52 protein-coding genes and 2 tRNA genes (2 of these 54 running past the window's edge) are annotated in these 57671 nt (G+C 40.1%); 19 read left to right on the top strand and 35 right to left on the bottom strand.

What is annotated here, in order from left to right; all coding sequences use genetic code 11:
* The 7 genes in view from IPN35_00550 to IPN35_00580 are tightly spaced (at most 38 nt apart) and all read left to right on the top strand, a layout consistent with a single transcriptional unit that may run on beyond the window.
* On the top strand, positions 1-1377 hold the 3' portion of the coding sequence (locus tag IPN35_00550) for a site-specific DNA-methyltransferase (GenBank protein ID QQS59367.1). 495 nt of this gene lie to the left of the window's left edge; only the last 1377 of its 1872 coding nucleotides appear in the window; its start codon lies beyond the left edge, outside the window; the stop codon is at positions 1375-1377.
* 2 nt (positions 1378-1379) lie between these two features.
* Positions 1380-3968, top strand: coding sequence for a DEAD/DEAH box helicase family protein (locus tag IPN35_00555; GenBank protein QQS59368.1), 2589 nt, complete (start codon positions 1380-1382; stop codon positions 3966-3968).
* Between the two features lie 4 nt (positions 3969-3972).
* Positions 3973-4470, top strand: coding sequence for an ImmA/IrrE family metallo-endopeptidase (locus IPN35_00560; GenBank protein ID QQS59369.1), 498 nt, complete (start codon positions 3973-3975; stop codon positions 4468-4470).
* A complete protein-coding gene (locus IPN35_00565) occupies positions 4463-4873 on the top strand; it encodes a hypothetical protein (protein ID QQS59370.1) in 411 nt (136 codons plus the stop codon). Before IPN35_00560 ends, IPN35_00565 begins: the two co-directional genes overlap by 8 nt.
* A 26-nt stretch (positions 4874-4899) precedes the next feature.
* Positions 4900-6012: a hypothetical protein gene (locus tag IPN35_00570; GenBank protein ID QQS59371.1), complete on the top strand. Its 1113-nt coding sequence runs from the start codon at positions 4900-4902 to the stop codon at positions 6010-6012.
* Between the two features lie 38 nt (positions 6013-6050).
* Positions 6051-6212, top strand: coding sequence for a hypothetical protein (locus tag IPN35_00575; GenBank protein QQS59372.1), 162 nt, complete (start codon positions 6051-6053; stop codon positions 6210-6212).
* 32 nt (positions 6213-6244) lie between these two features.
* Complete coding sequence (locus IPN35_00580) at positions 6245-7915, top strand: recombinase family protein (protein QQS59373.1); 1671 nt, start codon at positions 6245-6247, stop codon at positions 7913-7915.
* On the opposite strand, the gene IPN35_00585 is transcribed toward IPN35_00580, so the two are convergent.
* A tRNA-Met gene (locus IPN35_00585) sits at positions 7894-7970 on the bottom strand. The two genes, IPN35_00580 and IPN35_00585, sit on opposite strands and share 22 nt — an antisense overlap.
* Before the next feature lie 50 nt (positions 7971-8020).
* On the opposite strand from IPN35_00585, the gene IPN35_00590 reads away from it, so the two are divergent.
* Positions 8021-8518 (top strand): fumarate hydratase C-terminal domain-containing protein, encoded by a 498-nt coding sequence (locus IPN35_00590; GenBank protein ID QQS59374.1) that lies wholly within the window; start codon positions 8021-8023, stop codon positions 8516-8518.
* Here the strand turns inward: IPN35_00590 and IPN35_00595 are convergent.
* Genes IPN35_00595 through IPN35_00615 form a run of 5 tightly spaced genes read right to left on the bottom strand, consistent with a single transcriptional unit; the run spans position 8469 to position 14313 of the window.
* Complete coding sequence (locus IPN35_00595) at positions 8469-9074, bottom strand: aminoacyl-tRNA hydrolase (protein ID QQS59375.1); 606 nt, start codon at positions 9072-9074, stop codon at positions 8469-8471. The genes IPN35_00590 and IPN35_00595 overlap by 50 nt on opposite strands.
* Positions 9075-9122: 48 nt before the next feature.
* Positions 9123-10385 carry an ABC transporter permease gene (locus IPN35_00600; GenBank protein ID QQS59376.1) on the bottom strand — a complete coding sequence of 421 codons (1263 nt, stop codon included), beginning with the start codon at positions 10383-10385 and terminating at the stop codon, positions 9123-9125.
* Positions 10385-11620: an ABC transporter permease gene (locus IPN35_00605; protein ID QQS59377.1), complete on the bottom strand. Its 1236-nt coding sequence runs from the start codon at positions 11618-11620 to the stop codon at positions 10385-10387. Before IPN35_00605 ends, IPN35_00600 begins: the two co-directional genes overlap by 1 nt.
* Positions 11617-12339: an ABC transporter ATP-binding protein gene (locus IPN35_00610; GenBank protein QQS59378.1), complete on the bottom strand. Its 723-nt coding sequence runs from the start codon at positions 12337-12339 to the stop codon at positions 11617-11619. The genes IPN35_00605 and IPN35_00610 overlap by 4 nt, the downstream gene beginning before the upstream one ends.
* A gap of 18 nt (positions 12340-12357) precedes the next feature.
* Entirely contained in the window at positions 12358-14313 is a 1956-nt protein-coding gene (locus tag IPN35_00615; protein ID QQS59379.1) for an efflux RND transporter periplasmic adaptor subunit, read from the bottom strand.
* 233 nt (positions 14314-14546) lie between these two features.
* Between IPN35_00615 and IPN35_00620 the strand changes: the two genes are divergently transcribed.
* From IPN35_00620 to IPN35_00640, 5 genes are read left to right on the top strand one after another with little or no spacing between them, the layout of a single operon-like run.
* A complete protein-coding gene (locus tag IPN35_00620; protein QQS59380.1) occupies positions 14547-17765 on the top strand; it encodes a S8 family serine peptidase in 3219 nt (1072 codons plus the stop codon).
* A gap of 14 nt (positions 17766-17779) precedes the next feature.
* Complete coding sequence (locus IPN35_00625; protein ID QQS59381.1) at positions 17780-18430, top strand: glycosyltransferase; 651 nt, start codon at positions 17780-17782, stop codon at positions 18428-18430.
* Complete coding sequence (locus IPN35_00630; GenBank protein ID QQS59382.1) at positions 18390-18899, top strand: glycosyltransferase; 510 nt, start codon at positions 18390-18392, stop codon at positions 18897-18899. Before IPN35_00625 ends, IPN35_00630 begins: the two co-directional genes overlap by 41 nt.
* Positions 18877-19989 carry a glycosyltransferase family 4 protein gene (locus IPN35_00635; GenBank protein QQS59383.1) on the top strand — a complete coding sequence of 371 codons (1113 nt, stop codon included), beginning with the start codon at positions 18877-18879 and terminating at the stop codon, positions 19987-19989. Before IPN35_00630 ends, IPN35_00635 begins: the two co-directional genes overlap by 23 nt.
* Positions 19986-21251 carry an oligosaccharide flippase family protein gene (locus IPN35_00640; GenBank protein QQS59384.1) on the top strand — a complete coding sequence of 422 codons (1266 nt, stop codon included), beginning with the start codon at positions 19986-19988 and terminating at the stop codon, positions 21249-21251. Before IPN35_00635 ends, IPN35_00640 begins: the two co-directional genes overlap by 4 nt.
* Here IPN35_00640 and IPN35_00645 read toward each other — a convergent pair.
* Complete coding sequence (locus IPN35_00645; GenBank protein ID QQS59385.1) at positions 21229-23049, bottom strand: hypothetical protein; 1821 nt, start codon at positions 23047-23049, stop codon at positions 21229-21231. The two genes, IPN35_00640 and IPN35_00645, sit on opposite strands and share 23 nt — an antisense overlap.
* Positions 23039-24700, bottom strand: coding sequence for a hypothetical protein (locus IPN35_00650; protein ID QQS59386.1), 1662 nt, complete (start codon positions 24698-24700; stop codon positions 23039-23041). Before IPN35_00650 ends, IPN35_00645 begins: the two co-directional genes overlap by 11 nt.
* 87 nt (positions 24701-24787) lie before the next feature.
* Here IPN35_00650 and IPN35_00655 point away from each other — a divergent pair, with 87 nt between their 5' ends.
* Entirely contained in the window at positions 24788-24982 is a 195-nt protein-coding gene (locus IPN35_00655; protein QQS59387.1) for a hypothetical protein, read from the top strand.
* On the opposite strand, the gene rplK is transcribed toward IPN35_00655, so the two are convergent.
* From rplK to IPN35_00690, 7 genes are all read right to left on the bottom strand, one after another.
* Positions 24966-25394 (bottom strand): 50S ribosomal protein L11, encoded by a 429-nt coding sequence (rplK, locus tag IPN35_00660; GenBank protein QQS59915.1) that lies wholly within the window; start codon positions 25392-25394, stop codon positions 24966-24968. The two genes, IPN35_00655 and rplK, sit on opposite strands and share 17 nt — an antisense overlap.
* Complete coding sequence (locus IPN35_00665) at positions 25391-26029, bottom strand: hypothetical protein (protein ID QQS59388.1); 639 nt, start codon at positions 26027-26029, stop codon at positions 25391-25393. Before IPN35_00665 ends, rplK begins: the two co-directional genes overlap by 4 nt.
* A gap of 10 nt (positions 26030-26039) precedes the next feature.
* Positions 26040-26627: a transcription termination/antitermination factor NusG gene (gene nusG / locus IPN35_00670; GenBank protein ID QQS59389.1), complete on the bottom strand. Its 588-nt coding sequence runs from the start codon at positions 26625-26627 to the stop codon at positions 26040-26042.
* A gap of 5 nt (positions 26628-26632) precedes the next feature.
* Positions 26633-26809, bottom strand: a complete 177-nt coding sequence (gene secE / locus IPN35_00675) for a preprotein translocase subunit SecE (protein ID QQS59390.1) — start codon at positions 26807-26809, stop codon at positions 26633-26635.
* Between the two features lie 74 nt (positions 26810-26883).
* On the bottom strand, positions 26884-27879 hold the full coding sequence (locus IPN35_00680) for an aspartate-semialdehyde dehydrogenase (GenBank protein ID QQS59391.1): 996 nt from the start codon (positions 27877-27879) through the stop codon (positions 26884-26886).
* A 910-nt stretch (positions 27880-28789) separates the two neighbouring features.
* Positions 28790-31462 carry a preprotein translocase subunit SecA gene (gene secA / locus IPN35_00685; protein ID QQS59392.1) on the bottom strand — a complete coding sequence of 891 codons (2673 nt, stop codon included), beginning with the start codon at positions 31460-31462 and terminating at the stop codon, positions 28790-28792.
* A 127-nt stretch (positions 31463-31589) separates the two neighbouring features.
* On the bottom strand, positions 31590-34139 hold the full coding sequence (locus tag IPN35_00690) for a S8 family serine peptidase (protein ID QQS59393.1): 2550 nt from the start codon (positions 34137-34139) through the stop codon (positions 31590-31592).
* Between the two features lie 121 nt (positions 34140-34260).
* Between IPN35_00690 and pheS the strand changes: the two genes are divergently transcribed.
* The gene (gene pheS, locus IPN35_00695; protein QQS59394.1) at positions 34261-35280 is read left to right on the top strand and encodes a phenylalanine--tRNA ligase subunit alpha; all 1020 of its coding nucleotides are present in this window, start codon (positions 34261-34263) and stop codon (positions 35278-35280) included.
* Here the strand turns inward: pheS and IPN35_00700 are convergent.
* The 17 genes from IPN35_00700 to IPN35_00780 all read right to left on the bottom strand — a co-directional run bounded on the left by IPN35_00700 (position 35277) and on the right by IPN35_00780 (position 51997).
* The gene (locus IPN35_00700) at positions 35277-37124 is read right to left on the bottom strand and encodes an ATP citrate synthase (GenBank protein QQS59395.1); all 1848 of its coding nucleotides are present in this window, start codon (positions 37122-37124) and stop codon (positions 35277-35279) included. The two genes, pheS and IPN35_00700, sit on opposite strands and share 4 nt — an antisense overlap.
* 20 nt (positions 37125-37144) lie before the next feature.
* A complete protein-coding gene (locus IPN35_00705; protein QQS59396.1) occupies positions 37145-37522 on the bottom strand; it encodes a hypothetical protein in 378 nt (125 codons plus the stop codon).
* A 39-nt stretch (positions 37523-37561) separates the two neighbouring features.
* Positions 37562-37801, bottom strand: coding sequence for a hypothetical protein (locus IPN35_00710; protein ID QQS59397.1), 240 nt, complete (start codon positions 37799-37801; stop codon positions 37562-37564).
* An 18-nt stretch (positions 37802-37819) separates the two neighbouring features.
* Positions 37820-39076, bottom strand: a complete 1257-nt coding sequence (locus tag IPN35_00715) for an ATPase (GenBank protein ID QQS59398.1) — start codon at positions 39074-39076, stop codon at positions 37820-37822.
* 305 nt (positions 39077-39381) lie between these two features.
* Positions 39382-39458, bottom strand: a tRNA-Val gene (locus IPN35_00720).
* Positions 39459-39549: 91 nt separating this feature from the next.
* A complete protein-coding gene (locus IPN35_00725) occupies positions 39550-41427 on the bottom strand; it encodes a VWA domain-containing protein (protein QQS59399.1) in 1878 nt (625 codons plus the stop codon).
* Positions 41428-42297: a VWA domain-containing protein gene (locus tag IPN35_00730; protein ID QQS59400.1), complete on the bottom strand. Its 870-nt coding sequence runs from the start codon at positions 42295-42297 to the stop codon at positions 41428-41430.
* Between the two features lie 144 nt (positions 42298-42441).
* Positions 42442-42999: a hypothetical protein gene (locus IPN35_00735; protein ID QQS59401.1), complete on the bottom strand. Its 558-nt coding sequence runs from the start codon at positions 42997-42999 to the stop codon at positions 42442-42444.
* 8 nt (positions 43000-43007) lie between these two features.
* Positions 43008-43877, bottom strand: coding sequence for a DUF58 domain-containing protein (locus IPN35_00740; protein QQS59402.1), 870 nt, complete (start codon positions 43875-43877; stop codon positions 43008-43010).
* Between the two features lie 118 nt (positions 43878-43995).
* On the bottom strand, positions 43996-44844 hold the full coding sequence (gene pflA / locus IPN35_00745) for a pyruvate formate lyase-activating protein (protein QQS59403.1): 849 nt from the start codon (positions 44842-44844) through the stop codon (positions 43996-43998).
* On the bottom strand, positions 44831-47080 hold the full coding sequence (gene pflB / locus IPN35_00750) for a formate C-acetyltransferase (protein ID QQS59404.1): 2250 nt from the start codon (positions 47078-47080) through the stop codon (positions 44831-44833). The genes pflA and pflB overlap by 14 nt, the downstream gene beginning before the upstream one ends.
* Before the next feature lie 68 nt (positions 47081-47148).
* Positions 47149-48087, bottom strand: a complete 939-nt coding sequence (locus IPN35_00755) for a M15 family metallopeptidase (protein QQS59405.1) — start codon at positions 48085-48087, stop codon at positions 47149-47151.
* Positions 48088-48090: 3 nt separating this feature from the next.
* A complete protein-coding gene (locus tag IPN35_00760) occupies positions 48091-49473 on the bottom strand; it encodes a transglycosylase SLT domain-containing protein (GenBank protein ID QQS59406.1) in 1383 nt (460 codons plus the stop codon).
* Positions 49470-50204, bottom strand: a complete 735-nt coding sequence (locus tag IPN35_00765; GenBank protein QQS59407.1) for a hypothetical protein — start codon at positions 50202-50204, stop codon at positions 49470-49472. The genes IPN35_00760 and IPN35_00765 overlap by 4 nt, the downstream gene beginning before the upstream one ends.
* A gap of 4 nt (positions 50205-50208) precedes the next feature.
* Complete coding sequence (locus tag IPN35_00770; GenBank protein QQS59408.1) at positions 50209-51486, bottom strand: hypothetical protein; 1278 nt, start codon at positions 51484-51486, stop codon at positions 50209-50211.
* Positions 51483-51728 carry a hypothetical protein gene (locus IPN35_00775; GenBank protein ID QQS59409.1) on the bottom strand — a complete coding sequence of 82 codons (246 nt, stop codon included), beginning with the start codon at positions 51726-51728 and terminating at the stop codon, positions 51483-51485. Before IPN35_00775 ends, IPN35_00770 begins: the two co-directional genes overlap by 4 nt.
* Entirely contained in the window at positions 51725-51997 is a 273-nt protein-coding gene (locus IPN35_00780) for a hypothetical protein (GenBank protein QQS59410.1), read from the bottom strand. Before IPN35_00780 ends, IPN35_00775 begins: the two co-directional genes overlap by 4 nt.
* 226 nt (positions 51998-52223) lie before the next feature.
* On the opposite strand from IPN35_00780, the gene msrB reads away from it, so the two are divergent.
* The gene (gene msrB, locus IPN35_00785) at positions 52224-53318 is read left to right on the top strand and encodes a peptide-methionine (R)-S-oxide reductase MsrB (GenBank protein QQS59411.1); all 1095 of its coding nucleotides are present in this window, start codon (positions 52224-52226) and stop codon (positions 53316-53318) included.
* A gap of 53 nt (positions 53319-53371) precedes the next feature.
* Here msrB and IPN35_00790 read toward each other — a convergent pair whose 3' ends face one another.
* From IPN35_00790 to IPN35_00800, 3 genes are read right to left on the bottom strand one after another with little or no spacing between them, the layout of a single operon-like run.
* Positions 53372-54238, bottom strand: coding sequence for an aminotransferase class IV family protein (locus IPN35_00790; protein QQS59412.1), 867 nt, complete (start codon positions 54236-54238; stop codon positions 53372-53374).
* The gene (locus IPN35_00795; GenBank protein ID QQS59413.1) at positions 54235-54891 is read right to left on the bottom strand and encodes a hypothetical protein; all 657 of its coding nucleotides are present in this window, start codon (positions 54889-54891) and stop codon (positions 54235-54237) included. Before IPN35_00795 ends, IPN35_00790 begins: the two co-directional genes overlap by 4 nt.
* Before the next feature lie 47 nt (positions 54892-54938).
* Complete coding sequence (locus IPN35_00800) at positions 54939-55397, bottom strand: regulatory protein RecX (GenBank protein QQS59414.1); 459 nt, start codon at positions 55395-55397, stop codon at positions 54939-54941.
* A gap of 326 nt (positions 55398-55723) precedes the next feature.
* Between IPN35_00800 and ftsA the strand changes: the two genes are divergently transcribed.
* The 3 genes in view from ftsA to ftsZ are tightly spaced (at most 38 nt apart) and all read left to right on the top strand, a layout consistent with a single transcriptional unit that may run on beyond the window.
* Complete coding sequence (gene ftsA, locus IPN35_00805; protein QQS59415.1) at positions 55724-56950, top strand: cell division protein FtsA; 1227 nt, start codon at positions 55724-55726, stop codon at positions 56948-56950.
* Between the two features lie 3 nt (positions 56951-56953).
* A complete protein-coding gene (locus tag IPN35_00810) occupies positions 56954-57307 on the top strand; it encodes a hypothetical protein (GenBank protein QQS59416.1) in 354 nt (117 codons plus the stop codon).
* A gap of 38 nt (positions 57308-57345) precedes the next feature.
* Positions 57346-57671 carry the 5' end (the start) of a cell division protein FtsZ gene (gene ftsZ / locus IPN35_00815; GenBank protein ID QQS59417.1) on the top strand. 862 nt of this gene lie beyond the right edge of the window, so the window shows 326 of its 1188 coding nt (coding positions 1-326); its start codon is at positions 57346-57348; its stop codon lies off the right edge, out of view.

Genomic DNA, 57671 nt, shown 5'->3' on the forward strand with positions numbered 1-57671 from the left:
GATTTTGAAATAACAGAGAAGGACAATTGGATTATCAAAGGAAATAATTTGTTGGTTTTGCATAGTCTCAAGGAGCGTTTTGTGGGAAAGGTAAAACTTATTTATATTGATCCACCCTACAATACGGGAAATGATTCTTTCAAATACAATGACCGTTTTAATCATGCTTCATGGCTTGTGTTTATGAAGAATCGTTTGGAGGTGGCGAAAGAGCTTTTGAGAGAGGATGGAAGTATTTTTATTTCAATTGATGATAGCGAATTTGCTTATCTCAAAATTCTTTGTGACGAAATATTTGGACAAGAAAATTTTTTGGCAGATATTATTTGGAACTCCACTAAGTCTGTTACGAACACAGCTATTATTTCCGAATCTCATAATCACACACTCGTATTTTTCAAGAAAAAAGAATACTTTGTAAAAAATAGAACTGAATTTCGATTGTCTGAAGATGGCGAAGGATTTTCCAACCCTGATAATGATCCAAGGGGTCCATGGAAGGCAGACCCATTTCAGGTTGGTGGTTGGAGACCAAATCAGCAATATGAAGTTAAAAATCCAAATACTGGAGAAATATACAAGCCAAATGAGGGGTGTAGTTGGAAAAATGATTTTCAAAAATTTCAAGAATTAGAAAAAGATGGTCGCATTGTTTTTGGTACTACTGGAGAAGCAGGACCACAAAGAAAAAGATTTCTTTCGGAAGCACTTGAAAGAGGAAAAGTTTCTAAGACAATATGGGATGATGTCGGAACCACGACAGAAGGGACAGGGGAATTAAAAAAACTTGGATTAGGAGGACTTTTTACTTCTCCAAAACCAGAAAAACTTCTTCAAAGAATTATTGAGCTTTCAACCAAAGAAAATGATCTTGTTCTCGACTTCTTTTCTGGAAGCGGAACAACCCTTGCTGTCGCTCATAAAATGGGGAGACAATATATCGGGGTGGAACAAATGGATTATATAAAAGACCTTCCAGAAGCACGCCTTCGAAAGGTCATTGAAGGAGAACAAGGAGGAATTTCAAAAGCGGTTAATTGGCAAGGAGGAGGAAGTTTTATTTATGCAGAACTTTTTGAATGGAATGCGGAATATGCCAGAAAAATTCAAGAAACAAAGAACTCAAAAGAACTTTTGAAACTTTGGGAAGAAATGAAGGAAAAACGGCTTTCTTTTTTGAGTGGATATTTAGAAGTGAAAAAGTTCAATGAAAATATGAAGCATTTTGAAGAATTTTCATTAGAGGAGCAAAAGGCACTTCTTATGGAATCTCTTAATCATAATTTTCTCTATATCCCTATTTCAGAAATAGAAGATTCGGAGTATCAGATTTCAGAAGAGGACAAGAAAAAGAACTCTCAATTTTATCAAAAATAAAAATGCTTTTTGAGCAATTTGACGGCACTTTGGCAACTCTTGGAAAGAACTTTTTTAAAGAAAAAGTTCCTGAATACATTGTCAAAAATTTGAATTCAAAGTTTGAGCTTCGAGAATATCAAAAAGAAGCGATTGGAAGACTCTCTTTTTATCTCAATGATTATCCAGAAAAGACTGAACCGACCCACCTTCTCTTTAATATGGCTACGGGAAGCGGAAAAACGCTTATAATGGCATCATCTCTTCTTTTTTTATATGAACAAGGGTATCGGAACTTTATTTTTTTTGTGAATAGCACGAACATTATTAAAAAGACACAAGATAACTTTCTCAATTCCCAAAGCTCTAAATACCTCTTCTCACAAAAGATTGAGCAGAGCGGAAAAGAAATTACCATTCGAGAAGTAGAAAATTTTGAAAGCGCAAATTCAGAAAACATTAATATTGTTTTTACGACTATTCAAGGGCTTCATCGCCAATTGAATGAACCACGAGAAAATGCCCTTACTTATGAAGACTTTGAAGAGCAAAAAATTGTTCTCATTTCAGATGAAGCACACCATATAAACGCCTTCACGAAAAAAGGAAAACTTCAAAAAACAGAAGAGGAAGAAAAAGCTTCATGGGAAGGAACCGTGCGGAGAATTTTTGAGGCAGACCCTCGCAATATCCTTTTAGAATTTACCGCAACTATTGACCTGAGAAACGACGAAATTTTAAAAAAATACGAAGATAAAATTCTCTTTCGCTATGATCTCAAGAAATTTCGAGAAGAGCTCTTTTCCAAAGAAATTGAGATTTTACAAGGGGACTTAGAACCCATTGACCGAGCTTTGCAAGCGGTCGTTTTGAGCCATTACCGAAGAAAAGTAGCAGAAAAAAATGGAATTTTTTGTAAGCCCGTTGTTTTGATGAAGGCAAAGGATATTAAGGCTTCAGAGTCTTTTGAAGAAGAATTTTCCGTAAAAATAAAAGCTCTCAAAATTTCTGATCTAAAAGCGATTCAAAGCAGAGACAATAGAACCATTCAAAAAGCCTTTGCATATTTTGAAGCCAATGATATTTCTTTGGAAAATCTTTTAAGTGAGATACAAGAAGAGTTCGGAAAAGAGCGGTGTGTTTCCGTAAATTCAAAAAATGAAAGTGAGGAAAAACAGCTTCTTGTCAATTCGCTTGAAGATCAAAACAACGAAATTCGAGTGGTCTTTGCCGTGGACAAGCTCAATGAAGGGTGGGATGTTCTCAATCTCTTTGATATTGTTCGACTCTATGAAACGCGAGACAGCGGAAAACAAATCGGAAAAACAACCATGGCAGAAGCGCAACTCATTGGACGCGGAGCAAGATATTTTCCTTTTCAGAGAAAAGGAACAGAAGAAGATCGATTTAAGAGAAAATTTGATGAAGACATAAGAGAGGAGCTTCGTATCCTTGAACAGCTTTATTATCACAGCAAGGATGATAGCAAATATATTTCTGAGCTCAATCGAGCACTTATTGAAATTGGGATAAAGTCAGAACGAGCAAAGGAATTTTATTTAAATATCAAAGAGGATTTTCAAAAGGGACCATTTTGGAACTCTGGCGTTATTTTTACCAATCAAAGAGTAGAAAATGGATCAAAAGACATTTCTTCTTTTGCAGATGCAAAAATCCCAAAAGACTTTGAATATACTCTGCGGACAGAAGGAATGAATGAAGAAGAAGTTTTTTCCAATAAATTGGAAATGAAAAAGGATATAGCAACACAAATAAAATCTTTTGATCTCTTGGATTTTGAAGAAAATCTTTTACGAAGTATTTTGGGAAAATACAGTTTTTTTTCTTATAAAAATCTCAAGAGCCGATATTTGGGAAACATAGGCTCTTTGAACGAATTTCTTTTTTCTGAAAAGTATTTGGGCGGTGTACGAATAAAAATCACGGGGAGAAGTGAAAAATTGTTAAATTTAACCATCCGAGAAAAGAAAAAAGCATTGCATCATGTTCTTCAAAAAATAGAATCTCATCTCAAAACAAATACACCAGAATATATTGGAACCAATCTTTTTCGAGCCAAACAAGTAAAAGATGTTTTTAAAGACAAAGTTTTGAGACTGGACGCCGAAAGTGAGCGAGCGCAATTTATGGAAAATTTTGATTTTCATGCTTGCGACTGGTACGCACAAACAGAGCTTCATGGAACAAGTGAAGAAGAGGCACTTTTACTCTTTATCCAGAGTTTTATTGATGAACTCAAAAAAAAATACGAAGGGGTGTATTTGGTCCGAAATGAGCGATTTTTCACTCTTTATACTTTTTCAGAAGGAAGAGCCTTTGAGCCTGATTTTATTCTTTTTTTAGAAGATAAAAGCCAAGAAAAAAAAGTTCAAGCGTATCAAATTTTCATTGAACCAAAAGGAAAGCATTTGATAAAAGAAGATCAGTGGAAAGAAGACTTTTTGAAAGAAATTGAAGAAAACTATGAGGTGGACTATAAAACTGAAACAAAAGATTTTAAACTAATAGGATTGCCATTTTTTAATAAAGAACAAGAAAAACATACTCATGAATTTGAAAATACTATAAGAGAACAGCTTTCTTTGTTTTAAGATAATGACTACAGCAAATTATGACAATGCAAAATCAAAGGCACTTGATCTTCTCAGGCTCTATGATATTCAAGAACCGATTGTTCCTGTTTTTGATATTGCGAAACAAGAAGGACTCAAAATTTCTTTTTTTACTCCAGAATCAGCAGAACTCAAAGAAATTTCGGGTATACTTCAAGAAGACACCAAAACAATATTTATCAATTCCAGTGACTCTCCTCAAAGACAAGTTTTTACCGTTGCTCATGAGCTGGGGCATTGGACAATGAAACACAAAAGAAAAGATGAAGTTCTCTATCGAATGAGTAGTATTATTACAAAAGACCCCCAAGAACAAGAAGCAAATTGCTTTGCCAGTCATCTCTTGGTCCCAAAGGAATTTTTAGAAAAAAAGATAAATGAATTTAGCCTTAATATAAATGATACTGCTATTCTGGCAAAGCTCTTTGGAGTCTCCGAAGAAATGATTCAATACCGTATAAAATCATTTTCCTATGAGTAAAGATAATTTCAAAAAAATATTGGAGAAGGTGATGGAATCAATTTCTCTTTCTGATGAGAAAAATATTACCTTGGGTTTGAATGATGAAAGAAAAAAAGTTGAGAAAGAAAAAACAATTATCGAAAGTTTAGAAAAAGAAAAACAAAAAAAAGAACAGGAAATAAGACACCAAGAAAGAAAGGATGTTCTCGATATGAGAAAAATATGGTCAATTTGGCTTTTACGCCTTATTTGGCTTATTGCTCTTTTTGATATGGGCATTGTTCTTGGGTATGGTTTCCAATATCTTACTTTTGACAATGAAAGTTTTGTAGCAATTATTATAGGGGAAAATCTCTTAAAAATTGCAGGATTGGCTTTTATAGTCGTCAAATTCTTATTTAATGGGAAAAGTACAAAGTAAGAATCTCAAATGATTTCGGTTAAAAAATGACTAACTTTCAAATAGAATTGGCAGAACCAGAAAAGCTCTTTCTTGTGTATTACTCTCTTTTTTATCACAAAAGAAAAGAATGGAATGAAAATCTCAAAGGAAAGTATATTTATTTTGATGGAATCGTGAGAGGATGTATTGCAAGTGATGAAATCAAAAAATATTTGGAAGAGTTATATGAAGAAGAAATTTTGACTTCCTTTTATGTTTGGGATTACAAAATAGAAAAGAAGGAAGATGTTGATAAACTTTTTTTTATAGGTAAAAAAAAGCCAAAAGGGCTTTTAGAAGACATAGGCTTTCTCAAAATATTTCCTGATATAGGTGGATATGGCGATTTTAAGCATTATGATTTATATGCGGAAATAAATGAAGAAAAAGCAGAACAATATATTTCTGAATATCTTGAGAAGTGGAAAAAAAATGATCTTTATTTCACGGAATTCAATATTTTACGAAAAGAAAAGCAAATTGAGATGGTCGTCCAAGATATTTTTTCCATTATCAAAAATCATTCTCATACAAACTTCCTGATTCATTCAACGAGGATGAGCATAGGGGATGAAATGGATTTTGTTGCGACTGTTCTTTTTTTGCAAAGCGTAGGAGATATTCATATTTCTGGATTCTTTTCCAAAGGTACTAGGTATTACTCTTCTGAAAAAGAAACAATTCATTTCCGCATTACCCTTACCGAAAAATTCTTTGAAGACTTTACCTACAGCCAAAAATCAGGACTTGTCCATTTTGATTTTAAAGAACTGACCACAAAGGAAAAATACGAAAAAATATTCTTTGACGCTCCCTACAGGATCTGGATAAACAAAACAGAATACCGAATGAACAAAGGAAAGTTTCCGTATGAACTTATGAATGCCTCCTTTGATGATATGGCAATAAAAAGCGTTCCAATAGACGAATTAAAAACATTAATGAAACTGGAAGAAAAAGGCATCCAAAAAGGAATTGATAACTTCAGAATAACTCTGAGAGATAAATTTTCTTTCCCTGCAAATGAGCTCTTTTTCTCGGTACAAGATGGAGAAATAACCCTAAATCCAAAAATATTCAAAAAAAGGGAAAAAAAGGAAGAAATAGAAAAGAAATAGGAATATTCTTAGGATTGCTCCTTTGTCAGAATAGGAGCATGAAAAAGCAAGCAGAAACCTCAATCAGAGAAACGGCATTCAGCACCTTTGAATTCTCCTGTCATTACCCCGAAGAAAACCCCATAGGAGCAGAAAAAGACATTGCTCATGTTCTCTCTCATGTAGGCGTTTTTGATACTTTGAAAAAAAATCAATCTTGATACCAAAATTCATTTGGGATACAGTACCCCCGATGAAAGCATTTCCAAGTGAAAACAGCGGAAAAAGAAGAGTCGCCATTTATATTCGTGTCTCAACTGCCGAACAAAAAATAGAAGGATACAGCCTTGAGGCACAACGGAAAAAACTCCTCGATTATGTGAATAATAACACTGCTCTCAATCTCACTACAAAAGAAGAGTGGATTTTTACCGATACCCACACAGGAAGTGATCTTGTGCGTCCACAACTGGAAAAACTCAGAGAAGGAGTCCGAGAAAGAAAATTTGACGCGGTTTTGGTTTGGAAGATTGACCGCCTTTCTCGAAGCCTCAAGCACCTCCTCATGATGTTTGAAGAAATGGAAAAGCATGATGTCAGCTTTATTTCAGTACAAGAAAACATTGATTTCAAGGGTCCTATTGGAAAATTGATTTTTCAAATATTCGGAGCCATTGCCCAATTTGAACGGGAACTCATAAAAGGAAGAACACAAATGGGAAAAATCGCTTCAGCAGAAATGGGAAACTATACAGGAAATTCTATTCCTTATGGATATGAAGCCGTAAAAAATAAAAGTGGAAGAGGAAAGCGTCTCAAAATTATTCCACAAGAAAAGGAATGGGTTGAAAAGATGTATCAATGGTCAATTTATGAAGAAATGGGACTTGGACAAATTACCAATCGCCTGAATACCCTTGGAGTTCCGAGAGGAAATCAAACAAAAGAAAAAAGCTTTCTTTGGACAGAAAAAATTGTCAGAAATATTCTCTCGAACCCAATCTACAGAGGGGAATTTGTAGCAAATAGGAAAGATGAAAATGGAAGAATTCTTCCTGAAGACAAGTGGACAGTGGTGGAAATTCCTCCTTGTGTCTCTGAATTTACCTTTCAGCAAGCTCAGAATGCCCGTGGAGACCGAAAGGGAAGTGGAGCCGAGACAGACTACCTCTTGAGCGGAAAAATCAAAGACATGGGTCTTAAAAAGCCAAAGTCATTTGTTGGAAAAAAACGCTCAGATCATGCTTATTCTTACGCCAGAAAACAGTTTAAAGAAAAAGACGGAACGCCCCACCCTGTTTTTGAGATTCCTGCCAAACAAATTGAAGAATATGTTTGGGGAAAGATTATGGAAGCCATGCAAAATCCAGAAACTTTTATCAAAACCTACCTTTCTCAAGAATATTCTCAAAAAACCAGTATCGTCCAAATTGAAGAAGAAATTTCCCTCTTGCGAGAAAAGAAGGTGAATGTGGAAATGAATATATCCAGAATTGAAAATGCTTTTGAGAATGGAACTTATTCAGAAGAAAAAATGACAAAAAGAATTATGGAGAAGGAAGAAGAAATGAATCGAATTGAAGACGGCATACAAGAAAAAGAAGATAAACTTATTTTCTTAAGTTCTCTTGATATTGAAGTGGAAAAGCTCAAGAGTGCTTCAGAAGAAGTAAAATACCGACTGGAAAATTTGACCCCAAAACAAAAGAAAATTCTCTGTAATTTGTTTGTTGATCGGATTGAAATGAATCGAACAAGGGAAGGTTCAAGATGGAAAGTAAGTGCGGAAATCTTCTTTCGGTTCAACCCTCAGAAGTTTAACAAGGGGAGTGAGGAGGGTAGAACTGGGGAAGACCTTGAAGAAAACGAAAAAAAGACTTCCTCGGAAGAAAAAGCCTTGAATGGTGCCACGGGGCGGATTTGAACCGCCGACCTCGGGGTTATGAATCCCGCGCTCTTACCGACTGAGCTACCGTGGCAAAAAACGGATTTCATGCTATCATGCTCTTGAGAAATTGCCAAGCATACCATGTTTTCTCCTCTCTCTCTCGGTACTCACCAATCTTTTCCTGTTTTTTTACCACAAACACCAGTGCTTTTTTCTGGCACTCTTCTTACTCTACGAGATGGAACGCTCCGAACTCTTTTTTCTGAAAAAGAAGGGAAGTCCGATTTTTTACGAGGAGCAGTAATCTATTTTTGCGGTCCAACGCCTCCTCCCCTTGGAAAGCCTATTGGTTCGTGTGGTCCCACAACAAGTTCGCGTATGGAACCGTTTTTTCCAAATCTTATTTCTGCCGGAGTGCATGGCATTTTGGGAAAAGGGGAAATTTCAACGGCTTCTTCTAAGCTTCTTGCAGAGCACAATATTCCTTATTTTGGTGTGGTGGGTGGTATTGGTGCGTTTCTTGCTGAATGCGTGGAATCTGCTCATATCCTTGCTCTTCCCGAGCTTGGTGCAGAAGCGGTGTGGGAACTTACAGTAAAGAATTTTCCAGCGATTGCCCTGCCGTATCATTGTGAGTAGGTGGTTTTTTTTGAAGCCAGTCAGAAAGTTTTGTTTCGAGTTGAGGAAAAATATCATTCTGAAGCTTTTCCTGTTCTTCTTCCGAAAAATTTGAAAGAACAAATGTAGATGTATTAATTCCGTGTTCTGAGCGAAGCATAGTATCAACTCCTATTTTGAGGCGTGCGACATTCTCTGATCCCAAGAGATTTATAATATCTTTTATGCCATTATGCCCTCCAGAACTCCCTTTTTCTCGAAAGCGAATGTTTCCAAAGAACTGATCTTTATCATCAAAAATAATGAGAATGTCTTTTATGGGAATTTTCCAAAATTGCTGTGCGGCGAGCACAGATTTTCCCGAAAGATTCATAAAAGTTTCGGGGAGGAGGAAGCAGATCTTATCTAAGCAGAGTGGAGATACTCCTTCGGTTATGCTCCCGAAAAGTTTTTTTTGTTCCCGAAACTCTGGAAAATTCCATTTTTTTTGGAGAAACTTTGCCGTCATCCATCCAACATTGTGTCGGGTATGTTCATATTTTTTGCCGGGGTTTCCGAGGAAGACAATGAGTTTCATGAGCAATACACATACTATCATATTCCCTCAAAAATCGTGTAGCTACTGTTACGCTTTTCGTAGCGCATCAATCGGATTCATTTTTGCGGCTTTTCCTGCTGGGGCATAACCAAATACCAGTCCAACTCCAGCGGAAATCCCAATTCCTAAGACAATAGAAGAGGTGGGGAGAATAAAAGGCCAATCAAAAGTAAAGAGGTGCGCTACAACACTCACGAGGTAGGCAATACTGCTTCCGAGTCCTATTCCCAAAAATCCTCCCAAGAGACAAATAATAATCGATTCCGAAAGGAACTGAAACCGAATGGCAAATGGACTGGCACCAATTGCTTTTTTAAGTCCAATTTCTGAGGTTCGTTCTGTGACCGCTACATACATAACATTCATAATTCCTACGCCACCAACAACAAGCGAAATACAGGCAATGGAGAAAAGGAGGAGAGAGATGCCATTTGTTACGGTATTAATAATATCCATTGATTGGTCCATTGTGCGTACGACAAAATCATCTTTGTCTGGATTTTTAATTCCATGGTTTTTTCGAAGAACACGTTCTGCTTGTGAAACCGTTGTGCTCAGAAGCTGTCGGTTTTTCATTTTGAGTCCGATAGCATTGACGTGATTTTGTCCGAGAATTTTCTTTTGTGCTGTTTTTATGGGGAGATATACAAAATCGTCTACTGTCATAAAGAACTTGAGTCCCATTTCTTCTGCAACGCCGATAACTCGAAAGTTTTTTTCGCCCATACGAATGTTCTGTCCTACAGCAGGAGAATCTCCGTAGAGCTCCTTTTTTATTCCACTTCCCAGTACTACAACTTGTGCGAGGGATTCATTTTCTTTTGGTGTAAAAAATCGTCCTTCCGAGAATGTTAAATTTTCTGTGGTAGCATATTCTGTATTTGTTGCCCAAAAGGTAGCTCGTTTTTCCGTTCCTTTGTGGGTAAATTTTTCTTGTCCCATAGCAAGAGTATAGCCTGTCTCTATGTTAGAAAGTTTGAGGAGACTATCTTTATCACCTGTGGTGAGGGTGGTAATTTGTATTCCAGTGACGAGGGCTTGTCCTGAAGTGCGGTCTTTTTCTGCACGACTTCCACGACTTGGTACCTGCACTTCAATCCATATTGTTTCTGGAGTAATACTTGCAATTTGATTCAAAATAAGCGCTCGTACGCCGGCGCCAACAGAGAGAACAATAATAACAATGGCAGTTCCTACTATAATTCCAAGCGCAGTGAGCGCACTTCTCCCTGGGCTATTCCGAAGTGCCTTGAGTGAAAGCCGTAAAATTCCAAAGATGAGTCGTATCATTATTCGTAGCGAAGCGCATCAATAGGTTTAAGTTTTGCTGCACGTCGAGCAGGAGAAAGTCCAAAAACAATTCCGACAAAAAGTGCCACAAGAAACGAAATCCCCATAGAAAGTAGGGAAACAGAAAACACCCAATCGTATTCCAAATGCCATGCCACCGCCGCAATAACAAATGAGAAAAAGACACCAAAAAGAATGCCAAGAATACCTCCGGTTCCGGTGAGGAGAACTGCTTCCAAAAGGAATTGTCCCTGAATTTGTGACGGACGTGCGCCAATAGCTTTTTTGAGTCCTATTTCTCGAGTGCGTTCTGTAACACTCATGAGCATAATATTGGTTATACCAATCCCCCCTACCACCAAAGAAATAGCGGCAATACTCGCAAGGAAAAAGCGAAGGGCACTTGTAATTCCACTTAAAATTTCCACGGCTTGCGAAAGTGAGCGAACGGAGAAATCATCATCCTTTGCATTTTTAATATCGTGTCGCTGACGAAGGAGCCTGCGGATACGCTCCATGGAAGAATTTACATTTTTTTCATTGTCTATTTTTATCCGCATAAGCCCTATGTGTCGTACGCCGAGAAGTATTTTTTGCGCAGTGGAAAGCGGAATAAAAAGTTGTGTATCAGGATTATTCACGAGAGAAGCCCCCTTTTTTTCCAGAACGCCAATGACACGAAAGGGGATACGGCGAATTGTGATTGTCTTTCCAATGGGGTCTGTATGCGGAAATAAATCTTCCTGAAGTTCACTGCCGAGTACTGCTACTTTTTTGGAAGCGCGTTCTTCCGCGGTAGTAAAAAACCGTCCGCGCTGAACGATATGATTTTCTACCATGGGATAATCTGCAGTAACACCGTTGAATGTTCCGTCGATACTTTCTTTTTCCGCTACAACTTCTCCGGTTCCATTGCTGTAGGCGGAGACACCCTCGATATTTGGCAGTTTTGCGACTGCGCGAGCATCGTCTATGGTAAGTGTAGTAATGGCAATGCCCATTGCCGATGCCGGAGGACCATTATCATTTGATGCACCAGGAAGCACACCCACTAAATTTGTCCCGATTTTTTTGACAGAAGAAGTAATAAGCGACTCTGCTCCGGCTCCTACAGACATAATCGTAATGACAGAAGCAATACCAATAATAATTCCAAACATCGTGAGGATAGTTCGGGTTTTGTTCTCCAGAATGCCCGAAAGCGCAAGCCGAAGCACAAGAAGTTGTGATTTCATTCAGAATCTTCCGAAGAAGTGGGAGGGCAATGTTTTGTACAAATATCTTCTGTTATTTGCCCATCACGGATGACAATTTTTCGTTCAGCATACGCTGCAATATCATCCTCGTGCGTTACCATAATAATGGTATTCCCTTCTTGATGAAGTTTTTGAAAAATCGCCATCACTTCGTTTCCCGATTTTGTGTCTAAATTTCCCGTTGGTTCATCCGCAAAAATAACCTTTGGATTGTTCACCAGTGCGCGAGCAATAGAAACGCGTTGTTGCTGTCCACCAGAAATTTGATTGGGTCGATGAAATATTCGATCCGAAAGTCCCACTTCTGCGAGAGCTTTTCGTGCACGTTCTTCTTGTTCTTTATCCGAAATACGTGCGTAAATCATTGGTAATTTTACGTTGTCGAGCGCGTTCATTTTTGAGAGAAGGTAGAACATCTGAAACACAAATCCAATCTTTCGGCTTCGGATTTCCGCAAGTTCTTCTTCATCAAATCCACGTGTTGATTCCCCGTCAAAAAAATATTCTCCTTCATCAGGAACATCCAAAAATCCCATAATATTCATGAGAGTCGATTTCCCCGAGCCAGAAGGACCCATAATAGCAACAAATTCTCCTTTGGAAATTTCAAGAGAAATTCCTTTTAAAATATGCGCCGAAATCACTCCTGTTTGGTAGCTTTTGGTAATGCCAGAAAGAGAGAGTAGTGGGCGCGACACAGGGAGATTAAGAAAAAGTTACCCGTCGGTTTTTTCATAGAGAATGACTCGTTCTCCTTCATTGAGTCCTTCAAGAACCTCTATAGCCTCTTCTCCTTCAAGTCCAGTTCGGATATTTTTCCGTATTTTTTCACCGTTTTCCAAAACAGAGACAAATGCTTGTTCTCCTTCATATTGTAGGGCTTCTACGGGAATGGTGAGTGCTTCTTTTTTCTCTTCTGCCAAAATTTCCAAATCTGCTGTCATTCCCGAGCGCACTCGCTCATCGGGATTTGTGAGCGAAACCTTTATCTGATAATAAACGACTCCTTGAATTATGGTTTCTGCCGGATCAACATGGAATACTTCGCCCATCAGTTTTTCTCCGCTCGGAAAGGCATCAAAATCAATTTCTACTGGATCTCCCACATTTACTGGCAAAATATCGGTCTCTGGAACATTTGCAAGAATATAGAGTCCATCTGTTTTTATGGTGATCATATCTTCGGCAGTCGTAATGCTTTCTCCCGTTTCAAATGCAACGTCTGTCACTATTCCATCTCGTGGAGCTCTGAGAATTGTTTCTTCCAAATTTGCTCTCGCTCTTTTCCATGCAGAAAGTTTTTGATTCACATTTGCCTGGAGCGATGCCACATCTACACTGCGTGGTTCAGCAATAAGTTGCTCGTGCTGTTTTTCTGTACTGAGGAGAGCGACTTTTTTGGTTCCAATCGTTCTCTGCGCACTAGCAACATTGACTGAATTTTCTGTTTTTATGTTTTCGAGTGATTGCATAGCAATTTCAAGTGCACTCTGTGCAGTATCTACATTTGCTTTGGCGGTGTCGATTTCTTTGGATTTCGAAACATCTGCCGTATCCTTATCGAGCACCGATCCAGAAATAATTTGTTCTCGATTCCGTACGGTTTCAAGTTCACTGGAGAGGGAATCTTGTCCAGTTTTTACTGTTCCGCGAAGTGTTTGGAGAACAGTTTCTGATAGGCTTTCTCCGGTGATGGAATTTTCGAGAGCGACAAAAGTCTCATCGAGCATGGTTTTTGCAGTAATGAGAAGTACATCCATTTGTTCCAATAGTGCTGTGGAAGTTTCGGTATTCCAGTTTGGTATTATCTCTTCAAAATCACCTTCTATTCCCAAAAGACCAGTTTTGCTTTGACGGTAGGCATCTTTTGCACGTCGTACGGCATCTTCATTTCGAAATCCGATAAATCTTCTTCGGTCGCTGTAACTTGTTGTATCAAATTCCAAAATATCATCGGTAATAGCAATGGCATTTCGGACTTCATCAAGTGCAGAAATGATGGTTTTTTGTGCAGAAATAAGATCATCTGAAAGTCCTTTTTGTGCGCTTTCTTCTGTTTTTCCTCCCGATCTCACGGCATTTTCGTACGCAATTTTCGCATTTTCTAAAGTAATCTCAGCATTCTTTACTTCACGTTCTCCTTTTTCAATTCGCTGTTTTCCAAGCTGTTTTGTGTCTTGCAGTTCTTCTGCCGCATGTTTGAGTTCAAGCTGTGATTGTTCCTTTTTCACTTCAGAAACAGCGCGTTCTTCCCTATTTGGTCCTGCGTATTTTAAGTCGAGTTCTGCCTGTGCCATGTTGAGTGCCGCCTCTGCCTGTTCGACATCAATATTGAGCTGATTTTCCTCAAGAAGTGTAAGAATATCTCCCTTTTTTACCTCGTCTCCTTCGCCGACAAGGACATTAGAAATTTTTCCACCTCGTTCAAAACGGAGTCCAATAGTCGAGCCAGATTCTGTGCTTCCACTGATATCAACAATATGATGAACGTCTTTTGTGGATACGGTTTCTGTGACATATTCCACCGCCTTTTCCTTTGGTCCCCAAAGTGCCCATCCCACAAGCCCAAGAATGGCGATGGTAAGTATTCGTCTTCCCCATTTTATCAGTTTTTTTCGGGTTCGCTTTTGGGAAATATCCGGTGATGAATTTTGCGAAGTATCAGTTTCCATATCTTTCGCTTCAATAAAGGCAAAAAATCCGCTCATTGTACCATGTTTTTTTCCTTCGAAACAACTCTCGCTGTTTTTCGGAGGAAATAAAAGTTTCTTTTTTCAAGAGTTTTTTCTTCCCTTGTTGCTTTTTATTCCTTTTGCTCCTCTCTAATTTCTATTTGACAAATAGGAGGGATACTCGTACGGTTGCCATAAAGTGATCTTTCTTTTTCACTCTTTAATTTTCTCCTATGAAAAAATTTATTGCATTCTTTTCGGGAGTTTTTCTTTTCGCTCCCTTTTTTGCGTTTGCTGAGCAACAAGAAAAATTCGTTACTCCCGCTGCTTCTTTTTCGGCGACGAGTGTCGTTGCTCCTGAGAGTGTTCCAGGAGAGGTACTCGTTCGTTTTAAGAAGAATACTAAGCTCAAAGGAGAATCATTTCAAAATCGCATTGATGCGCTGGCAAAAAAGAAGTCGCTCAAAAAGGGAAAGGTATTTCAAAAGGAGGGTATTGCCGTATTTCGACAAGAGGGAAAAAAGACCGAAGAGATTATCAGTGCTCTTCAAGGTGATGCCGAAGTAGAAAGCGTTCAGCCAAATTATATCTATCAGGCAACGGCGCAGACAAAATTTTGGAATATTGGAAATGATAAAAACTCTGGAGTAAATGCCGATCTTGTATGGGGAGATTCTACTGGTGCAGGAGTAGTAGTTGCGATTGTTGACTCGGGAATTGATTGGGATCATCCAGATTTAGTAGCAAATCACTGGACAAATGCTGGAGAGACAAACTGTACAGATGGCATAGACAACGACAGTAATGGTTATATTGATGACTGTGATGGATGGGATTTTATTGGATCAAATTATACCACTCCCGCGGATGACAACAGCCCCAACGATTATTATGGACACGGAACCCATGTCGCAGGAACCGTAGCAGAGGTAAACAACACCGTCGGTTTGGTGGGAGTTGCTCCAGGTGCGAGCCTTATGGCAGTGAAGGCGCTTGATGATTCTGGTTTTGGAACAACGGCGAGCATTGTTGATGCTGTTGGATATGCTGTAGAAAATGGTGCGGATGTTATTAATATGAGTCTGGGTGCCTCTGTTGGCGATTCCCTTTTGGAGACTGCGGTAAATGATGCATTTTCTGCAGGAGTTGTTGTGGTTGCCGCCGCTGGAAATTCTGGAGGAACGTCCCCACACTATCCTGCGGCATACACGTCGGTTGTTGCGGTAGGAGCAGTTGATAGCAGTAATCTTCTTGCCTCTTTTTCAAGCCATGGTTCTTGGGTTGATGTTGTTGCTCCAGGAGTAGCCATTGCTAGCACATATCCCGAGCATCTTACTCCTCCAGGGTATCTTCCGTATGCCTATATGGATGGAACCTCTATGGCGACGCCTCATGTTTCTGGACTGGCGGCGCTCTATTTGCAAGCACATCCGAGTGCTACTCCTACAGAAGTACGAGATGCCATTCGTGCTGGAACGGTTGATTTGGGAGATCCTGGTGTAGATACAACGTTTTCTTACGGATTGGCAGATGCTCCGAGTATTGTCTATGGAAAAGCCGGTGCAGGAGATCTGGTCATCAATGAGCTTGCATGGGCAGGTTCTTCTGCAAGTACCAGTGATGAATGGATTGAGATTCGAAATGTGCGAAATGTCCCCACCAATGTTGGTGCGTTTGAACTGACACAAAGTGCCGGAACGGAGACACTTATGGTAAAAATTCCAAGTGGAATGATTCCTGCGAATGGCTACTTTCTTCTGTCGAACAACGCAAAAAATTATGCTTTTTCAGGAGGAGAATCGGTGCTCAATGTCGATCCCGATGTAGTCAACACCGATGTTTCACTTTCAAATACAGCTCTTCAGGTAAAACTCTATGATGGAGTCTTCGCCTCTGGAACACTACTCGATACTGCGGGAGATGGGAATACGCCCCTTGTAGGAAGTAGTGTTGACCCAAAGGCAACCATGAGTCGAAAAACCATTCCGAGTGATGGAACACTTGCTACAAATTGGTTTACGAGTACAACAACGGGAACAAATTATGATTCGGGAGCAATTGAGAAGGGGACGCCAAAAGAAGCCAACGAATCTGATCCTGTTCCGCTCGACGTGACCCCGCCAGTTCTTAGTAATGGTGCTCCAAGCGGAGAATTTTCTGCGGGAACGACAGGAGCAACTCTTTCTCTCGATACTGATGAAGCGGCGACATGTAAGTATGACACCGTTTCGGGAACCGATTACGCAAGTATGCCAAATACCTTTACTACAACAGGAGGAACTTCTCACTCCGAAGACATTGCGGGGCTAGCTGACGGTGGATCATATTCTTATTATGTTCGTTGTGAAGATACTGCCGGAAACAACAACCCCGATGATTTTAGTATTAGTTTTACGGTTGCAACAGCAACTACTTTGAATGGGAAAGTTGATCTTCTCATCCGCAACAAGATTAGTGGAAAATGGATTATGAAGTTCACAAAGTCCGATCTCACTGGATTTGATAATGCCTTCACAAGTACATACAGCCCAGACTATGAATTCTATCCAGCAGATTTCAGCGGAGATGGGAAAGTTGATCTTCTCATCCGCAACAAGATTAGTGGAAAATGGATTATGAAGTTCACAAAGTCCGATCTCACTGGATTTGATAATGCCTTCACAAGTACATACAGCCCAGACTATGAATTCTATCCAGCAGATTTCAGCGGAGATGGGAAAGTTGATCTTCTCATCCGCAACAAGATTAGTGGAAAATGGATTATGAAGTTCACAAAGTCCGATCTCACTGGATTTGATGATGTCTTCACAAGTACATACAGCCCAGACTATGAATTCTATCCAGCAGATTTCAGCGGAGATGGGAAAGTTGATCTTCTCATCCGCAACAAGATTAGTGGAAAATGGATTATGAAGTTCACAAAGTCCGATCTCACTGGATTTGATAATGCCTTCACAAGTACATACAGCCCAGACTATGAATTCTATCCAGCAGATTTCAGCGGAGATGGGAAAGTTGATCTTCTCATCCGCAACAAGATTAGTGGAAAATGGCTTATGAAGTTCACAAAGTCCGATCTCACTGGATTTGATAATGCCTTCACAAGTACATACAGCCCAGACTATGAATTCTATCCAGCAGATTTCAGCGGAGATGGGAAAGTTGATCTTCTCATCCGCAACAAGATTAGTGGAAAATGGCTTATGAAGTTCACAAAGTCCGATCTCACTGGATTTGATGATGTCTTCACAAGTACATACAGCCCAGACTATGAATTCTATCCAGCAGATTTCAGCGGAGATGGGAAAGTTGATCTTCTCATCCGCAACAAGATTAGTGGAAAATGGCTTATGAAGTTCACAAAGTCCGATCTCACTGGATTTGATGATGTCTTCACAAGTACATACAGCCCAGACTATGAATTCTATCCAGCAGATTTCAGCGGAGAATAATTCTTAAAAACCTTATGGAGAGAGTACTTGTTATTGCATGCATGCCCCTCTACGCTGGGAAGGGCTCTAGTCTCAGGGCAATGAAGGCAATTGAGGTGCTTTCTCAAAAATATGAAGTTGATGTGGTGTGTTATGCCACAGGAAAGGAAAACCCCCGTGAGGGGGTTTCTTTTTTTCGAACACCAAAATTTTTTAAACCAAATCTCAGACCTTTTCAGATATCTTTCTTTCGAATTATTTTGGATTTTTTTGTTCTGATGAGGGCTTTTTCTCTTTTGTGTACTCGTCATTATAGCGTCATACATGCTGAAGATTTTGAGGCGGCATGCATTGCTCGTGTTCTCGTGTTCTTTCGTTTGCAAAAAAAAATGGTATACAACCTTCATAATCGTATATCCGATAATCTTGGTGTGAGTTTAAAGAAAGATAGAGGGATTTTTACATTCCTTCTTCTCCGTATAGAAAAAAGTATTATCCAAAAATCAGATCTCATTGTTTGTAATTGGAAGCGATATCAAGAAGATAATGATTTTGCTTTTGGGGAAAAAAATATTATGGTACGACAGTATTTCTCTTCAAGAAAAGGAGCCATTTCTCCCTTCTTATTTTCCAAAGCACTATCTCTTGTATTCAGGAAATACACTTGGTTATCAGGGGGTATTTGAGTTCCTTGTCCAAACACAAAATGCCTCTTTCGCTTTGCCACTTGTTATTGTTGGGAAAGCTGATGAAGCTCTTCGCAAGAATGTCTCTCATTTGGAGCGAGAAGGGAAGGTTTTTTTTCTCGGAGAAAAAACTATTGAAGAGACAAATATTCTCATAAAAAAATCATTTTTTTGTATTCTCCCAAGGCTTACGGTCTGTTCCAGTATGAAAGTTCTTCATTATTTTTCGAATGATAAACCAGTGTTTGCCAAAAATATTCCCTATAATAATGAATGTATTGTTCACGAAAAAAATGGAATCCTTTATGATTCTCCTTCCGAACTTCTTGCCTTTTATGAAAAGGCAGTGACGAATAGGTCGTTTTATAAAAGTCTTTCTGTGGGGGCTGCTATTACCGGAAAAAATATTCGTGATAATTGGCTTCAAAATGATTTTATCCAAGCGTATGGGAATACGATTCAAAAGTAGCAATGAACACCATATACTTCATCTTATTGACAAAGAGGGAGTTGGCGGAGTTGAGATCCTTGTGCAAAATCTTGCAGAGTCTTTTTCTTCCATCAGGTGTTCATATCTTTTTTTGAGGTCATCAAAAAAAACAACTGAAAATATTTTTCGAAAACATTTTTATAAGTGGAGTATCTCCCCCTTCTTCTTCTTGATTTTCTTTTTGAGACGAGAAAATATCCATCTTGTCCATACGCATCATCGAAAAGGATTCTATCTTATGTGTCTTATAAGCCTTTTTCTCAGCTATATTGTGTTTGTTCATCATGAGCACGGGGATGTTTTGCAAAAACAAAATACTTTCTATCGTTTCTTTTTACTTCTTTTTCAGAAGAGGATCTCTCGAATTATTGCTGTTTCCACTCCTCTTCAGGAAGAAATACAAAAGATAGTTCCTCATGTACATTGTGATGTTCTTTTAAACCCTCTCTTGTCTCAGAAAGGTAACATTTCTTTGGATGATCAAATGATACTCAAAGAAATAGAGGGTATTAAAAAGACGACACCGTTTCTTATTGGATATTTTGGAAGGATAGAGTTAGTGAAGCGGCTTGACGTTCTTTTGCATGCACTTTCGCTTCTTTCGCTTCCTCGTGATGCTTGGAGGGCTGTTTTTTTGGGAGAAGGAAAGCAAAAAAAATTTCTGCAAAAGCTTTGCTCTCAAAAGAATCTTTCTAAAAATGTCTCATTTCTTCCTTCTATCTCGTCTCATGCTTGCCAAACAGCATATTCATTTCTTGATGTTTCGGTACTCTGTTCCGAATTTGAAGGTCTCTCTCTTTTTCTTCTGGAATCTCTGCAAAATGAAATTTCGGTTATCATCTCTGATGTTCCGGCTCCGAATGCTTATATTTCGCATGAAAAAAATGGTCTTCTTTATCCATTTGGTGATGCGAAAGCACTTTCACTTCTTATCGAAAAACTATTTCATAATTTCGTATTGCGTCACAAAATAGCAAAATCTGGACGTCTCTTTGCTGAAAAGACATTTCCAAGTCAAGATGAGTACAATGCTCATCTTGAAAAGATATATCTTGAAGTTCTCTCGTGAAAAAGAAGATTTTTCAGGAATCGGTGTGGTCATTTTCTTCAAAAGGAGTTGGCATTCTCCTGTTTTTTTTGAACAGCTCTCTTCTTGCTCATCTTCTTGGAAAAGAAGTTTTTGGACAATGGATAGTACTTTTTTCTCTCTTTTCTCTCTGTCATTTTTTCACACTTTTTGGAGTAAACGATTATCTCAGGAAAGAATTGGTACAGAGCCACTCAAAAGAATATCGAAAAATCGTCTTCCCTTTTTTTGTTGTTCGAGGGGTAGTTACTCTTTTTTCGGGTATTCTTCTGTTCTTCTTTGTGGATGGAACATCTATTTTTTCACCGGTATTCATTAGTATTATTTTGACTTTCCTTATTCCTTTTCTTCTTCTCTACGGAATTCTCGATTTTCTTCATCAAATATTTTTCGGGTTGCACCGTATAAAATATTCCTTCTTTTTGAGCTGTATTGAACAGATATCATTTTTCTCTTTCCTTTTTTGTTTTTCTTTAATACAAGAGATTACTCTTGAGTCTGTTTTTATATTTCATCTTCTCTCCTTTTTTCTGGCAGTTGTTTTTGGGGCGTTCTTTTTTTTGTATCAGACACGAGCAGAAAAAAACACGCCACTCCTTCTTTTTGATAGGAAGACATATTTTTCCCTCTTTTTTCACAGTTTTCCCTATTTTGTAGTGCAAGCAGGAACCTATTTCTTTTCCTATATTGATATTTTGCTTCTTGGGATTGTCGCTTCACCTGTCTATGCCGGAGTGTATGGTATTGCAAAAAATGTTGTTTCGAAAATCCCCCATATCAACACTGCTCTTTCTCTCTCATTTTCTCCTGTCTTTTCTAATATTGCGAGAAAGGACGCTGGTTTTCAGGAGAAAAAGAATATTCTCCTCCATTATGTTTTTCTCAATATAATCATTCTTGTATGTATCTCTATAGGGATTCTCTTGTTTTCTGATATTTTTGTTCGTCTCATTTGGGGAAATACATACCAAGAGGCATCGTTCTTTTTGCGATTGCTTATCCCCTATATGATATCTTTTTCCTTGCTGTCGTCATTTGGGGCGATTCTTGACTACAACAATGCCATAAGAAAAAGAGCGATTATTTACATTTCTTCTTCTGTGCTCTTTCTCCTTCTCTTTTTTGTGTTAAAGGGAAAATTACACGCCATTCTTATTTCTCTTTCACTCTCTTGTGTTGTGGCAAGCTTTGCTCATTTTATTCTCTTGTTTCAAAAAATATTCAATAAAGATACACAGAACTGACACCATCTGGTGAAAGATAGACTTTATTCATTACATTATTTCGGAAAAATTTTTGGCTCTCTTCTTGAATATGTATGGTATAGAGTGTCTCTATGTTTGCTCCATGAACAGTGACCCACACTCTTTTCTTTTGACGTTTTTTTTCTTCTAGAATTTTTAAAAATTCTTTATGCGAAGGAATAATAATGGCTCCAGTGCGAAGATCAAAATATTCATTTTTTTTCGGGTTTAACAAGGCAAATTCTCGCCACATATTTTTCCATCGATAATTTTCATTGAGTATATAATCTGGCTTTAGATTTGTGTAGAACGTTGTATAATCCATGGTATTGATCCAGATGTCTCCCTCACGATAATTTGCATTTAAAAATTTGAGAATTGTTTTTGAATCAGTTCGTATTTTTTGACTCCAAGTTGATCGAAACGGATTTTGTTCAACGCTGTCTCCATATTGAATATTGATCTGGTTCCAAAAAAAAGGATGCAGAGAAAAAAGGGCAAGAATAGTGAAGGTAAAAAGCACCATTCTTTGTGGAACATGTTTCTTGACAAGAATTTCAGAAGTAGTGGAGACAGAGAAAAAAGCGAGAATAACAATGAGCGGTTCGAACAGGAAATAAAGTCGAGGGGCTTTATCAAAGGTGTTTACAATATCGAAAATCCCACTGCTAATGAGAAACGTCAAAAGAAGATAATCATGGAACTGAGGGGTGTATTTCTGAAATCCTTTTCTTTTTACTATAAAAAATGTTTGAAAAATAAGCGGAGCAAGAATCCAGAAGGGAATATGGTATCTTTGGTAGAAGTCATAGGCTTCAAAAGTAAGGTTCGAAAAGGAGTTTGCAGGAATATTAAGGAGAAGCCCTTTTCTTTCGGAGGTTTCTATTTGATATTCTTTTTTCGCCCCTTCTGGAATTTCTTTTTCAAAAAAATAGAGTGGATTTCCGATGATGTATAATACAAAAAAAGGCGCGAGAACAAGAAGAATCTTTGCAAGGGCACGTTTTTTTCTTTCCTTTGTGTTGTCAAACAAAAATCGGAGTGTTATTGCGGCGAGAATTCCTCCAAAAAGAATATTTCCAAGCTCACTGTTAAGATTGAGAAGAAAATGAATACCAAAAGAAATGACGAGAAAAATATTCTTTCGTTTCCACACTCCTTGCCAAAGGCTCCATAGACCAACAAGAAAGAGAAAACTATTTAAAGTATAAAATCTCGCAAATTGTGCATATTCTATGCTGTACGGAGAAAATGTTAAAAAGATAAGAACAAAAATGGCGATTTTCTTATCAACCTTTTTTGCAAAAAAATAGGAAATAAAAAGGATTCCAACGCTTAAAAAAACATTTGGAAGTCTGAGCATAAGCTCGTTCTCTCCTCCAAAGTAACAAAATAATGCAACGAGATAGTGATAGGGGATTCCTCTCCAGTAATACTCATTTCCAGAGGGGGAGAGGGGAATGCCATTCTCGAGAATGGATTTTACATATGTTCCTGTGAGAAACTCGTCCCACCAGAGACTCAATTCTCCTAAACGGTAGAAACGAATAAGAAAGGCAAGAAGAATGAGCAATATAACAAATATGGTTTCGCCTTTTTTCCATACTTCATTTTGGTGAATATCTTTTTCTTGGGAAAAATATTCTCTACATAAAAATATGCAGGCAATAAAAGCTGCAGAGAAAATAGCAAAGAAGTATTCTGGTGTACTTCCTCGTAGCAAAAAAAATGCAACAGGGATGATCCCAATAAAAAAAAGTGGAATACTTTGAAGAATTGAAAATATTTTAGAATTCATTTTCAAATGGAACATCCTCTTTGCGAAGTGTGATTTTTAGAGAATCAATTCGTATTGAGCTTCGATATCCCTCAAGGGATTTTGCTGAAAGACGAAGGAGAAGTTTTTTCCCGTCATTTTTATCGTTCTCATGCTTCTTCCATGCGAGTTTCACTCTTCCCTTTTTATATGGAGTGAGAATGTAGGAAATATTGCTCATTTTTGCAATATCAAACGGAATAGTGGCGTAGGGGGCGGTCTCAAAAATTCCTTCTGGTGTCATGGCAAAACCATTTTCTTCGGAGGAAATAAGGAGGTCATTTTTGGCAATATATATTTCGTTTATGGGTTTTTCGAGAGAGATTTGTGTTGCCTCAAGAAAGGATATTTTTTTGCTCTCATCGTTCACCAGAATGTTTTGTTCTGAATAGTCATGAGCGGCTTTTGCAGATATTTCTCCAGACAGTGAGTAGAGGGTAATCGGCTTTGTTATTATATTTTTTGCGACATCATTGTCGCGGTCAGCGATATGTATGCCATTCATTTGAACATATTTGGTATTTAAAAATAAGTTTCGAATGACTGCATCGCTTCCGTCTCCAATATAGCGAAATTGAATAGTGTACATTGTTGGTTGTTTTTCTTTGGGTGCCTCTATCTTTTGCATGTAGCTTTGGATATTGGTCATTCTATCATTTTCAGTGTCTCCATCGTCAGAAAGAATATCATAAAAAATAATGCCATTCTGGTCTGATATTTTTATTTCATATATATCCTCTCCTTTGTATATATTTAGATCCTGTTTATCGAAATATATCTCTAAATCACTATCTGTAAGAACACTTATAGTGGCATCTCCTCGAAGGGAATAGGGGATGCGGGTGACATTTGATTCCAAGATATTTTGTTCTTTTTCGTATCCAACAGGAACTCCCACTTTCATTATTGGTACTTCATTCTTTTGTTTTTTTGGAGCTAAGTTTTTTTGAAAGTTATACTTTTGAGGCAGAATATAATCTAGCGTAGCAATTTGAGGCACTGCTTTTTCTTTGATGATAGGGTTTCCAAAATCGTCAATCTTAATAGCTTTTGTCACATTTTTTTTGGGTGGATTCTCCAAAAATTCTTGAACGCTTTTATACTGTTTTCCTGCTTTTCCTGCTTCATCATCTTTTGTTTTTTGAAGCAATGTTAGCCCCAATTCTTTATCGAAAATACTTTTCCAATTTCCCCCCAAATACTTCTGAAAATCATTGAGATATTGATGGTCAAGAGCGTGGCATGTCCAATCAAACACTGGTTCATTGAGAACAATATCTTGTTGTTCTCGAAGACACGCTTCGAGCACTGGGGTATCAGGATTTTCAAATTCCGCTTCCACAACAACCGAATTGTAATCATCAATATTTTTCGGTGCATCAAGAGTAATTTCTACTGCATCTTTGGTCATAACATATTTCTCAATCTCGGCGATGGTTCCATCTTCTCGTGGTTCCAGAGAATATTGCTTCATAAGACCATTTATTTGAACATTTTTTGTATTTATATTGTCTTGGAAGTTTATTTCGTACGTAATGTTTTGATGGAGGAAAAATGCGAGCGAAAAAACGCCGAAGGCTCCTATAAGGAGTACTATCGTGAAGAAAAAAAAGTGGTTTTTGGTACATTGCATTTGCTCTTTTGAAAAGGAGTAGAATTTTTATCAGTTGTTCTTTTTACCATGTCATTTTCTTTTTGTAAAATTTTGTTTTTAATTTCTATGACAAAAGTAATTTTTGGCTTTGATGTTGATCTCGGACGTGTAAATCAAAACAAAAACTCTAATTTAGAGCGAGGAGAATCCGAGGGAAAAGGGGAAGAAAAGAAGGGGAGTAGTATAAGAAAAACACCTCTTGTAGAAGAGGTGTTGTATTGTTCAAATGAAAAAATATTTTTCGTTACGCTTCTACCTTAATTCCCATTGATCGAGCGGTTCCGCCAATAATTTTCACAGCGGCATCCATATTGTTGGCATTGAGATCTTTCATTTTCGTGGTGGCAATTTCTTCAAGCTGAGCTCGGGAAATGGTTCCAATTTTATCGAGATGAGGCTTTGGACTCCCCGATTGTTTTCCGAGTGCTTTTTTGAGAAGAATTGCTGCAGGAGGGGATTTAACAATAAATGTAAAACTTCGGTCTTCATAAACCGTAATGACTACCGAAACCACAGTATCACCCATTTCTCGTGTTTTCTCATTGAATTGGGTACAAAAATCTTGAATGGGCACTCCTGCCGATCCAAGTGCGGGTCCCACTGGTGGTGCAGGATTCGCTTTTCCTGCTGGAACTTGAAGTTTGACTATTTTTGTGACTTTCTTCGCCATTATTGAAAAAAGAGAGGAAAAATGTTCGATTTCATCAGGGCATCATGGTAACTCCTTTGATATTGAAAGGCAAGCACTTTTCTATCGGAACGCGCTACCATAAAAACCGTATCGGGGAAAGTAATAGTGTCATTGAGGTAGAAATTCGCTTTTCCTACCGTATTTTGTGGTTCGGAGAGGGAAACTTTTGCATTTAAGTTCTTTGGAAGAGCACCATCAATCTTTGCTCGAACGAGAGAGAAGAGGCGTCCTGCGCTCATAGATTCAGTTGGAATAACGCGACTCACCTGACCTATTTTTTCTCCATTCCACAAAAATGGAAAGGTAACAACAAGAAAACCGTCTCGTTCTGGCTGAACCGAAGCATGCTGAAAGAGGGCAGAATGACGATTCCCCATCTCAAGAGAAGCACCCTTTGATTCAAGCTGAGCAACGGAGAAATATTGCTTTGGATCCACTCCTTTAACAACAGGCGTTTCACCATCCTTATTTTCCTCAGAAACGGCATATTGACTTTCTTCTTGCGGAAGAAGAGCCACCTCCGCTCGATCAAGAGTTTCTGGGCGAACCACAATTTCGAGGGAAACAACGGCGAGTGCTACCCCTAAAACACCGGAAGCAACGAGGAGAGTCCGCATGAAAAAAGTGTTATTTCTTTTGAATCTGAGAAAAAGAGAGCTCCATGGGGGTTTCGCGTTCAAAGAGTGTAACAAGGACGCGAAGCTTTCCTTTTTCGGGATATACCTCGCTGACAACACCCTCATGAGTGGCGAATGGTCCATCGATAATTTTCACGATATCGCCTTTTCCAAAGTCTGCTTTGTACTTTGGTTCATTAACTCCCATTCGTTTTCGTACAAGTCCAAATTCCTCAGGAGTAACGGGAACTGGAATATTTCCCGATCCAACAAAACCGGTGACGTTTGGTGTATTCCGCACAACATACCAACTCTCATCTGTAACAACCATGCTGACGAGCACGTATCCTGGGAAAATACATTTTTTGCGTTGGACAGGTTTTCCTTTTCGCAAAATAACTTCGGTTTCTTTTGGAACAACAATTTCAAAGATTTTTCCTTGCATATTCATCGACTCAATTCTCTGCTCTAGCGCATTTTTTACGGAATCTTCATATCCAGAGTAGGTATGAATTACATACCAATTCCGTCCTGCTTTGGAATCTTGACGACCAGCAGATTCTTCTGTTGCTGTTTTGATAATGGTATCTTCTGACATACGTACTAAAGAGAGAGAATAACTTTGCTGAGAACCAAGTCCACAAGACCAATGATGATGGCGCTTGATCCAACAAAGATAGCGGCAACAATGCTAATGCGCATGGCATGATTTTTGGTAGGCCACTGAACCTGTCGAAGCTCATGAATAGCCTCCTGAAGGTATTTTTTAACGGAATTCACGAAAAAATAAGACAGGAAAGAAAAAGTATCACTTTTCGATTTTGAAGTATTTTTTTCAAATCTGCAAGAAAGTATTATACAAAAAGCTCGGAAATCTGTACGGCATTGAGTGCCGCACCTTTTAAGAGTTGATCTCCGCAGAGAAAAAAGTCGATTCCGTTTTCCCCAAAAATAAGACTCTGTCGAATGCGCCCTACTTCTACATTTTCCTTTTGAGAAGCGGTGAGTGGCATAGGATAGAGAAATTCTTCTGGTGCATCTCGCACCTCTACTCCGGGCGACATCTTGAGAATTTCCCTTGCCATTTCTGGGGAAATCGGTTTTTCTGTTTCAATGGTTACCGATTCCGCATGCGCCCGAAAAGTAGGAATGCGAACTGCGGTACATGAAATTGGAAGATTTGGCGCTCCGAAAATTTTTCTCGTTTCCCAAGTCACTTTCATTTCTTCTCGGGTGTAGCCATTTTCTTGAAATGAATCGATATGAGGAATGAGGTTAAAAGGGATTGGATGAACAAATTCTTTATTCAAAACAGGTTCTCCATTTAAGAAGTGTTGTGTTTCGGTGCGGAGTTCTTCCATGGCAGGCGCTCCGGCTCCGCTTGTTGCTTGATAAGTAGAAACAATGACTTTTTTACAAGTGAATTCTCTGTGGAGCGGATAGAGGGCAACATTTAAAATGAGTGTACTACAGTTTGGATTTGCAATAAGTTTGTGCCCTTGTGCCGCTTTGGGATTTACTTCTGGACAAATGAGCGGTACATCGTTTTCTAAGCGAAAAGCAGAGGAGTTATCAATAACAATTGGTTTTCCCTTCGCGATTTCTCTTGCATATTCTTTGGCAAAACTGCCAGAAACTGCCATAAGCACAAAATCTAAATTCTTTGTTTTTTCCACGGAAAATTCTTCAACAGTTTTTTCTCCAAATGGAGTTTGAAACACCTTTCCGGCGCTTCTTGCACTTGCAAACAGATGAAGCTCCGAAAGTGGAAAATTGCGCTTGTGGAGAACGGAAATCATCTCTTGTCCTACAGCACCGGTGCATCCCACAATTCCCACAGAAGACGACATACTTGAATTGGAAAAAAGCGGAAAGGAGAATACAGAAAACATTTGAGAAAGGGAACTCCTGTGAAAGTAAAATGAGAACATGGTTTGGGTTTGCGACTTACCATGTTCACAATAATTTCAATTTCAGCATGTCGTGAAAGTTGCTTTGAAATTACTTGCAATGACTCTTTTTTTGGATGGGATTTTGCACAGAGTCCAATGCAATTCAATTCCAGCAAAAAAAATATATATTAAACAATAAAAATTGTTGACAGAAAGAAATTAGTAATGATAAAAAATGCACTATTTTTGAGCAATTCGTTCTTTTACATCATTGTTGTTCTGGTGAGTATTCTTCTGTATTTCATTGCTAAAGATTGCAAGAAATCTATTTTTGATAGCGTTTCTTGTTCTTCGGTATATTGAATGCAGATATCCTGCTCGCCAGAAAGGTGGGCTTCTGAAAAAAAGAGGAATTTTGTTATGTTAGCTATATACCTGTGTTTGTCCTACAGTCTCCTATATGTGGGAGTGCTGATTTTTACCCATAGTGGGTTTTTTGCTTGGACACTATTTGTCCTAATCTTGCTCTTTCTCCTTAACGTTATTATTCGGGGACCTTTTTCCCCGTCACCACATCCTCTTTTGAAGCTCCAACTCATTATTGGGGTTTTTGGATGGACTATTCTGGACATTGTTTTGATCAGAGGGATTTTTATGTGGGAGGGGGAGGAAATAAATTATCTCCCCCTTAGAATTTTCATCTCGGTCTACTTGATCCCATTTTTTTTCTTTAAGTTTGTGGTTTGCTTTGTGATGATCTGTGATAAATGGGCTTCTTCTTGGCAAGTGTTACCAATAAGAAGAAGAGCAGGATAAGACCTACTGGAATCTCCTTGTATGAGGAGATTCCAGTGCTTTTCTTGGTGCCTTAATCTTCTTTTCCACAACACTTCTTGTACTTTTTTCCGCTTCCGCACGGACACTGGTCATTTCTCCCTGCTTCGGGTTGTTTTTGTGGTGTGGTAGATTCTGCTCGAACACGTCCAGAGGATATTTTTGAAACGGCGGAAGGGGGAATATTATTTGCTGAAACTCGGTGTGGACCCGCGCGAGAAACCGTATCTTCTGCGGTGAGTGCTGTTGTAATTTCTTCCGCGTTAGTTTGAATATTTTTCGGTTTTTCTTCGGGAATTTCTTGTCCAAATCGAATTTCAATATTCATTTGGAACATAGTGCGTATAACCGAATTCTGAACTTTCTGAAGTAAGGTTTTAAACTTTTCGTAGCCAATTGCTTGGTACTCGTGGAGTGGATTTTTTTGAGCATATCCCACAAGTGCTACTTGTTCTCGTAAGTGAGTCATGTCATCGATATGCTCCATCCAAAATTGGTCAATAGTCCGCAGAGTAACCATACGCTCGGCTTGTCGAAAATATTTTGCATCCGAAAGAGCATCTTCCCGTTTTTGGTATTCGGTGGTGAGAAAGGTTCGTGCGAGTTCTTCTATTCTCTCTTCTGTTTCGGCGGTTTCGTAATCTACTATGGTTGGGGCACCGTGTTGATGAAGTGCAGAAATACCCGCGGCAAATTCTTTGAGCTCATACTGATGTGCTTCGCGTCCATGAATATGGAGATTTCTCAGGAGTTCCACTTCGCCCTCAATCCACTTGAGAATCTCTTCGTGAATATCTCCTTGGTTTAGTATTTTTCGTCGTCGTCGGTAGATAATTTCTCGTTGGCGGTTCATAACATCGTCGTATTGTACGACATGTTTTCGAACATCAAAGTGATGTCCTTCTACTTTCTTTTGTGCCGATTCAATCGATCCGCTAATAAGTCGGCTTTCAATGGGCATATCATCTGGAATTTTGAGCGTTTCCATCATTTTTTGAAGACGATCAGAACCAAAAAGACGCATGAGCGAATCTTCTAGTGATAAGAAAAATTGTGTTTCTCCCTGATCTCCTTGTCGTCCCGCACGTCCGCGGAGCTGATTATCGATGCGACGTGATTCGTGTCGTTCGGAACCGATAATGCAAAGCCCACCAAGTTCTGCCACACCTTCTCCAAGTTTAATATCTGTTCCGCGTCCTGCCATATTTGTGGCGATAGTGACTGCTCCAAATTGTCCGGCATTTGCCACGATTTCTGCTTCTCGAGCGTGATTTTTTGCATTGAGCACTTCGTGCGGAATGCCTTTTTGTTGCAAGAGAAAAGAGAGTGCTTCGGATCGTTCGATAGAAATAGTTCCGATGAGAACTGGTTGCCCAGAAGCATGTTTTTCTGCTGTTTTTTGGGCAATGGCAATAAATTTTCCGCGCTCATTTTTGTAGACAACATCCGCTAAATCCTTTCGCGTTATGGTTCGATTTGTGGGAATAACAGCAACTTCTAATCCGTAAATTTTCAAAAACTCTTCCTCTTCTGTTTTCGCCGTTCCCGTCATTCCTGAGAGTCTGTGGTACAGTCGAAAGTAGTTCTGAAACGTAATCGTCGCCAATGTTTTGCTTTCGCGACGAATTTCTACCTTTTCTTTCGCTTCAAGTGCTTGGTGCAAGCCATCCGAATATCTGCGTCCAGGCATGAGACGTCCCGTGAATTCATCCACAATAATGACTTCTCCGTCTTTAACGACATAGTCTTTATCTCGGTGATAGACTGCTCGCGCTCGCAAAGCTTGTTCAATGTGATGCACTTCCGCAAAACCAGCATCGCTGTAGACATTTTCTACTCCCATGAGCTGTTCCATTTTTTTGATACCATCTTCTGTGAGTACCGCTGTTTTTCGTTTTTCGTCCAAGTTGTAGTGTGTGTCTTTTTCGAGGTGTCGCACGAGTGTGTCATATTTTTGATATTTTGAAGTCGATTCTTCTGCTGGAGCCGAAATAATGAGTGGTGTACGTGCTTCATCCACAAGGATAGAGTCGACCTCATCCACAATGGCATAATGGAGTTCGCGCTGCACAATGTCTCGTGGAGTTGTTGCCATATTGTCTCGAAGGTAATCGAAACCAAATTCATTATTTGTTCCGTAGGTAATATCCGAAGCGTAGGCCTCTTTTCGTCCAGAGCGGTCGACATCATTTGTAATGACCCCCACAGAAAGTCCAAGATATCGGTAGAGGTGTCCCATCCACTGGGCATCACGTTTTGCAAGGTAATCATTCACGGTAATGACATGTACGCCTTTTCCGGCGAGTGCTTCGAGATATGCAGGAAGCGTGCAAACCAGTGTTTTTCCTTCTCCTGTTTTCATTTCAGAAATACGCCTGCTGTGGAGGACAGCGCCTCCTACAATTTGAACATCATAGGGAATCATATTCCAAGTTTCTTCCTTTCCATTTACCTCAAAAGTACTTCCCGAAAGCCGACGACAAGCATTTTTAACAACAGCAAAAGCTTCAGGAAGAAGAGCCTCCGTTGTTTCTCCATTTTGAATTCGCTCTCGAAATTCGTCTGTTTTTGCCCGAAGCTCTTCATCGGAAAGAGCTTGAAGTTGTTCTTCAATCTTGTTGACCTCTTCTACCTTTTTCCACGCGGCTTTTACGGCTTTTTCAGAGGGGTCTCCCATGACTTTTTGGAGGAATGATGTGACGCTCATTTTGTTATTGGGTGAGAATATTCCGACCCAATATATCAAAAATATGAAGAACTGTCTCCTGAAAAAAATATAAAACAAGGGATGAGAGTGAGCCCATCCCTCTACAATATCTTAAGGGAAGAAGAACTTATTTTTTAAACCACTGAAGTTGCCAGAATGACTCATTGCAAGTGTCATCTTTGCATCCACATTTCCACTCATTTGTACGCCACTGACACGTAAAGGCAGCGACATAATTCTTTTCTTTTAAGTCACCGTTTTGAAATGTCTTCTTTCCCTCACCAACACACCAATCTCCTGAATCGTCCTCTACGTTACAGTTAAAAGTAAACTCATTCCAAGAACTCTTTTCTTCCGAATACATATAGCCCTTTTTGTAGACATACGTATTCTTATTTTCATTTCCTGTTTCAAAAGTAGCGGTATCTTCATTGCAGGTTACCTGAAGAAGAAGAGGTTTTATACTGGAGAATATATTATATGCGGCACCATAATCTTGTGGAACTTCATCAGAATTGCGGAGCTCAGAGCACTCTCTTGATGAGGAGCTCTCACATGTCATTTCCGCCGTTCCGTGCAATTGCGGATCAGTGTTTGATGCCGCAGGAACATCGTGTTTAATTTGGAGTTTTCCTCCAACTTTACAATAGCTGAGGTAAGTAGTGTATGCGCCTCCGGTTGCAAATGTTCCACTGAAGGCTTCTTTTCGTTCACATTGTCCTTCGGCAATGGAATTAAAATTAATATTCTGTTTGAGTGTTACTGAGGGAGGAGTTTGTCCTGATCCAGCAACACGAGCAGTAGAAATTTGAACATCACTAAGGTCACAATCGCAATAGCTTATTTCATGTTTCCATTGGCTGAGGGCACTTCCGGTAAAATCAATAGTTTTCAGTTCACTATTCCCAGAAGAACAGGTTTTTGGAGGACGAGGGGGAGGAGGAGGTATTGTATTATCTGTGACGATAATCGTTGCGACTGCATCTGTTTGTCCAGTCTTTTTTACGGTGAGTGTTGCTGTTCCGATGGCAGTTGGTGCGGTAAGAGTGCATGTTGTGGATCCGTCTGAACACTGATTTTTGGTGATACCTGTTGTTCCGGCATTCAGAGTAAAGGTGTGTTCACTGGCACTATTGGAAACAGCAATATTCGTGACGGATGCTCCAACGGCAATGGATTGAGTTGTAGGAGAAACAGCAAGGGTGGCTCCACCTCCTCCACCAGATACGGCGGCGAGAATTTTTTCTGCATTCGCAAAGCCACATCCCGATTTTACATCTTTTCCGGGTGCATCAATGTCTTCTGCATTGTCACACATAATTTGTAAGATTTGCGCAGGAGTGAGCGAAGGGTCTTTCGACTTCATGAGTGCGGCAATGCCGGCAATATGTGGGCTTGCCATAGACGTTCCAATAAGCCTTGCATATTGATTTGATAACCATGTACTTCCAATGCCATTTTCTCGGCAGCTTTCAGTGTTATTTCCTACGCATTCTCCTGCTCCGGGGGCGGCAATATCGACCCAATTTCCATAACTTGAGAAGGGAGCAATTTTTTTATAGAAATCTGTTGCCCCTACGGTGATAATTCCATTACAACTTGCTGGTGTTTCTGTTGGATTTCCTTCCTGTCCACTATTTCCAGAGGCAACCACTATGGTAACTCCTGCGTTAACAGCAGTATTAATTTGGTTCTGCCAATTATTACTGCATACGCCATCGCCGCCGAGACTCATATTGATGACATTTGCTCCATTTTGAGTGGCATAGCTTATCGCCTCAAAAATATCGTTGTCGTATGCTCCTCCGTCACCACCAAAGACCTTAAGAGGCATTATTTTTGCGTCTGGAGCAATGCCCACAACACCATTGTTATCTTTTTTGGCGGCGATTGTACCCGCAACATGTGTTCCATGTCCCTCTGTGTCACTTGGATCTGTATCGTTGTTTCCTGAAAAATCATATCCGGTAACAAGTTGTCCTTGAAATTCAGGATGATTAAGGTCAATTCCTGTGTCAATAACTGCGACGACTACTCCTTCTCCAGTAACTCCAGTCGCCCATACTTTATCGGCATTGACTCCCGCATTATTTTGATTATTAAAGTAGTGCCAGAGGTTGTCTTTATTTTCATAATTGGTGGTTGGGTATCGTATTCCATTGAGATCTGCCGAAAGGATATTAGGGTCATTTTTATAGGTTTCGAGAAGCTCCTCTGACGATTTTGACTTACTTTTTACCGTTGCCATTATTATTTCATCTCCTTCTCCAGAAAGCGAAAATGAATCAATTCCATTTTCTTTGTTGAAGAGAATTTTTGTTTCTACTTCTAAATCATTTGGATCATTTGCCGAAAATGCCTGAGAAATCGATTGTGCAAAGACTTTTTCTCCATCTTCCATAGAGAGTTTTCCAAAGGTTTGTACCGCAAAATTCGCGTTTCGTACGACTTGAGAATCTGGTTTGAGAAAAAGAAGAACTTCATTTTCCACATATTGAGGTCTTCCGCTTGAAATACCAAGCGTGGGAGGAGAAATATTTACAAATGCTTCCGTCTCTTTTTCTGATGTAGTGGTGTCTCCCACCGATTTTGCACCCCATGTTGGAGATCCAAAAATGAGAAAAAGAGCACAGCTTCCTGTGAGGATTGAAATAATTTTTTTGGAGAATATTTTCATATTTATTTTTTGAGAATATATGTTTTCCCTTATTATAGCGTATTTTTGGAGGAATGAAAAAAGTTTTCGACAATTCCTTCAGAATTCGCCATACTCGCCCTGTTTTATACGTTCTAAAAATATGCAACAGGAGCTTACACAGATTCGACAAGAAGCACTTCAAAAAATAGCGGAAGCAAAAACTACTGAGGAGCTTCGAAAGGTAGAAATTGAATTTCTCGGTAGAAAACAGGGGAAATTAGCACTTCTTCTTCGTGATCTCTCGGGGCTTTCTGAAGAAGAGCGACCAAAAATAGGAAAACTTGGGAATGAGGCAAAAAATGAAATCGCGCAAGCAATAGAGGAAAAAGAGGCATCTTTTTCTACTTCTGAAAAAGAGAATGAGTTTTATGATGTTACGCTTTCGGGAATACCTCAGCGAACAGGTCGTCACCATCCGCTGTCTCGCTTTATTCGTGAAGTAGAAGATGTCTTTGGGCGACTTGGATTTGAAACCGTAGAAGGACCAGAAGTTGATGATGATTGGCACAATTTTGGCGCACTCAATTTTACAGAGCATCATCCGGCGCGCGAAATGCAAGATACGTTTTTTGTGGGTAATCTCGTGAATCACGTTCTTCGGACACAAACATCAAATGTGCAGATTCACTACATGGAAGGAAAAGAACCACCGTTTCGGGTCATTGCTCCGGGAAAAGTGTTTCGAAAAGATTCCGATGCAACGCATTCTCCCATGTTCCATCAGGTAGAAGGGCTTATGATTGATCGGGATGTTTCGATTTCTCATCTCAAATTTGTGCTTCTTTCTGCTTTGCGTGAACTCATTTCGTCAGATTTGGAACTCCGCTTTCGCACCTCATATTTTCCGTTCACAGAGCCAAGTTTAGAAGTGGATGCGAGTTGCCCTATTTGTTCGGGAAAATCTCCAGAATGTCGTGTGTGCAAGGGTACCGGCTGGCTTGAGATTGGTGGCGCAGGAATGGTACACCCAAATGTTCTTCGGAATGTCGGAGTGAACCCCGAGGAATGGAATGGGTTTGCATTTGGATTTGGCATTGAACGCCAAGTGATGATCCGTCATAGCATTCCCGAAATCCGCAGTTTTTTTGAGAATGACCTCCGATTTTTAGAGCAGTTCTAGTTTGTTTCTCCTTTTGTTAAATAGAGTACGTCATCCATGGGGAATCGGTAGAGCCCTTGCCCAAGGCGATTTTGATCAAAAATATGTCCGAGAATGCCAATGCTTCTTCCGAGAACAAAGAGTCCGTTGAGCATTCCGAGTGAAATTATTTCGCGAACTTCTTCCTCCGAAAAAAGTTCGGGGAGGCTCTTCATCATGTCAATAAATGTCGTTCCGATACATCCATCTACATTTAAAATGAGATTCCCTTTTTTGGCGGTTGTAAGCGTTTCTACTTGCAAGGCGTAGTCGAGAAGCTCTGTGAAAGCAAAATGTTTCTTGGCAAATTTTTTCAAACTTTCAACGCGCTTGTCGGGGTTTGCCGTGCTTTTGATTTTGTGTCCGATTCCGGGAATATTCACTCCTTTTTTCTTCATTTCTTGAATAAATTCTTCTGGTGAAAGTCCACGGAAATATGCATCGAAAAAGAAGTTTGCCGCTCCGTCAATAGCCCCACCAAAGCGAGGTCCAATTGTGAGAAGTCCACTTGTGAGAGAGGAAACCACATCTTTTCCGGCACGTGCGGCAACAATGGCGTTGTGTGCTCCGGAAACACATGGTCCGTGATCGGCAACGGTTTCGAGAATCATTTCAATGTATTCCGCGGCAAAAATCGGGAGTTTTTTCTTGAGCCATAAAAGCCCCAACGTATAGCCGATTCCCTTGGTTTTGTCTTCCACAATCGAACTGATGGGCTCACCTAAATAGGTGGCTTCTTCTCCGGTATCGCACGAAATAGAGCAGATAATATCACTTGGTTTTCGGATTCTTCCCGTTTTTCGTGCTATGGCATAATCTTCCGCAATATGTGAAACATCCACCGGTTCTGGTTGTGGTGTGATGTCTCCTTTTTCCACAAGCGTTTCGTAGGTTTCTTTGATTTTTTCCCCAAAGTCATCGAACGAGTTTGGCACAATGGCACCGGCTTCTCGAAGCGCGGTATTCTTTTCATCTGCGCTTTCACCTTTTCCTCCAGATTTTGCGCCAGCATGTCCAAACTGCACTTCTGTGGGAAATTCTTTAGCGCACGTTCCCGTAACCCAAGCAACAACGGGCTTTGTAATCTTTTTCTCACGAATGGCATCAGCAATGCTGTGCTCCTCTGTTCCTCCAATTTCTCCGAGCACGACGATCATTTGTATTTCCGGATTTTCCTCAAATCGCAACACATGATCAAGAAGTGTGGAACCAGCAAAGGCATCTCCGCCAATGGCGATTCCTTCGCAAATGCCGTTGGCATTATCCGCAATCACTCGATACATCTCGTTGCTCATTCCGCCAGATTTACTCACAAAACCAACCGAACCTGGGCGTTGGAGTTTACTCGCAATAATATTTTTAATGGTTCCTCCGGCATTTCCAATTTTAAATTTTCCTGCGGCAACGCCTCCCACGGTTGCTGGACCAATAAGCCACTTTCCCTTTTCTTTTGCCTGTGCGGCGAGAGTACGTGCGTATCGCTCGGGAACACCTTCTGCAATAACAATTACCGTACGAATACTTTCTGCTTCTAACGCTTCTTGTGTAGTTGTATACGCACTGCGATATGAAGAGAAATTGATGAGCACATCCGCTTGTGGACATTTTTGTACTGCCTCTTTCAAGGTTTTAAAGAGGGGAATGAGAATTTCCGTTTTTCCAAAAAATGCTTTGTGGTAGCCACGGCGTGTCGGATTGATAATCGCAGAAACACTCGGAATGGTGCGTCCACAGACGGTGTCAAAATCGAGCATGCGTTGCACCGCTTTTTCTTGGTAGCCGTAGACAATGGCTTGAGTAGAGGAGGCAAAAAGAGAGGTAGTCATAGGGAATAAAAAGAGGGAGGCTATTCTTCAAAATCGGAAAAGGGATCTGTGACAAGTATTTCATTTGTGCCAGATCCTCCTTTACCAGCGATGACAAAAGGAGGGGGTTGTGGTGTTTTTTGATCACCACCGGCTCCAATGCCCTGAAGGAGTAGCTCTGCAGGAACGCTTTCTCCTTGTTGGGCTTGAATTAATGCTAGTTGGAGATGGGGTGGTATTCTCGTTTCTTGCTGAATATTTTCGGGAGTTGCTCCATTTGCTCTTTTTGCGGCGATTCTTCTTTCTTCTGATCCGGCAGGAGGTATTCTTTTGTCAAAATTATTAAAATGATTACATCCCCTTATGAGTTCTTGTGGGTAGGGTGTTCCTGTTACGGCACCTTTACGTCTTTCTGTCATAATTTAAAAAAAGAAAATACAATGTGATTTTTGGGCGGATTACCTTGGGAAGTTCTTCAAAAAGTTTCTTCCGTTTTGTATTGCATCCTCCATTGCTTTATCCCATCCTATTAACTGCTCTTTTTGCTCCTCTGTTAATTCTGGGGTAACAAGATCGTTTTTTTTATATCTATTTGGTCCATATCTTTTTGATCCATATCTTTGTTTCCATAAATCATATGAACTATCTCCAAGTTCTCTTATTGGTGGTAATCCTCCAGATGGTCCTCCAATTGGCATATGTTTTGAAAAAGAAAATTAGTTCAGGCTCTCTACTGCCATTCTCACAATACTCGTCATGTGTGTTTCGGGTCCAAAAACTTGCATTTCTATTCCGAGTTCGTTTGCCGCGTTTTGAATGCGTTGTAATCCTTCTTTATAATTTGGTCCGCCGCGTCGCACAAACACCTTTATATTTTGTGCCTTGAGTTTTTCCGCATATTTTTGAAGTGCCTCAATAATACCGGTAAAGGTTTTGGCAACATCTGTAAAATTCGCTATTCCTCCGCCAACAATAAGCACTTTTCCAGCTTGTTCGCGTGTCATGAGCTCCAACACTGTTTCTGCGTAGGCGCGCGTATCCTCGCGAGAAGGGTCGCCGCTGTATTCGCCGTAATTTGCCATTTCTTTTCCAAAGCCGAGGTCAGAAATAGTGTCCGCATAAATCACACTCGCACCGCCACCCGCGACCATAGTCCATATTTTCCCTTTCGGATTGAGAATGGTGAGTTTTAAAGAAGCTCCCGTATTTTCATCTCTTTTGCGAATATATTCTTCTTCCTTGGTAAAGCTTCGCCCAAAAGGGACGGGGAACTCAATATCTCCCCAAATTTTTCGGCATTCAAATGCTGCCGTATCATCCACTTTTGCGACCGCGTCAAGCGCGACAACATTGTCTCCGACAAAAGTGAATGGATTGATTTCTAAAAATGAGAAATGTCCTTTGACAAATACGTTGTAGAGCGCAGTGATGAACGCAACAATCTCTTGGTGATGTGCCGTTTTTGGGAACCTGTTTGCAAGATCAACATCTTCAATATTTTCCAAAATCCCCACAGAAACTTCCATCACCTTTTCCCAGTTTTCTTCAATTTCCACGCCACCTTTAGTGGAAAAAGCAATAACATCTCTGTCTCGTTCCGCGCGGATGGAGACATAATATTCTTCTTCGTGTGGTGTGAATGGTTCTACGAGAAAATGCGTCAATATTCCGCTTGTTTTACCAATGCTCGTAGAAGTTTTTGCTTTTTCTGCAATCCATTCTTGAGTTTGCTTTGCGTCTAATTTTAATCCAATGAGTCCGTGTTTTCCGCGTTTTCCAAAAAGTTGATCAGGCTTTGCGACAAGTTTTTCTTCAACAATCCACGGATGCTCTTTTTCGAGTTTTTTCCAGTCGGTTTCTGGTGTTACGAGCATTCTTTTTTCCGAAATGGTTACCTTTTCGGCAGAAACTTTTGGAAGCTCTCGCCTCAAAATTTCTTTTGCGTCATATTCGCGAATGCCAACTTGTGCCATAGAAGGGAAAAATCGGCTCTTAGGCTGACAGGAGAAGGGAGAAATTTCAAGGGAAATGTTTAGAAGGTGTTTATAGTGCCTTGTTGTCTCTTGTTTTAAGAGGGTTTGACTTTTCGTTTCACAAATTTGGAAGAACGAGGTTACAGGTGAATTGGTATCGAAACACTTTTTTATTTTCCTGTTACACTAACTCTATACTAGGGGCAAAAGTAATCTAGACTCTTATTATTACAAGATTGCTAGAAACCGCTAAAAAAAGCCATTTCAAGATTGGAGAAGGAGCTTATTTTTGCTAATTGTTTTAATGGTGGGCGGTACCGGATTCGAACTGGTGACCTCGTGCGAGTCAAGCACGCGCTCTAGCCAACTGAGCTAACCGCCCCAAAATTTCCCAAGGAGTATAAGAGGTTTTTTTATGGAAGGCAATTTTTCTTCAGGAGAGATGGGGTCGAGAACTACCTCTCCTCATTTTCTTACCAATCCTTTTCGTTTGGATCTTTTTGTGTTCCATCTTGAAAAAACGGATCTTGCTCAAAAAACTGTTGTAAAAATGGATCTTGTTGTTGCGATTTTCCTTGTCCGAATCGGTCAAAAAATTGGTTTGTGTCTTGTTCAGTTTGATCAAGTTCTTGAAGGTAGCGTTCTATTTCTTGTTTCATGTCTTCGCTGAGTTTCTGTTCTTGGGAATTATTTTCCTGTTGTTTTGTTCCTTCTCCTCCTTTTTTGTCTTCAGATTTTTTTTCGGAATCTTTTTGCTGATTTTTCTGATCGCTATCTCCTTTTTTATCCTCCCCTTGTTGATTTTGCTTTCCATTTTTCTTTTCTTCTTGCTGTTTTTGTAATTCCTCCAATTTTTTTTGAACAAATTCTTTGTTCTCTTTTGCCTCTTTGTCTTCGGAATTCCGTGCAAGTGCGCGGTCGTAGGCAGCTATTGCCGATTCCCATTTTGTTTTCTTTTGAGAAGAATCTCCTTCTTTTTCTCCTAAGCGATATAGGGTGTTTCCTAAATGATATGACGCATCCGCGCAATGCTCCTCCTTTGGTGGACAGCTTTTTTCTGCTTCTTCAAAAAACGATTGTGCGGTTTCGTATTCCTGTTTTTCAAATGCCACAAGTCCGCGGTTTTCTTTTGCGGTTGCCATTTCATCTGATGGTGATACCTGTTCTGCTGTTTGATATTCAAAGTCCGCTCTTTTCCAATCTTTCTCAAGATATGCAGTGTTTCCCTTATTGGTCGAATAGGCGAAGGGAGTTTTTGTAATATCACATCCTGAAAAGAGGAGTGGGAGAAGAAGAAAAACGAGATTTCTCTGCATGGCATGTGGAGAAAATGGAATCAGTATCCCGAGGAGAAAACAGAGGAACGCAAGTTTTGCAAATATCTCGTATTGTTCGGAGAGTCCTTCTGTGGGGACAGGTACCTCTATTTTTGTTTTTTTGAGTGTATCTACTGTATCGGAAATGGCGAGGAATTCCGATTCACTTGTGGGGTGCAGGTATACTCCATCGGTAAGTTTTGCAATTTCTTTGAGCGGTGTTTCATTGAGACGTGTGAGTACCATTTCTCCCTGATGGGTTTTGTACAGCACATTTCCAAAGAGATCGGTTCCTTCGGGAATTCGGCTTCCATCCTTGCTTCCAATACCCACCATGAGGAGTGTTATTCCTTCTTTTTTTGCTCGTTTTGCGGCGCCTTCATAATTCCCTTTCTGCTCTTCTCCATCTGTAATAAGAACCGCAAGTCGTCCTCGTTCTTCATCTCCTGCGGAAGTGAATCGATTTGTCATTTCCGTAAGAGCACTTTCAAGATTGGTTCCCTGTTTTACAACATCTTCAGGAGAAATGCCTTCCAAAAAGGTGAGAAAGGTTTCGTGATCAAATGTGAGTGGAGAAACTGTAAATGCTTCTCCAGCAAATACGACAAGTCCATAGCGATGCTCTGGATGCTCTTCGACAAATTTTCGCATCATGCGCTTTGACATTTCGAGTCGATCCACATTTTTTCGACCATCCGAAAAATCGAGCGCGCGCATACTCTGGGAAACATCCACGACAAAAATAGTGTCAATTCCTTCTGCTTGTTGAAACGATCCTTTTTCTCCTCCTACAGGACGCAAGAGGACAATTCCCAAAAAAAGGCACGAAAGAAGAAAAAGTGCTTCTCGTATGCGTCGTTTTTGAAATCGAACCTTTCTTCCTGATGCGCCCCCTCTAAACATTTTTGGATGAAACTGAAGGAGGAATGTTCGATAGATTTTTTCCGAAAAAACAAGAAAAAGTCCGGAAAGTATTACTCCTGCTCCAATGAGGAGAAGTGAGGTTGTTCCGGTATTCAGGAATGAGAATGGCATCTACCAAGCAGAAAAAAAGCGAGTGCGTATTCCGAGAAAAAGAAGAAGGAGAAGAAACGTGCCTCCAGCAAATGGTACAAAGAGTTCTCGATATTTGACGGCAAAGCGATATTCTATTTTTGACTTTTCGAGCGCATTAATTTCTTCAAGAATACTTTTGAGTGCCTCGTTGCTATCGGCACGGAAATATTTTCCGTCTGCAGTACTGGCAATGCTTTTGAGCGATTCTTCATTAAATTTGCTCATAATAAGGTTTCCAGATTGATCTTTCGCATATTGTTTTTGTCCAAATGGATCACGGTAGGGGAGTGGTGCCCCCTTTTCGGTTCCAACACCAATGGTATAGATCCGTACATTGTTTTCGTGAGCGTATTGTGCGGCAATAAGCGGATCTGCCCCAGTGTTGGCATCTCCATCAGTCAAAAGAATAATGACTTTTGAGCGTTTTTCCTCACTGCTTCCAAATTTTTTCACGGCAGAAAGAAGGGCATCTCCAATGGCAGTTCCATTGAGTCCGCGGATATTTTGCTGAATGCTGTCGGTCGTAATCGTTTTCATGTATTCCCGAAGAATATTTACATCAAATGTAAGGGGCGACTGAGTAAACGGTTTTCCCGAGAAAATAATAATTCCCACGCGATCTCCTATTAGCTCATCGAGAAACTTTCCAAGAACCTCTTTTGCGGCTTCCATACGATTTGGTTTGAGGTCTTCCGCAAGCATTGATTCCGAAACATCAATCGCAAGAAAAATATCAATTCCTTCTTTGCTTTGGTTTGTAATAGAGAGGGGAATTTGCGGACGTGCGAGAAGAATAATAAAACCGCTTACGATAAGTGTAATGAGAAAGAGAGGGGTGGCAGACCACACCTGAAGAAGCCAAGAGAAACGAGTTTTTTGTGAGAATAGAAAAGGTAGGAAGTGAAACAGCTTCTTGTTTCATGCGACACCACGCTCCCCACAAAACGAGAGGAAGGAGAGGAAAGAGCCAAAAAATTTCTGAATGGGCAAATATCATAATGTAGAAACAAGTTCTTTTGCACGCCCAATAGTGGCAAGAAAATCTTTTTTTTGTGGTGGATGTTCGGCAAACTCTCCTTGTTCACATTGAACAAAAAATTGTTGCAATCTTTTATCAGGAAAAGTCTTGAGAAGTTCTTGAAAGGTGAGGGCAGAAGAATTCTTTTGTTTTTTTGAATCCACTTTTGTGTTCTCTTCTAGTAAGGGGGAATGTTGAGAGTTTTCTTGAGAAAGCTCTTTTTCTGCCAATTCTTCTGTGGATTGGTTGAAAAAATTCCGCAGAATTTCTGCAAGTGCCAAAAATCCTTCTCGGGTGGAGAGTGTTTCTGCTTCTTGCTCAAGTTTTTTAAGGGCAGTGAGCGCTTCTTCTTTGGCAGAAGTCCTCTCTCTTTTTGGCGTAATAATTGGGGCAGGCATTTTCTTTCGCTTATACTTCCACCACCAGAGCATTCCCACAAGAAGAAAAATTCCGAGCAAAATTCCTGCTCCTTCCAAAAATATGGGGAGCAAAGGAATATTAGTGGGGAGACGATTGGGGTGAATGTCATTCATGGTGACGATTAGAAGGAAAACTTCCTTTGTCGTGCCTTAAAAAAGGAGAAGAGTTTTTCTGCAATATTCTCTTCTGTGGAAATCGTGAGTGTGTCGATTTTTCCGCGCTTTAAAAATGATTGCAGGCGCTGTTCTTCTTCCTCTTGTGCTGAGGCGTAATTTTTCCAAAATATTTGCCCTCCTCCGGATTGCACTTGTCGAGATTCTGTATCAAAAAAAGGAAATATTCCGGTGCTTTTTGGGTGCATCTCAAAAGGATCAGTACAACGAAGAAACACAAAGTCGTATCGTTGGTTGAGGAGGAGTATTTCTTTCTCTGATTCCTGTGGAATACGGTCGGAAAGAAAAAAGCAAATACCGCGCTTCTTTTTTGAGAGCTTGGAAAAAGACTGTAATGTTTCTGCTCCGCTTGGTGTTTGTACAGAATTTTGCTCGTTTGTTGCCAACATTGCCTTTTGGAGAATGCGAAGCATATTCCCCTTTCCTTTTTTGGAAGGAAAAAAAAGCGGAGCGTCTTTCTGAAAGAAAAAGGCACCGAGACGATCACTACTGCGAAATACAGAAAACGCGAGGAGTGCCATTGCCTCGAGCGCCGTTTCTTTTTTGAGTCTTTTTGTAGTGCCAAAATTCATATTTGCGGACGTATCAAGAACAAGAAAAGTGTTCATCTCTCGTTCTTCGCGATAGAGCTTTATAAATGGCTTTCCTTCGCGAGCAGTAACGCCCCAATCGATTGAGCGAACATCATCTCCCTCTTGGTATTCACGAACATCTTCATATTCAACACCGGTTCCTCGAAAGGAAGAGCGATAGTTTCCCGCAAAAATCCCAGTCACATCTCTTTGTGTGCGAATTTCAAGCCGTCGCACTTTTTTCATAAGCTCTCGAATGCCTTCGAAAGAATCCCTACTTTTCTGTTGTGATTCCAGCATATTTCTTCTTCCGTATTTCGTTTTCGATCATAGCGGAAAAAATGGGATTTTGAAATGGGTTTTTCTATTCATTGACTACCACTTGAAATCCCTCCTTCTCGAGTTGTGTGCGAATATCTTCCATACTTTTTCGAGATGGTGGATGAACCTCGGGAATGCCGTAATCAATTCCTTCTTTTTTCCATTTTGCAACGCCCATTTCGTGGTAGGGGAGCAGTTCGATGAGTTCAAATTGAACGGTTTTGCAGAAATCGATGAGCGCGGCAATATTCTCTTTTGTATCGGTGTACCCCGGTAAAATGAGGTAGCGGAACCAGATGCGTTTTTTCATGTCTGAAAGGTGACGCACGTTTTCGAGAATATCCACATTTCCTCTTCCGGTCAGAAAACGATGGGTCTTGTCATCAAAATGTTTCAGGCTTACGAGAAAAATATCCGTGTGCTTTGCAATGCGCTCTAAATCCTCCTGAGTTGTTTTGAGTGACGTATCGACCGCGGTATGAATGCCATTTTCTTGGCACTTTTCAAGAAATTCTTCCAGAAAATCTGTTTGATAAAACGGTTCTCCACCGCTTACAGTAACTCCTCCTCCGCTCGCTTCGAGATAGGGTTTGTTTCGAAGAATTTTTTCTAGAAGATCATTCGCAGTCAAAAAAAGTGGATCTTTGCAGAGAACCACATCAATGTTGTGGCAAAATTTGCACCGCAAATAGCATCCCGCAAGGAAGACAACAAAACGAATCCCTGGTCCGTCAAGAGTTCCTAGACTTTCGATGGAGTGAATCTTTCCAATTTTTTCTTGTGTATCATGTTCTTTTCGAACGCATTGCGAATTCTCACAGGCATTTTCTGCTCCTACACCTTTTGGCGGTGCCAAATTTGGAGGATGACGGAGCGTCTTAAAATCGCTCATGGAAGGTTCGGGAAATCACTTCTTCCTGTTGCTCTTTCGTAAGGCGAACAAATCGCACGGCATAGCCCGAAACACGGATGGTGAGCTGCGGATATTTTTCCGGATGCTTCATGGCATCTTGCAAGGTTTTTCGATTGAGTACGTTCACGTTTAAGTGGTGTCCGCCTTTGGTAAAATAGCCATCAAGAAGAGCAGAAAGATTTTTATCTCGTTCATCTGGAGTTTTTCCGAGTCCTTGGGGAACGATGGAAAACGTATTCGAAATGCCATCAAGACAATAATCATACGGAATTTTTGCCACGGAATTGAGTGAAGCAATGGCGCCGTTTTCGTCGCGGTTGTGCATAGGATTTGCACCAGGAGCAAATGGTTCTCCAGCACCGCGTCCGTCTGGAGTAGCACCAGTTTTGTGTCCATATACGACATTCGCGGTAATTGTGAGAATACTGAGCGTGTGTTTCGCGTCTTTATAGGTTTTGTGCTGACGGAGGTATCCGAGAAATTCTCGAACAATTTCTATTCCTAGCTCATCCGCTCGATCATCATCATTTCCGTATTTTGGAAAATCTCCTGTGATGGTAAATGACTGAGTTATGCCATTTTTATCGCGTTTTGCTTTTACTTTTGCATATTTTATGGCGGCAAGACTATCGATCACCACCGAAAAGCCAGCAATACCAAATGCCATATTTCGATCCATGACATTGTCGTGCAATGCCATTTGTGCGGATTCGGGATTGTATTTATCGTGCATAAAATGAATGACGTTCATGGTGTTCACATATTTCTTTGCGAGCCACTCCATCATTTTTGAAAATTCCTGACGCACTTCCGCATAATCGAGTGCTTCGGCGTGTTTGAGCTTTGGCACATTTTCTGCGACGGGACTTCCATCTTTTTCATCTTTTCCTTCGTTGAGGGCAAAGAGAAGGAGTTTTGCCAAATTGCACCGCGCTCCAAAGAACTGCATTTCCTTTCCGAGTTTCATAGCAGAAACACAGCACGCAATACCATAATCGTCTCCAAAACGAGGACGCATGAGCTCATCATTTTCAAACTGAAGAGCACAACTCGTAATAGCAACATCTGTGACGAATTTTTTGAAATTCTGTGGAAGTTTTGGCGACCAAGCAATCGTAATATTTGGCTCTGGGGCTGGTCCCAAATTTTTGAGCGTTTGAAGGATTCGGAATGTGGTTTTGGTCACAAGCGTCCGTCCGTCAATTCCTTGTCCGCCGAGAAGACAGGTTATCCATGTGGGATCGCCCGCGAACAAATCGTTATACTCAGGCGGTCGAAGATGTCGTACAATCCGAAGTTTTATAACGAAATCGTCAATAATTTCTTGTGCTTCTTCTTCGGTTATTTTTTTGGCTCTTAGGTCTTGCTCGGCATAAATATCGAAAAATGCATCCACACGCCCAAAGCTCATGGCAGCGCCATCTTGCCCTTTTACCGCCGCGAGGTATCCAAAATATGTCCATTGAACGGCTTCTTGAAAATTTTCTGCAGGGCGCGAAATATCACATCCGTAGCCTTCTGCCATCTTTTTCATTTCTTGAAGCGCATGAATTTGCTCAACCAATTCTTCTCTTCGACGAATTGACTCTTCGTCCATTTCTCGCAAGTACGTGTTAGAAAAATCGTGTTTGTCCTGAATGAGTCGGTCGACACCATAGAGCGCAACACGTCGGTAATCTCCAATAATCCGTCCGCGCCCGTAGTTATCAGGGAGTCCTGTGATAATCGATTTTTTGCGGAGCAGTTTGTGATCTGGTGTGTGAAAATCTTCCCAATCCGTATAAATATCAAAGACTCCATCATTATGAGTTTTGCGAAACTTCGTAAAAATTCGCTCCACTTCGGGGTCGAGTTTGTAGCCATATGCTTCACATGCCATTTTCACGAGCCGAACACCGCCTTTTGGTTTAATAGCGCGTTTCAGTGGTTTATCTGTTTGGAGTCCAACAATAAGTTCATTTTTCTTGTCGATATATCCGGGTTTGTGACTCATAATGTCCGATGGTGTTTTGGTATCAATATCGAGCACACCTTTTTTCTGCTCTTTTTCAATGAGTTTTGTTATTGCATTCCAAATTTTTTCCGTGCGTTTTGTGGCACTTGCCAAAAAATCTTCGCCTCCTTCGTAGGGTGTGTAGTTTTTTTGGATAAAGTCGCGTACGTCAATGGTTTCTCTCCAGATACCCGAGAAAAAAGAAGCAGGCTTCTTCGGCATTTGATATTGGGAAATATTCGTGAATAGTATAACAATTTTTGATGGTATTCACAATGAAGGGTTTTGTTTTAAGAAACTTCTTGATTACATTTTTGTGCAAGTGCCATGCGTTCTGCGCCAGCAGATCTTTTTGTGACGTGATCGAAATGCCAATCTTCGTGTCCGAGTTTTGTAAAATTGCATTGTTTTGCGAGTGCAATAAAACTAGGGAGTCCTCCAATTTTTTCACTTCGAAATGAGTTTGGATGGAGGTCGATAGCGTGTCCGGTGTTGTGATTGCTGTTTCCTGGTTTAGCGGCATAGCCCTTTCTCGCTGTTGCATAAATTTTTTCCTGATGTTTTATAGAGCGATATGCACTCGTGATAATAAGTTTTTGACCTGTCATTTTCCAATAACTTACTGCGAGCTTTGCAAAATCGGGAAGAACTTCGTTGTTGACCATAGCAAACGTGCTCCCTTGAAAATTGATATACTCGGAGCTACGAAAGTCTTTTGAAATATTTCCTCCGCTTGAGTATTCACTCACAAATTCTGAAACCCGTTTTTTCGTGTCGGGGTCATCAATGGTATCAAGGGTTTGGGACGCTCTTTGTTTTGCTTCTGATAAGTGAGTTTTTGTTTCTTGCTGTATAAATGCTTGCTTTTCTTCTTCGGTTTTAAATGTTTTTCCTTGAAGTGCTTCTTGAATGTATTCAGCAAAGTATTTTAAAAGATACTCGATAAGATCTTTTTCTTCCTTCTCCTCAGATTCAACAGTACTTTTATTTTGAAATTGCTCTTTTTGTGAAGATGAAAGAACTTCCTCACGAATCGTTGGTGCTACTTGTTGTTGGATAGCTTTTTCCTGTTGTTTTTCTCCTTCCGATTTAGGGGTTTCACTATCGGAGAAATGACTCGAACCGTCATCTACTCCACCTACTTTTTCTTCTAATTTCTGACGCGCTTCTCGTTCTGGTGTTTCTTCTGGTGTTTCCAACTGCCGATGTATTTCAGATCCAGTACTCATTTTTTAAGCAAAGCTTTTTCTGTCCACATAACTCTTGAATATTGGTCTTGTTATATATGGTGCTCCTTTTGAAATAACTTCATTCTGATTTGCTACCGTTCTGGCATAGGCGTCGCTTTTTTCAGAGCCAAAACGAAAACTATCACTTTTTCCCAAAGCGTATGGATAAAAAGTTGCGAGATAAAGATCGTGAGCAGAATGTAACTTGCCTCTGTAGGGAGCAAAATATTTTTCCACATAGGTGAGTTGTTCCGTTGCAGACATATTTCTGAGAGCGCTTACACTTGTTCCGAGTCCACGAGCAGTACTTGGCATAAATTGTATAAGACCTGTCGCATTTGAAATATGGTTCACTGCTCTTGGATTAAATTTTGATTCTGCTTGTATTACAATAGCTAAGTCGCTTTCGCTTACTCCAATTCTTTTGCAACATTCTGCATATCGTGTTCGAAATTCAGGATCTTTCATCAATTCTCCTGAAGAGTTTTTCCATTGCTCTTCTCTCTTTTGAATTGCTTTTTGAAGATCTCCCGAAGAAATTCCATATTCATTGCAAATCTTGTTGAGTTCTGGCTTTCCGTAATGTTGATAGACAAGAAAATCTGCAGTAAGTTTTCCGTTTTCAATCGCACTTTTCCCGGTTGATCTTCGGTAGTAATCAATACCTTTTTGGATTTCTGTGAGAAATATTTCTATTTCAATATCGGTTTTTTGTTCTGCATCCTCAAGAACGGCAAACACATATTTCGGGTCGATATCTTGCTTATAACAGGCTTTTGTAATTGCTTCATATCGCTCTTGAAAAGTCACTTTTTCCGTTTTCTCCGAAACATAAGAGTTTACAAACGATTGTGATTTCTCCTCAATTTCTTTTGTTTTTTGTTGTACTTGCTCCTGTGTTTGTGTTGTTTCAATAGTGACCTTCGTTCCATATAAAATAATGAGTCGTTCTCCGTTTTCTGCAAAAAATTCTCCGCTGAGTCCTCTTCGCGTTCCGGTTTGAGATGGTTCTCCTCTATGAGTAACTGTTATTTTTTGAACGGTTGCAGGAAGTGTTTGTCCGGCAGTAATTCTTCTTTCGAGTTCTTTGTTTCCGTGAAAGTTTATATTGATTTCTTTTCCTGTAGTAATATCTTCCGGTTTTGCTGAGGGTTCAGTAATGAGAGCAAGTCGTTCAGCTCTTTCTTTTTTAAGGAATTCTCCTTCGCTCATGTTTCGCATGGCTTCTACTCGTTCTGCAAGGTCATGAAGAAGTGGCTGTGTTTCTTGAAGAAGAGCATTTTCTTCTGGTGTTTCCTCTGTCTTTGGTTTTTCGGAATCTTGAAAAACCCTCCGTTTCTCTAAAAAAGGTGATTCTGCCGAAAAGGTATTCCAAAAGGTTTTCATGGTGTTGATGGAGAAACAGGTTTTTGAAGAACGGGGATTCCGTTGGGGAGTGCGGTTTGCAGAGCGCCTTTTGCTCGGAGAATATTCGTTTTGACGCTCTCTGTTACCATTTCTGTTTTTGCAAGATCATCGGCAGAAAGTTCGGTTTCGGCAATGTGTTGGGCTTTTTCGAGTGCTTTCTTGCGTGCGGCGTTGGCAATGCTCTTTTTTTGTTTTTTCTCTGTGCGAATTTCTTTTGTTTGTTGGGTCAGTTCTTTTTTTCGTTGGAGTAGAACGGAGCTTTTTGCTTTGTATTCTTCGCGGAGCTTGTGGAGCTCTGCTTCTATATTTCTTTGTTCTTCCTCAAGAGGAGAAAGCCTTTCCGAAAGAGCGTGTTCGAGTTGCCCTACTGCTTTTTGGTATTCTTGGTGAACGTTTGCTCTGGCGGCATCGACTTTCTTTTTTTGTTCTTCTGGGCTTTCTCCTGCACTTTTGAGCATCTCCCAAAGATGCACCGCACTTTCGCGGAGCATGGTGTTCGATTCCGAAAGAACCGCTTTTTCTGCTTCGGTAACGCTTTGTGGAAGCACATTTTCTTGCAGAAGCGAGGAAAGTTCTTGAAGCAACTTTTTTGCCGATTTGAGCGTTTTTCGTGCAGAAATAAGTGTTTTTTTAGAGTTCTGCTCTTTCTCCGGGCTTGGCACGGATGCAGCTTGTTCAGTTGCCGATGAGAAAACGGTTGGGTTGTTCATAAAATTACGATCCTGATATTCCAAGTTCTTTTCGGATTTTATCAACTACGCCACCTGAAGGATTTGCTTCTTCACTAAAGAATCCTGTAAGCATTGTGGTTTTTTTGGCACTATTCATTGTTTCAAAAAGATCTTCCAAATTCTTTCCACTCGCAAGTGTTGCGGAAACAGCTTCTTTATCATCTTTTGCTGGATAGGTGAACTTCCAGTTGTCACTTTCTCTGGTGAGGGTGAAACCGAGTTTTTTTCCATTTTTGAGTTTCAATTCTTTCATTTCTGTTTCTGATATTATGTTTACTTCAGTGAGTTGAAGATCTTTCATAATTTCCTTTTTTGCAAGTTCTTTTACTGTCTTCTCAACAAGTCCAGTCATCACTTCTGTTACTTTTTTTGTTATCTCACTTTCATTTGTTCCCCCCTTTTCTGTAAGTTTTTTCAAAACAATTTCCTGTATCTTTTCTTTTACTGGTTCTTCATTTCCGGTATGTGCCATTTTCAAAAGATTGTCCATTTCTGTTGCTGGAATCGCATCTGTAAAAATTTTTTCATATTCCTTTTTTGCTTTTTCGTCTTGTTCTTCTGCCGGAGTTTTCGATTCTGTATCACAAAACATGGTGAGAGAAGGGGTCTGTTGCTTAGATGATGTAAATTTTGTTTTTAAAAATTCTTCAAAACTTTCCGCTGTTTGTCCTTCTCCAGTATTTTTCATTGCTATTGACCAGTATCCGAGAACTTTTTCTTTATTTTGCAGAAGATCTCCTGATCCATTGGGAAAAACTTTTTTTATGGTGTCTTCGTAGTTTTTGCTTTCAATATCGAGTATGAATTTTCTCGCAATGCCTCCGAAAAGTTTTCCTCCTGTGAGGCTTAAAATAATCGGTTTAAGAATGTCGTTAAACAGATCGAGACCAAAGTTTTTCACCTTCTCTGCGACTGTTTTATATAATTCTGAATTTTGTATTTTGTCGAGCGGACCCAAAGAGTTCAGTCCATATTTCTCTTCAAGTTTTCCAATTTCCTGCAGCATCGCGTCATTAAGGTTTGTAAGTTGTGTTTCAATGCGCTGAATACGATCAAGATCCGTCCTCTCTGATTCGGTGATTCCATCTTTTTGAATCGCTTCTTTCAGGGCTTTGAGCCTCTGTATTGTTTCTGGTGTTTTTGTTGCTGCTTCTGTGGTAGCGGGTGGTGAATTTTCGAGAGTTCCTACTGGCGCTTCAAACACCAATCGCGTTTCTCGAAAATCATTTCCCGAAATCTGTTGTTTCCAAAAAATTTTCATTGTTGCAGAGAAAGAGAATGTTCTTGCTGGAGCAGTTTTTCGCGTTGTTCCAAGAGTTTTTGCCGTTCTTCTTGCAAACGTCTTTTTTCAACGTTGTACGCAACGACTTTTTCGTAAATCATTTTCTTGTCATCATCCGTAGCTACTTGCGCTATGGGAATAAGCTTTTGCTTCATTTCTTCAGTCAGCTCCGATTCCTGCAAAAACCGGATGAGTTCGGCGGAATTTTGAAAGTCGATCATGAGAAGAAGGAATGAAAAAATTCGAGGAGGAGAGTAGAGAGTGGGCGTTTTTTGTATTGTTCTGGTGATTTTACCACTTCTTTTTCTGGCCAATCGTTAAGTGCGGCATTTATGTGCGCCTCTGCCTGTGGCATTTCGAGTTTTTTGTGGTGATTTTCGCGCATTTGTTTTATTTCATCTGCCTTTTTTCCACCTTCTTGAATGCGCCGAACGCTAGACGCGCTGGGACGAATATTGCTTTGACCGCTAGGGAGATTTTCGAAAAACATGAGTTTTTGTTTCCGTATATTCTACCCCAAAAAAAGAGTGTTGACAATGGACTTCTTTCGATATTTGGAATCAGGATTAGATGTATAAGCCTTTGTCACAAAAAAAGTGGGAAAAGAATAGAAAAAAAGTATACTAAAAGATGCTTTCTCCAGATATTCTATGAATTTGAAAAAGATACCTTTATTCGGAAATGCTCGGAGCTTTCTTTTCTTTTTCCTGGCAATTATGACATTTTCTTCTTGCAGTATCTCCGGTCAAAAGTCGTTATCAGAACCTTCTCCAGATCTTGCTACTACTCCGCAAAACCAACAAGAAACCGCCATTTTTGCGGGAGGTTGCTTTTGGTGTACCGAATCAGATTTCGAAAAACTGCTAGGAGTTCTTTCGGTTGTTTCGGGTTATGCCGGAGGAAAAGAAGAAAATCCAAGTTATGAAGAGGTCTCTGCTGGAAAAACTGGACACAGGGAGTCGGTACTTGTGACGTATGACACCACAAAAATTTCGTACGAAGCACTTTTGGAGAATTTTTGGAAACATGTTGATCCTACCGATTCTGGGGGGCAGTTTGTTGATCGAGGAGCGCAATATAAATCCGCCATTTTCTACAATTCCGATGCACAAAAAAAAGCGGCGGAAGATTCTCGTAACTCATTAATGGCATCTGGCATTTTTGAAAAACCAATTGTTACCGATATCCTTCCAGCAACAACCTTTTATCCGGCAGAAGAGTATCATCAGGATTACTTTAAAAAGAATTCTATTCGTTATCATTTTTACCGTTCTCGTTCTGGGCGAGACGATTTTTTAAACCAAACATGGAATAAAGACACAAACTGGTCATTTGTTGAGGAAAATCCGACAAAATCAACAGACTCAACAGACTCTTTTCAGAAGCCATCGGACGAAGAGCTTCAAAAAAAACTTACGCCATTGCAGTATCGTGTAACGCAAAAAGAGAGTACCGAGAAGGCATTTCAGAACGAATATTGGGATGAAAAACGAGAAGGGATTTATGTAGACATTGTTTCGGGGGAGCCTCTTTTTTCTTCTCTTGATAAATACGATTCTGGAACCGGTTGGCCAAGTTTTACTCGTCCAATTTCTGGGGCAAGTATTACCACTCGCAACGATAGATCCTTTTTTTCTGTACGAACAGAAGTACGAAGTCGTCTTGCCGATTCTCATTTGGGACACGTGTTTTCCGACGGTCCTCAGCCAACGGGATTGCGCTATTGCATGAATTCTGCCGCGCTTCGATTTGTACCAAAGGAAGATCTTAGAAAAGAGGGGTATGGGAAATATGTTTTTCTGTTTCGATAATGGCGTGATGATAGATCACATCATTTCGCAATAAAAATGTTTCCAAAGATGATTTAGGGGTGCTTGGTTTTTTGGGAATTGGTACACTCCTCCGGTAAGAATATTTTTGCCGAAAGTTCTCGGAAGAGTTCCCCTATGCAATTGGGAATTTGTTTTGCGCAAATAGATCGTATGGGCAAGATCCCAAAGAGTGAGTTTGTAAGAATTGCCTCGTCCGCGTTTTGAATGTCAGAAAGAGTAAATTCTCTTTCTTGAATATTCGTGCTTGATTTTTCAAGGAGAGTGACAACTCGTTTCTGCATGGTTCCCGAAAGTGCGAGATGCTCTGGCACTACAAAAACCTTGTCTCCTTTTCGGAAAAGAACATTCGAGATAGATCCTTCGGTTATCAATCCTTCCCGATTGAGAAAGAGACATTCAAAAGCACCTTCATCTTCCATTTTTTGTTTTGCGAGAATCATCGGAAGAAGACTCATAGTTTTTGCTTCTGGAAGTATGCGGAAAATTTCTGGAAGAACTGCTACTCGCACTCCTTCCTTTTTGTACTCAGAATAATCCATCAAAGCACCTGCAGTAATGAGAAGCGTAGGATGCTTTGCACCAGAGAAGCAGAAGTTGTTTTCACCTCGCGTAATGCTTATGCGTACTCGTGCTTTTGAGAGATGATTTTTTACCACAACTTCTTTTGCCCACTGTTCCAATTCTTCCTTGCCCCAAGGAATAGGAATGCGGAGTTTTTCGGCAGATTGTTGGAGCCGGCTTAAATGCGCGGCGACATGAAAAAGAGTTTCGTTCTGGAAGAGGAGTGTTTCGTAAATGCCGTCTCCGTAAAGAAAACCGTGATCAAATGGAGAGATATGCACTTCATTTTTTTCGAGAAGAATACCGTTGTGGCAGACAAAGAGGGGACTGGCTTTCATAAAATAGTTTTTGGGAGAGTGTAGAGGAGAATTTCCCAAAATCGCTCTGGAGAAATTCTTTCGTCTCGAGAAATTTCTCCAGGGATATTTATGTCTGCAAGCTTGCGATAGCGATGAATCCGATCTCTTAGGAGTGCCGGATAGCAACGTCGCAATGCATCAATTTCCCTTTCGCCATCTTGTTTTTCAAAAAAATCTCCCCAGATAATTGTCTTTGGCATAAGAAAGAACTCTTCAATCATTACCCTGAGCATCATTTCTGAACAGTCCAAATTGACCACAAGAAAATTCTCCTGAACAAACGAAATAGTTTCTGGTTCTAAGTAAACAAAGCTTCCTGTGGTATCGAGCACATAGTTTTTTCCCTCTGGAATTCTTCCGATGGTTATTTTGTTCTCGAGTTCTAAATACTCCTTTTCTGCTTCTTTGTACTTTTTCTCAAAAGGGTATCCCATCCATTCCACCATACCTGCCATACCTTCTTTTTTCATCTGTTCTGCAATGCTATTGTCTATTGATGAAGACTGCATATTTTTTAAGCGCTGAAGCTGTTCGGTTCGAAAACTCTTTCCGATATTTGACATTCCAATGAAGGCGATTTTCAGATTTTGATTTTCAAATTTTCTTTCAAATCTTTCTCGGTCAAATAGCATTTTTCTTTCAAAAATCAACACTGAGCGTAGAATATTCTCTTTATTTTTTAAAGTATTTCTCCTTGCTCTTCACAAGAAATGGCTTTTTGTATTGTGGAGAAAGAAAATCCACGACTTCTTAAAAAACGGATGATTTTCTCCTGTTCTTTTTGATCGATTACTTTGATCACCCTCATTTTTCGTTGCACGAGATCTCTTGCTGTTTGTTCATCATCTTCTTCTTGTGCTACGCGGTGTGCAAGTTCTGATAGTATGCCCCGATTTTCTAGCTCACACTGAAGAAAGAATGCGCTTCGAGGCGAAGTGTGTTGGCGATATTGAACATACTCTCTGGCAAATTTCTCGTCATCTATCAGCTTGAGTCGTCTGCATTCCGAGAGAACTTCTTCCTGTTCCTTTTCGTTTTCGGGAAACATTCGCGACAGTTTTTTTCGGAGTTCTCCTTCGCTTTGCATTTTTCGAGAAAGCATTCGAAGCGCCACTTGCAAAATCTCCTCTTTCTGCATAATACATAAAAATAAAATATTCCCTTGTATCATAAGAAAAAAAAAGTGTGTCGCGCAATTTTTCTGTTCGATATATTTTTTCCAAAAAACGAAAAAATGTATTCAACTTTTGGTTTCTTTTTTCGTTATGGTGAAAGCCTGAAAAATGAATACAAAAAATGTTCGAAAAATAATTTTAGAACTCGAAAGCATAAAAAATGTTTGCGCTTTTATTACCGGTTTTTTAGAATGACTTTTGATGTTTTTCCCCTCATTTTCTCGGGAAAAACTTATTGTAAAGATCAGGAGTTCTTCTTTCTCCCAAAGAACACTTTTTTTATTCCCGAATGGCAAAAGAAATTATCATCGTTGGAGTGGATATTGGAAACCAGAAAATTCGAACAGTGGTCGCTGTATTAGAGCCTGGAAAAAAAGAGCCACATGTTATTGGCGTTGGCATTTCTCCTTCTCTTGGTCTTCGTAAAGGAGTTGTGGTTGATCCCGAGGAACTCACAGCAAATATTTCTTCAAGTCTTGAAGATGCAGAGCGAATGGCGGGGATTCCAGTGAGTCATGTTTTCGTTGGTATTGGTGGGACTCATTTGGAGTTTACTGTTTCTCGTGGTGTTGTTGCAGTTGGAGGGCGTGAAATTACAGAAGCAGATTTAAATCGTGTTCAAGAGGCGGCGGAGGCTGTTTCTCTTCCGCAAAATCGGTTTCGTCTTCGCACACTTCCGCGAGAGTTTTCAGTTGATAATCAGCGAGGAATCAAAAATCCCGTTGGACTCTCTGGAATTCGTTTAGAAATAGAAGCTCATATTATTTCTGGTCAAAAGCAAATTGTGGAAAACATCGAACGTACCGTTCATTCGGCAGGGGTTGATGTCGACGACCTTGTTCCCGGATTTCTTGCTGCAAGCGAATCGGCACTGACACGTCGCCAAAAGGAGCTCGGTGCCCTTCTCCTCGATATTGGGGCGGATGCCACGAGTCTTGTGGTCTACGAAGAGGGAGTTATGGTTTATTCCTGTGTTATTCCTGTGGGGGGATCGAGTGTGACTAACGATATTGCCATTGGGCTTCGAACATCTGTTGATACGGCGGAGAAGATTAAAATTGAGTATGGCACTATTATCCCCGATGAGGTACGAGATACAGAGATGATTGATCTCTCCCTTATTTCAAAAATTGACACACAAAAGGTTTCAAAAAAACATCTCGCGGAAATTATTCAGGCGCGATATCACGAAATTTTTGTACTTGCGAAAGATGAACTTCGGAAAATCAATCGTGATGGAATGCTTCCTGCAGGAGTGGTGCTGACGGGATCGGCAGTAAAAATGTCTGGAGCGCCGGACATCGCACGAGATATTTTGGGGCTTCCTGTTCAGATTGGTTTTCCACAAGGAATGTCTGGCGTTGTGGATAAAATTGATGATCCGGGTTTTGCTACAGCAACAGGTCTTTTGGTGTGGGGAGCAAAGCACGAGCCCATTCGGTATGGTGTTCGGCTTCCTAATTTTGGAAAGGCATTTCGCTCTGCAGGAAATTTTTTCCGTAAACTTCTTCCATAAACCATGAATATAACCCTTGTTCGTTTCGAAGGTGTGGATGATATTAAAAATGCATTCTCCGAAATTGATGTTGATCCTGTAGCACGTGAGATTATGATGGAAAAATTTCAATTTTTAGTTCTTCGCTTTGACGATGTTCGTTGTGTAGAGGCAAACATTCTTAAACAAGAAATGCTTGTGCTGGGGGGGGAGGCGGCGGTTTCTCGTCATTCTATTTCGTGTTCGGTTCCAAGTACTCCTGTGCTTCTCGCGGGATCAAAAAAGACGTTTCGTAAGTTATGTGATCGTATTGCGCGTCAAGTGGGGTCTCTTCCTGAGATTGGGCAAAGTATTGACAAAATTATTCTTCAAAGTTAAAAATATATTTCTGAACTTGATTTCCTTTTTTTCTACCCATGTCCGACGTTCATCTCAAATCTATTTTCTCTGGTTCTTCCGGTTCGTCTCGAATTCGCTCGTCAGGAAATGCTAGTGAAGTTACTCCTGATCTTGCGCCAAATGCGGTTATTCGTGTTCTTGGAATTGGCGGAGGTGGAAGCAATGCCATTAATCGTATGATTGATGCTCGCATTGAAGGGGTGGATTTTGTACAGATGAATACCGATGCACAGGCACTTTTTTATTGTAACGCAAAACGAAAAATTAACATTGGGAAGGGGACCACAAAAGGGCTCGGTGCTGGGTCAAATCCAGAGATAGGAAAAAAATCGGCAGAGGAGTC

The sequence above is a fragment of the Candidatus Peregrinibacteria bacterium genome, from assembly GCA_016699755.1.
Lineage (GTDB): Bacteria > Patescibacteriota > Gracilibacteria > CAIRYL01.

Excerpts from the sequence above, each read along its gene's own strand:
- IPN35_00800 (QQS59414.1), bottom strand. The coding sequence starts at position 55,397 with ATGCAGAAAGAGGAGATTTTGCAAGTGGCGCTTCGAATGCTTTCTCGA.
- IPN35_00590 (QQS59374.1), top strand. The coding sequence starts at position 8,021 with ATGTTTTCTCCTCTCTCTCTCGGTACTCACCAATCTTTTCCTGTTTTT.
- IPN35_00600 (QQS59376.1), bottom strand. The coding sequence starts at position 10,385 with ATGATACGACTCATCTTTGGAATTTTACGGCTTTCACTCAAGGCACTT.
- IPN35_00760 (QQS59406.1), bottom strand. The coding sequence starts at position 49,473 with ATGAAAACCTTTTGGAATACCTTTTCGGCAGAATCACCTTTTTTAGAG.
- IPN35_00655 (QQS59387.1), top strand. The coding sequence starts at position 24,788 with ATGACAAAAGTAATTTTTGGCTTTGATGTTGATCTCGGACGTGTAAAT.
- IPN35_00690 (QQS59393.1), bottom strand. The coding sequence starts at position 34,139 with ATGAAAATATTCTCCAAAAAAATTATTTCAATCCTCACAGGAAGCTGT.
- IPN35_00770 (QQS59408.1), bottom strand. The coding sequence starts at position 51,486 with ATGAAAATTTTTTGGAAACAACAGATTTCGGGAAATGATTTTCGAGAA.
- IPN35_00775 (QQS59409.1), bottom strand. The coding sequence starts at position 51,728 with ATGATCGACTTTCAAAATTCCGCCGAACTCATCCGGTTTTTGCAGGAA.
- IPN35_00795 (QQS59413.1), bottom strand. The coding sequence starts at position 54,891 with ATGCTATTTGACCGAGAAAGATTTGAAAGAAAATTTGAAAATCAAAAT.
- IPN35_00755 (QQS59405.1), bottom strand. The coding sequence starts at position 48,087 with ATGAGTACTGGATCTGAAATACATCGGCAGTTGGAAACACCAGAAGAA.
- IPN35_00740 (QQS59402.1), bottom strand. The coding sequence starts at position 43,877 with ATGAAAAAAGTGCGACGGCTTGAAATTCGCACACAAAGAGATGTGACT.
- IPN35_00650 (QQS59386.1), bottom strand. The coding sequence starts at position 24,700 with ATGCAATGTACCAAAAACCACTTTTTTTTCTTCACGATAGTACTCCTT.
- pflB (QQS59404.1), bottom strand. The coding sequence starts at position 47,080 with ATGCCGAAGAAGCCTGCTTCTTTTTTCTCGGGTATCTGGAGAGAAACC.
- IPN35_00765 (QQS59407.1), bottom strand. The coding sequence starts at position 50,204 with ATGAACAACCCAACCGTTTTCTCATCGGCAACTGAACAAGCTGCATCC.
- IPN35_00570 (QQS59371.1), top strand. The coding sequence starts at position 4,900 with ATGACTAACTTTCAAATAGAATTGGCAGAACCAGAAAAGCTCTTTCTT.
- nusG (QQS59389.1), bottom strand. The coding sequence starts at position 26,627 with ATGTCAGAAGATACCATTATCAAAACAGCAACAGAAGAATCTGCTGGT.
- IPN35_00780 (QQS59410.1), bottom strand. The coding sequence starts at position 51,997 with ATGTTTTTCGAAAATCTCCCTAGCGGTCAAAGCAATATTCGTCCCAGC.
- IPN35_00595 (QQS59375.1), bottom strand. The coding sequence starts at position 9,074 with ATGAAACTCATTGTCTTCCTCGGAAACCCCGGCAAAAAATATGAACAT.
- IPN35_00625 (QQS59381.1), top strand. The coding sequence starts at position 17,780 with ATGGAGAGAGTACTTGTTATTGCATGCATGCCCCTCTACGCTGGGAAG.
- IPN35_00605 (QQS59377.1), bottom strand. The coding sequence starts at position 11,620 with ATGAAATCACAACTTCTTGTGCTTCGGCTTGCGCTTTCGGGCATTCTG.
- IPN35_00635 (QQS59383.1), top strand. The coding sequence starts at position 18,877 with ATGGGAATACGATTCAAAAGTAGCAATGAACACCATATACTTCATCTT.
- IPN35_00790 (QQS59412.1), bottom strand. The coding sequence starts at position 54,238 with ATGAAAGCCAGTCCCCTCTTTGTCTGCCACAACGGTATTCTTCTCGAA.
- IPN35_00565 (QQS59370.1), top strand. The coding sequence starts at position 4,463 with ATGAGTAAAGATAATTTCAAAAAAATATTGGAGAAGGTGATGGAATCA.
- IPN35_00680 (QQS59391.1), bottom strand. The coding sequence starts at position 27,879 with ATGTCGTCTTCTGTGGGAATTGTGGGATGCACCGGTGCTGTAGGACAA.
- IPN35_00555 (QQS59368.1), top strand. The coding sequence starts at position 1,380 with ATGCTTTTTGAGCAATTTGACGGCACTTTGGCAACTCTTGGAAAGAAC.
- IPN35_00580 (QQS59373.1), top strand. The coding sequence starts at position 6,245 with ATGAAAGCATTTCCAAGTGAAAACAGCGGAAAAAGAAGAGTCGCCATT.
- IPN35_00615 (QQS59379.1), bottom strand. The coding sequence starts at position 14,313 with ATGGAAACTGATACTTCGCAAAATTCATCACCGGATATTTCCCAAAAG.
- IPN35_00705 (QQS59396.1), bottom strand. The coding sequence starts at position 37,522 with ATGACAGAAAGACGTAAAGGTGCCGTAACAGGAACACCCTACCCACAA.
- IPN35_00735 (QQS59401.1), bottom strand. The coding sequence starts at position 42,999 with ATGAATGACATTCACCCCAATCGTCTCCCCACTAATATTCCTTTGCTC.
- IPN35_00645 (QQS59385.1), bottom strand. The coding sequence starts at position 23,049 with ATGAATTCTAAAATATTTTCAATTCTTCAAAGTATTCCACTTTTTTTT.
- pheS (QQS59394.1), top strand. The coding sequence starts at position 34,261 with ATGCAACAGGAGCTTACACAGATTCGACAAGAAGCACTTCAAAAAATA.
- secA (QQS59392.1), bottom strand. The coding sequence starts at position 31,462 with ATGAGCGTCACATCATTCCTCCAAAAAGTCATGGGAGACCCCTCTGAA.
- IPN35_00810 (QQS59416.1), top strand. The coding sequence starts at position 56,954 with ATGAATATAACCCTTGTTCGTTTCGAAGGTGTGGATGATATTAAAAAT.
- IPN35_00715 (QQS59398.1), bottom strand. The coding sequence starts at position 39,076 with ATGGCACAAGTTGGCATTCGCGAATATGACGCAAAAGAAATTTTGAGG.
- ftsA (QQS59415.1), top strand. The coding sequence starts at position 55,724 with ATGGCAAAAGAAATTATCATCGTTGGAGTGGATATTGGAAACCAGAAA.
- pflA (QQS59403.1), bottom strand. The coding sequence starts at position 44,844 with ATGAGCGATTTTAAGACGCTCCGTCATCCTCCAAATTTGGCACCGCCA.
- IPN35_00665 (QQS59388.1), bottom strand. The coding sequence starts at position 26,029 with ATGCGGACTCTCCTCGTTGCTTCCGGTGTTTTAGGGGTAGCACTCGCC.
- IPN35_00710 (QQS59397.1), bottom strand. The coding sequence starts at position 37,801 with ATGCCAATTGGAGGACCATCTGGAGGATTACCACCAATAAGAGAACTT.
- IPN35_00575 (QQS59372.1), top strand. The coding sequence starts at position 6,051 with ATGAAAAAGCAAGCAGAAACCTCAATCAGAGAAACGGCATTCAGCACC.
- IPN35_00725 (QQS59399.1), bottom strand. The coding sequence starts at position 41,427 with ATGCCATTCTCATTCCTGAATACCGGAACAACCTCACTTCTCCTCATT.
- IPN35_00620 (QQS59380.1), top strand. The coding sequence starts at position 14,547 with ATGAAAAAATTTATTGCATTCTTTTCGGGAGTTTTTCTTTTCGCTCCC.
- msrB (QQS59411.1), top strand. The coding sequence starts at position 52,224 with ATGACATTTTCTTCTTGCAGTATCTCCGGTCAAAAGTCGTTATCAGAA.
- IPN35_00560 (QQS59369.1), top strand. The coding sequence starts at position 3,973 with ATGACTACAGCAAATTATGACAATGCAAAATCAAAGGCACTTGATCTT.
- IPN35_00700 (QQS59395.1), bottom strand. The coding sequence starts at position 37,124 with ATGACTACCTCTCTTTTTGCCTCCTCTACTCAAGCCATTGTCTACGGC.